General features: G+C 60.3%; 49 protein-coding genes (1 of these 49 running past the window's edge). 28 read left to right on the top strand and 21 right to left on the bottom strand.

Features of this window, described 5'->3' with window-relative positions:
* The 6 genes from ribH to glyA form a co-directional block, all read right to left on the bottom strand.
* Positions 1–140, bottom strand: the 5' end (the start) of a protein-coding gene (ribH, locus tag OKC43_RS15080) for a 6,7-dimethyl-8-ribityllumazine synthase (protein WP_005338866.1). Its footprint begins 331 nt before the window's first position; 140 of the gene's 471 nt are visible here — the first part of the coding sequence; it begins with the start codon at positions 138–140; the stop codon falls past the left edge of the window.
* Between the two features lie 203 nt (positions 141–343).
* Complete coding sequence (gene ribBA / locus OKC43_RS15075) at positions 344–1,453, bottom strand: bifunctional 3,4-dihydroxy-2-butanone-4-phosphate synthase/GTP cyclohydrolase II (protein ID WP_139747934.1); 1,110 nt, start codon at positions 1,451–1,453, stop codon at positions 344–346.
* Positions 1,454–1,602: 149 nt separating this feature from the next.
* Positions 1,603–2,256: a riboflavin synthase gene (locus tag OKC43_RS15070; protein ID WP_206876739.1), complete on the bottom strand. Its 654-nt coding sequence runs from the start codon at positions 2,254–2,256 to the stop codon at positions 1,603–1,605.
* Between the two features lie 55 nt (positions 2,257–2,311).
* The gene (gene ribD / locus OKC43_RS15065) at positions 2,312–3,421 is read right to left on the bottom strand and encodes a bifunctional diaminohydroxyphosphoribosylaminopyrimidine deaminase/5-amino-6-(5-phosphoribosylamino)uracil reductase RibD (protein WP_270659424.1); all 1,110 of its coding nucleotides are present in this window, start codon (positions 3,419–3,421) and stop codon (positions 2,312–2,314) included.
* Between the two features lie 199 nt (positions 3,422–3,620).
* Positions 3,621–4,070 (bottom strand): transcriptional regulator NrdR, encoded by a 450-nt coding sequence (nrdR, locus tag OKC43_RS15060; protein WP_005338880.1) that lies wholly within the window; start codon positions 4,068–4,070, stop codon positions 3,621–3,623.
* Positions 4,071–4,220: 150 nt separating this feature from the next.
* Entirely contained in the window at positions 4,221–5,474 is a 1,254-nt protein-coding gene (gene glyA, locus OKC43_RS15055) for a serine hydroxymethyltransferase (protein WP_040068624.1), read from the bottom strand.
* Positions 5,475–5,798: 324 nt separating this feature from the next.
* Here glyA and OKC43_RS15050 point away from each other — a divergent pair, with 324 nt between their 5' ends.
* Positions 5,799–6,083, top strand: coding sequence for a hypothetical protein (locus OKC43_RS15050; RefSeq protein WP_100646668.1), 285 nt, complete (start codon positions 5,799–5,801; stop codon positions 6,081–6,083).
* 50 nt (positions 6,084–6,133) lie between these two features.
* Here the strand turns inward: OKC43_RS15050 and torS are convergent, their stop codons facing one another.
* A complete protein-coding gene (gene torS / locus OKC43_RS15045; RefSeq protein ID WP_236271687.1) occupies positions 6,134–8,959 on the bottom strand; it encodes a TMAO reductase system sensor histidine kinase/response regulator TorS in 2,826 nt (941 codons plus the stop codon).
* Positions 8,960–9,029: 70 nt separating this feature from the next.
* Here torS and torT point away from each other — a divergent pair, with 70 nt between their 5' ends.
* On the top strand, positions 9,030–10,076 hold the full coding sequence (gene torT / locus OKC43_RS15040) for a TMAO reductase system periplasmic protein TorT (protein WP_236271686.1): 1,047 nt from the start codon (positions 9,030–9,032) through the stop codon (positions 10,074–10,076).
* Positions 10,077–10,113: 37 nt separating this feature from the next.
* Positions 10,114–10,518, top strand: coding sequence for a GFA family protein (locus tag OKC43_RS15035; protein WP_236271685.1), 405 nt, complete (start codon positions 10,114–10,116; stop codon positions 10,516–10,518).
* 36 nt (positions 10,519–10,554) lie between these two features.
* Here the strand turns inward: OKC43_RS15035 and torR are convergent, their stop codons facing one another.
* On the bottom strand, positions 10,555–11,268 hold the full coding sequence (torR, locus tag OKC43_RS15030) for a two-component system response regulator TorR (protein WP_042080622.1): 714 nt from the start codon (positions 11,266–11,268) through the stop codon (positions 10,555–10,557).
* A 145-nt stretch (positions 11,269–11,413) separates the two neighbouring features.
* Between torR and torC the strand changes: the two genes are divergently transcribed.
* The 5 genes from torC to OKC43_RS15005 all read left to right on the top strand — a co-directional run bounded on the left by torC (position 11,414) and on the right by OKC43_RS15005 (position 18,842).
* Positions 11,414–12,580, top strand: coding sequence for a pentaheme c-type cytochrome TorC (torC, locus tag OKC43_RS15025; protein ID WP_236271684.1), 1,167 nt, complete (start codon positions 11,414–11,416; stop codon positions 12,578–12,580).
* A gap of 27 nt (positions 12,581–12,607) precedes the next feature.
* Positions 12,608–15,100, top strand: a complete 2,493-nt coding sequence (gene torA / locus OKC43_RS15020; RefSeq protein WP_236271683.1) for a trimethylamine-N-oxide reductase TorA — start codon at positions 12,608–12,610, stop codon at positions 15,098–15,100.
* 99 nt (positions 15,101–15,199) lie between these two features.
* Entirely contained in the window at positions 15,200–15,868 is a 669-nt protein-coding gene (gene torD / locus OKC43_RS15015) for a molecular chaperone TorD (RefSeq protein WP_236271682.1), read from the top strand.
* 7 nt (positions 15,869–15,875) lie between these two features.
* Positions 15,876–16,244, top strand: coding sequence for a hypothetical protein (locus OKC43_RS15010; RefSeq protein ID WP_042080620.1), 369 nt, complete (start codon positions 15,876–15,878; stop codon positions 16,242–16,244).
* Positions 16,245–16,397: 153 nt separating this feature from the next.
* Positions 16,398–18,842: a sensor domain-containing protein gene (locus OKC43_RS15005; protein ID WP_409010827.1), complete on the top strand. Its 2,445-nt coding sequence runs from the start codon at positions 16,398–16,400 to the stop codon at positions 18,840–18,842.
* Positions 18,843–18,899: 57 nt separating this feature from the next.
* On the opposite strand, the gene OKC43_RS15000 is transcribed toward OKC43_RS15005, so the two are convergent.
* A complete protein-coding gene (locus OKC43_RS15000; RefSeq protein ID WP_225315392.1) occupies positions 18,900–19,181 on the bottom strand; it encodes a hypothetical protein in 282 nt (93 codons plus the stop codon).
* 167 nt (positions 19,182–19,348) lie between these two features.
* On the opposite strand from OKC43_RS15000, the gene acs reads away from it, so the two are divergent.
* From acs to OKC43_RS14965, 7 genes are all read left to right on the top strand, one after another.
* Positions 19,349–21,295, top strand: coding sequence for an acetate--CoA ligase (gene acs, locus OKC43_RS14995; RefSeq protein WP_123173670.1), 1,947 nt, complete (start codon positions 19,349–19,351; stop codon positions 21,293–21,295).
* 288 nt (positions 21,296–21,583) lie between these two features.
* Positions 21,584–22,033, top strand: coding sequence for a type II 3-dehydroquinate dehydratase (gene aroQ / locus OKC43_RS14990; protein ID WP_005338907.1), 450 nt, complete (start codon positions 21,584–21,586; stop codon positions 22,031–22,033).
* Positions 22,034–22,069: 36 nt separating this feature from the next.
* The gene (gene accB, locus OKC43_RS14985) at positions 22,070–22,528 is read left to right on the top strand and encodes an acetyl-CoA carboxylase biotin carboxyl carrier protein (protein ID WP_005338908.1); all 459 of its coding nucleotides are present in this window, start codon (positions 22,070–22,072) and stop codon (positions 22,526–22,528) included.
* A gap of 15 nt (positions 22,529–22,543) precedes the next feature.
* Positions 22,544–23,884, top strand: a complete 1,341-nt coding sequence (accC, locus tag OKC43_RS14980) for an acetyl-CoA carboxylase biotin carboxylase subunit (protein ID WP_005338910.1) — start codon at positions 22,544–22,546, stop codon at positions 23,882–23,884.
* A 207-nt stretch (positions 23,885–24,091) separates the two neighbouring features.
* Entirely contained in the window at positions 24,092–24,355 is a 264-nt protein-coding gene (locus OKC43_RS14975; RefSeq protein ID WP_005338912.1) for a YhdT family protein, read from the top strand.
* Complete coding sequence (gene panF, locus OKC43_RS14970; RefSeq protein WP_236271681.1) at positions 24,345–25,802, top strand: sodium/pantothenate symporter; 1,458 nt, start codon at positions 24,345–24,347, stop codon at positions 25,800–25,802. The genes OKC43_RS14975 and panF overlap by 11 nt, the downstream gene beginning before the upstream one ends.
* An 89-nt stretch (positions 25,803–25,891) precedes the next feature.
* On the top strand, positions 25,892–27,319 hold the full coding sequence (locus OKC43_RS14965) for a PTS transporter subunit EIIC (protein ID WP_120414876.1): 1,428 nt from the start codon (positions 25,892–25,894) through the stop codon (positions 27,317–27,319).
* Position 27,320: 1 nt separating this feature from the next.
* Here OKC43_RS14965 and OKC43_RS14960 read toward each other — a convergent pair whose 3' ends face one another.
* Positions 27,321–28,193 (bottom strand): LysR family transcriptional regulator, encoded by an 873-nt coding sequence (locus tag OKC43_RS14960; protein ID WP_005338917.1) that lies wholly within the window; start codon positions 28,191–28,193, stop codon positions 27,321–27,323.
* Between the two features lie 100 nt (positions 28,194–28,293).
* Here OKC43_RS14960 and OKC43_RS14955 point away from each other — a divergent pair, with 100 nt between their 5' ends.
* The 3 genes from OKC43_RS14955 to OKC43_RS14945 all read left to right on the top strand — a co-directional run bounded on the left by OKC43_RS14955 (position 28,294) and on the right by OKC43_RS14945 (position 31,444).
* Positions 28,294–29,310: a zinc-binding alcohol dehydrogenase family protein gene (locus tag OKC43_RS14955; protein WP_236271680.1), complete on the top strand. Its 1,017-nt coding sequence runs from the start codon at positions 28,294–28,296 to the stop codon at positions 29,308–29,310.
* A gap of 536 nt (positions 29,311–29,846) precedes the next feature.
* Positions 29,847–30,725 (top strand): 50S ribosomal protein L11 methyltransferase, encoded by an 879-nt coding sequence (gene prmA, locus OKC43_RS14950; protein ID WP_236271679.1) that lies wholly within the window; start codon positions 29,847–29,849, stop codon positions 30,723–30,725.
* Between the two features lie 164 nt (positions 30,726–30,889).
* On the top strand, positions 30,890–31,444 hold the full coding sequence (locus tag OKC43_RS14945; RefSeq protein WP_236271678.1) for a sugar O-acetyltransferase: 555 nt from the start codon (positions 30,890–30,892) through the stop codon (positions 31,442–31,444).
* Between the two features lie 380 nt (positions 31,445–31,824).
* Here OKC43_RS14945 and OKC43_RS14940 read toward each other — a convergent pair whose 3' ends face one another.
* Positions 31,825–32,373, bottom strand: a complete 549-nt coding sequence (locus OKC43_RS14940; RefSeq protein WP_179902439.1) for an NAD(P)H nitroreductase — start codon at positions 32,371–32,373, stop codon at positions 31,825–31,827.
* 114 nt (positions 32,374–32,487) lie between these two features.
* On the bottom strand, positions 32,488–34,527 hold the full coding sequence (locus OKC43_RS14935) for an NADPH-dependent 2,4-dienoyl-CoA reductase (RefSeq protein WP_236271677.1): 2,040 nt from the start codon (positions 34,525–34,527) through the stop codon (positions 32,488–32,490).
* 208 nt (positions 34,528–34,735) lie between these two features.
* Between OKC43_RS14935 and sppA the strand changes: the two genes are divergently transcribed.
* Positions 34,736–36,580 (top strand): signal peptide peptidase SppA, encoded by a 1,845-nt coding sequence (sppA, locus tag OKC43_RS14930; protein WP_236271676.1) that lies wholly within the window; start codon positions 34,736–34,738, stop codon positions 36,578–36,580.
* Between the two features lie 91 nt (positions 36,581–36,671).
* Here sppA and OKC43_RS14925 read toward each other — a convergent pair whose 3' ends face one another.
* From OKC43_RS14925 to OKC43_RS14890, 8 genes are all read right to left on the bottom strand, one after another.
* Positions 36,672–37,592, bottom strand: coding sequence for a L,D-transpeptidase family protein (locus OKC43_RS14925; protein WP_005338927.1), 921 nt, complete (start codon positions 37,590–37,592; stop codon positions 36,672–36,674).
* A 512-nt stretch (positions 37,593–38,104) separates the two neighbouring features.
* Positions 38,105–39,346, bottom strand: coding sequence for a tetratricopeptide repeat protein (locus OKC43_RS14920; protein WP_236271675.1), 1,242 nt, complete (start codon positions 39,344–39,346; stop codon positions 38,105–38,107).
* Positions 39,347–39,357: 11 nt separating this feature from the next.
* On the bottom strand, positions 39,358–39,993 hold the full coding sequence (locus OKC43_RS14915; protein WP_005343441.1) for an energy transducer TonB: 636 nt from the start codon (positions 39,991–39,993) through the stop codon (positions 39,358–39,360).
* A gap of 16 nt (positions 39,994–40,009) precedes the next feature.
* Positions 40,010–40,417, bottom strand: coding sequence for an ExbD/TolR family protein (locus tag OKC43_RS14910; protein ID WP_005338933.1), 408 nt, complete (start codon positions 40,415–40,417; stop codon positions 40,010–40,012).
* 67 nt (positions 40,418–40,484) lie between these two features.
* A complete protein-coding gene (locus OKC43_RS14905; RefSeq protein WP_005338936.1) occupies positions 40,485–41,012 on the bottom strand; it encodes a MotA/TolQ/ExbB proton channel family protein in 528 nt (175 codons plus the stop codon).
* Between the two features lie 10 nt (positions 41,013–41,022).
* Complete coding sequence (locus tag OKC43_RS14900; protein WP_005338937.1) at positions 41,023–42,396, bottom strand: MotA/TolQ/ExbB proton channel family protein; 1,374 nt, start codon at positions 42,394–42,396, stop codon at positions 41,023–41,025.
* Positions 42,393–43,157 (bottom strand): DUF3450 domain-containing protein, encoded by a 765-nt coding sequence (locus tag OKC43_RS14895; RefSeq protein WP_069526538.1) that lies wholly within the window; start codon positions 43,155–43,157, stop codon positions 42,393–42,395. Before OKC43_RS14895 ends, OKC43_RS14900 begins: the two co-directional genes overlap by 4 nt.
* A gap of 108 nt (positions 43,158–43,265) precedes the next feature.
* The gene (locus OKC43_RS14890; protein WP_042060020.1) at positions 43,266–45,821 is read right to left on the bottom strand and encodes a TonB-dependent receptor; all 2,556 of its coding nucleotides are present in this window, start codon (positions 45,819–45,821) and stop codon (positions 43,266–43,268) included.
* Between the two features lie 739 nt (positions 45,822–46,560).
* On the opposite strand from OKC43_RS14890, the gene OKC43_RS14885 reads away from it, so the two are divergent.
* The 5 genes from OKC43_RS14885 (at position 46,561) to OKC43_RS14865 (ending at position 52,845) form a co-directional block, all read left to right on the top strand.
* Positions 46,561–47,586: an ABC transporter permease subunit gene (locus OKC43_RS14885; RefSeq protein ID WP_031227629.1), complete on the top strand. Its 1,026-nt coding sequence runs from the start codon at positions 46,561–46,563 to the stop codon at positions 47,584–47,586.
* 2 nt (positions 47,587–47,588) lie between these two features.
* Positions 47,589–48,632, top strand: coding sequence for an ABC transporter permease (locus OKC43_RS14880; protein WP_013724081.1), 1,044 nt, complete (start codon positions 47,589–47,591; stop codon positions 48,630–48,632).
* 149 nt (positions 48,633–48,781) lie between these two features.
* On the top strand, positions 48,782–50,599 hold the full coding sequence (locus OKC43_RS14875) for an extracellular solute-binding protein (RefSeq protein WP_236271674.1): 1,818 nt from the start codon (positions 48,782–48,784) through the stop codon (positions 50,597–50,599).
* 31 nt (positions 50,600–50,630) lie between these two features.
* Complete coding sequence (locus tag OKC43_RS14870) at positions 50,631–51,689, top strand: ABC transporter ATP-binding protein (RefSeq protein WP_064341064.1); 1,059 nt, start codon at positions 50,631–50,633, stop codon at positions 51,687–51,689.
* 124 nt (positions 51,690–51,813) lie between these two features.
* Positions 51,814–52,845: an ABC transporter ATP-binding protein gene (locus OKC43_RS14865; protein ID WP_042080595.1), complete on the top strand. Its 1,032-nt coding sequence runs from the start codon at positions 51,814–51,816 to the stop codon at positions 52,843–52,845.
* 101 nt (positions 52,846–52,946) lie between these two features.
* Here the strand turns inward: OKC43_RS14865 and OKC43_RS14860 are convergent, their stop codons facing one another.
* A complete protein-coding gene (locus OKC43_RS14860; protein WP_005349421.1) occupies positions 52,947–53,558 on the bottom strand; it encodes a YitT family protein in 612 nt (203 codons plus the stop codon).
* A gap of 243 nt (positions 53,559–53,801) precedes the next feature.
* Here OKC43_RS14860 and OKC43_RS14855 point away from each other — a divergent pair, with 243 nt between their 5' ends.
* From OKC43_RS14855 to OKC43_RS14840, 4 genes are all read left to right on the top strand, one after another.
* Positions 53,802–55,181: a UDP-glucose dehydrogenase family protein gene (locus OKC43_RS14855; RefSeq protein WP_236271673.1), complete on the top strand. Its 1,380-nt coding sequence runs from the start codon at positions 53,802–53,804 to the stop codon at positions 55,179–55,181.
* Positions 55,178–56,203 carry an NAD-dependent epimerase gene (locus OKC43_RS14850; protein ID WP_270659411.1) on the top strand — a complete coding sequence of 342 codons (1,026 nt, stop codon included), beginning with the start codon at positions 55,178–55,180 and terminating at the stop codon, positions 56,201–56,203. Before OKC43_RS14855 ends, OKC43_RS14850 begins: the two co-directional genes overlap by 4 nt.
* A 97-nt stretch (positions 56,204–56,300) precedes the next feature.
* A complete protein-coding gene (locus tag OKC43_RS14845) occupies positions 56,301–56,906 on the top strand; it encodes a DUF2076 domain-containing protein (RefSeq protein ID WP_236271671.1) in 606 nt (201 codons plus the stop codon).
* Positions 56,907–57,110: 204 nt separating this feature from the next.
* Entirely contained in the window at positions 57,111–57,299 is a 189-nt protein-coding gene (locus OKC43_RS14840; RefSeq protein WP_236271670.1) for a hypothetical protein, read from the top strand.
* Positions 57,300–57,671 lie beyond the last annotated feature (372 nt).

The raw sequence follows: 57,671 nt of genomic DNA, 5'->3' as shown, positions 1-57,671 counted from the left end.
CTGTCCTGCACTTGACCTTGACGCTTCAGTACGTCCACCGCACCGTTCACCAGACTGTCGTTGATGAAGCTGTTGAAACGGGCAACAACAATAGCAACGCGCGCCTCAGGAGCGGCGATATTTCCTTCGATAACCTTCATTGGAAATCCTGTATCTGTGCAATCAAAAGGGCCGGAGTCAAAAGTGCGCACATTCTAGCACAACAGACCCACGACAAAAACCATGGCCGCAATAGACGGCCATGATCGCGATTTAACCAGTCCGGCGCACTTGCTCGCCGGTAAATTCCACGACTTCCTGACCGAAACCGCCCGGAAGGGGATGGTACTTCTCTGGTAGTACGTTACTCGCCGATGTACTCAACCACTTCCAGACCGAAACCACCGAGGGCATGGTACTTCTTCGGCGAGCTCAGCAGGCGCATCTTGCTTACACCAAGGGCCTTGAGGATCTGGGAACCCACACCAACCCGGCGCGAGGTGCCCTGCCACTTGGCTCCTTCCGGTGCCAGTCCCTTGTCGGCGGCTTCAAAACCCTTGACCCGGGCCAGCAGCTCGGCGCCGTGGGATTCAGCCCCCAAAATCACCAACACCCCGCCTTCGTCAGCGATGCGGGCCATGGATTTGGGCAGCGGCCAGCTGCGGGCGGCGTGGCGGTCGGTCAGCAGCAGATCGCTCAGCACATCGTGCAGATGGACGCGCACCAGGGTCGGCTGGTCGGCCTGCACCTCACCCTTTTTCAGGGCGAAGTGAACCTGATTGTCGATGGTGTCGCGGAAGGTGATGAGGTCGAACTCGCCAAACTCGGTGGGCAGCTTGCACTCGGCCACCTTCTCGACCGTGGTCTCGTGCTGGTTGCGGTACTCGATCAGGTCGGCGATGGTGCCAAGCTTGATGCCATGCTCCTCGGCGAAGATCTCCAAGTCAGGACGGCGCGCCATGGTGCCATCTTCGTTGAGGATCTCGACGATGACGGCGGCCGCCTCGAAACCGGCCAGACGGGCCAGATCGCAGCCCGCTTCGGTGTGACCGGCACGGGTCAGCACGCCGCCATCCTGCGCCATCAGCGGGAAGATGTGGCCCGGCTGCACCAGATCGGCCGCCTTAGCATTGGGCGCAACAGCGGCCTGCACGGTCACCGCACGATCGGCGGCGGAGATACCTGTGGTCACCCCTTCTGCCGCCTCGATGGAGACGGTAAAGGCGGTGGAGAACTGGGCATTGTTGCGATCCACCATCAGCGGCAGCGCCAATTGCTTGCAGCGATCCCGGGTCAATGTAAGGCAGATGAGGCCACGGCCGTAGCGGGCCATGAAGTTGATATCCTCCGGACGGACGCAGGAGGCGGCCATGATGAGGTCCCCTTCGTTCTCCCTGTCTTCGTCATCCATCAGGATCACCATCTTGCCAGCCTTGATATCGGCAATGATTTCCTGGGTTGTGCTCAGCGCCATGGGCTACTCCATCAGTGTGCTTGGGGGTTGAGCCCGCAGGCTCAACGCAAATGCGAGTGTATGTTGCTCTAGATTGGGGCTAGCGGCTCCATTTCAATCAGAGCGGGATCACAGAAAATCGTTTTGGTGGCCAGATTCAGCGCACACCGTCAGAGAAAACCGGCCTTGGCCAGCGTCTCGATGGTCAGGGTCGAGGCGCTGCTCTCCTGACTTTTTCCCATCATCAGCCGCTCCAGATAGCGGGCGATCTGATCCACCTCGAGGTTGACCTTGTGGCCCGGCTTCCAGCTGGCGATGGTGGTCTCCTGCGCGGTATGGGGCACGATGGTCAAGCGGAAAAGGTCCCCCTGCACCGCGTTGACCGTGAGGCTGATGCCATCCACCGCGATCGACCCCTTCTCGGCGATATAGCGGGAGAGCTCGCCCGGCGCCTTGATCCAGTACTCGATAGCGCGGCCGCTGCTGGAGACGCTTTTCACCTCCCCGACCCCGTCCACATGGCCGGAGACCAGATGGCCGCCGAGGCGGGAGGTGGGCATCAGTGCCTTCTCGAGGTTGACCCGATCGCCCACTCTGGCGGCGGCAAAACCGGTACGGGAGAGGGTTTCCAGCGACACGTCGGCGGTATAACTCTTGTCGCCCAGCGCCACCACGGTGAGGCAGACGCCGTTGGTGGCGATGGAGTCGCCCAGTTTGACGTCGCTAAAATCCAGACCTGGTGCGTGGACGGTGAGGGCCATGTCATCGCCCTGACGGCGCAGTTCGGCCAGGGTTCCCACCGCTTCGATAATTCCGGTAAACATGCAGATCACCTTGCTGATGACGGGGACTGATTATGCCCCCTTGAACATTGATAAATCAGGCTATTTTGGCGGTAATGCGAATATCCGGCCCCACCATTCGCACATCCTTGATGGCGAGCTTGGGTGCCTGGAACAGCCGGGTCAGGCCCGGCAGATGGAACAAACCACGCCCCTCGTCACCCATCAATTTGGGAGCCTGATAGAGCACCAGCTCATCCACCAGCCCCTTATCCAGTAGAGCGCCGCAGAGCCGCGGGCCCGCCTCGACCAGAACCGAGTTGACGTTCTGCTTGGCCAGCAGCATGAAGAGGCTGACCAGATCCAGCTTGCCATCCAGCAGCGGCAGCTCCAGCTGCTGCACCCACTCGGGCCACTCGCCGGACGCCTTGTGACGGGCCAGCAGCACCGGACTCTCGCTCTGGAACAGCGGCAAGTCGGGTGTGAGGCGGTTTTGCGAATCGACGATGACTCGCAGCGGCTGGCGCAGGGTCTCTTTGGGATAACTCGCCTTGGCCGAGGGGGGCAGCTCGTCCCAGCGCACGGTCAGGGAAGCGCCATCGGCCAGCACGGTTTCGGCGCTGGAGAGCACTGCATCGTGACGGGCCCGCAGCCGCTGCACGTCGCGGCGCGCATCCGGGGAGGTGATCCACTGGCTCTCGCCGCTCGCCATGGCGGTGCGGCCATCGAGGCTGGCCCCCAGCTTGACGGTCACTCGCGGGAAGGCGGTACGCATCCGCTTGAAAAAGCCCGGGTTGAGCGCCTCGGCTTCGCTCGCCAGCAGGCCGAAATCGGTCTTGATGCCCGCTTCGGAGAGCATCCGCAGGCCGCGTCCGCCAACCTGGGGATTGGGGTCAACCATGGCCGCCACCACCCGGGCCACCCCGGCGTTGATCAGCGCCTCGGCGCAGGGAGGGGTACGGCCGTGGTGGGAGCAGGGTTCGAGGGTCACATAGGCGGTAGCGCCACGGGCGTTGTCACCGGCGGCGCGCAGGGCGTAAACCTCGGCATGGGGCTCGCCCGCCTTCTGATGCCACCCTTCGCCAACCACCACGCCATCTTTGACCAGCACGGCGCCGACGCAGGGGTTGGGGGCCGTGGTGTAGCAGCCGCGGCGGGCCAGTTCGAGTGCCCGACTCATCCATTGGTAATCATCTTGACTAAACATTCGGGCTCCTTTGACAACACATCTCGACTTTACGCAGTATCGTAGGTTCGATTAGCGCAGCGTAATCGGACGCGGCAACATGGGTGAGCATGGAGGTTTACTTCTCCAGCTTGGCAATCTCTTCGCCGAACTCGCGAATATCTTCGTGTCCTGAGGTAGAGAGGGGCGAAGCGGATATCCACTTGCCCATCCGATACCATCATTTCTCCAATTTGGCGATCTCTTCACCGAACTCGCGAATATCTTCGAAGCTGCGATAGACGGAGGCAAAGCGGATATAGGCCACCTTGTCCAGACTCTTGAGCTCATCCATCACCAGATTGCCTACCAGCTCGGAGGCGACTTCGCGCTCGCCGGTGGCACGCAGGCGGGATTTGATATGGTTGACCGCCTTTTCGATGGCCTCCATGCTCACCGGCCGCTTCTCCAGCGCCCGCAGGATGCCGGCACGCAGCTTGTCTTCGTTGAACGGCTCGCGGGAACCGTTGGACTTGATGACGCGGGGCATCACCAGCTCGGCCATCTCGAAGGTGGTAAAACGCTCGTGACAGAGCAGACACTCACGACGGCGGCGCACCTGATGGCCTTCTGCCACCAAGCGGGAATCGATCACCTTGGTATCAACCGCACTACAGAATGGGCAATGCATCGGACCTCCGGCGTTAATGGAACAGGGACCGGCCCGGCGGGCCAGGATCTAGGTCGGCCAGTGTAGCACGGCCATCCAAAACCGGTAAAAGCCAGAAAAAACAATGCCACCCGCAGGTGGCATTGGTCTCAAACCGGATGGTCTGGCTTATCAGCCATAAACCGGGAAGCGGCGGCAGATATCCAGCACCTTCTCACGCACGGTGGCCAGCACGGCATCGTTGTCGTGGTTGTCCAGTACGTCGCAGATCCAGTGGGTCAGCTCGATGGACTCGGCTTCCTTGAAACCGCGGCGGGTGATGGCCGGGGTACCGATGCGTACACCGGAGGTGACGAACGGGGAGCGCGGGTCGTTGGGCACGGAGTTCTTGTTGACGGTGATGTTGGCTTTGCCCAGCGCAGCGTCAGCATCCTTACCGGTCAGCTCGCGGCCGATCAGGTCAACCAGCATCAGGTGGTTGTCGGTACCGCCGGAGACGATCTTGTAACCGCGCTCGATAAAGGTGGCGGCCATCGCCTTGGCGTTTTTCACGACCTGAGCCTGATAGGTCTTGAACTCCGGCTCCAGCGCCTCTTTGAAGGCAACGGCTTTACCGGCGATGACATGCATCAGCGGACCACCCTGACCACCCGGGAAGACGGCAGAGTTGAGCTTCTTGTAGAGTTCCTCGTCGTCAGCGGCGGAGAGAATAAGACCACCGCGCGGACCGGCCAGGGTCTTGTGGGTGGTGGAAGTGACCACGTGCGCGTGGGGAACCGGGTTCGGGTAGACGCCAGCGGCGATGAGGCCAGCCACGTGAGCCATGTCGACGAACAGGTAGGCACCGACCTTGTCGGCGATTTCGCGCATGCGGGCCCAGTCAACGATACCGGAGTAGGCGGAGAAGCCACCGATCATCATCTTCGGCTTGTGCTCGACAGCCTGGCGCTCCATGTCGTCGTAGTCGATTTTGCCGGACTCGTCGATACCGTAGGGGATGATGTTGTAGAGCTTGCCGGAGAAGTTGACCGGAGAGCCGTGAGTCAGGTGACCGCCGTGGGCCAGGTTCATGCCCAGTACGGTGTCGCCCGGCTGCAGCAGAGCCATATAAACGGCGCTGTTGGCCTGGGAGCCGGAGTGCGGCTGCACGTTGGCGTAAGTGGCACCGAACAGCTCTTTGGCGCGCTCGATAGCCAGGGTTTCGACCACATCCACATACTCGCAACCACCGTAGTAACGCTTGGAGGGGTAACCTTCAGCGTACTTGTTGGTCAGCTGGGAGCCCTGGGCTTCCATGACACGGGGGCTGGTGTAGTTCTCAGACGCAATCAGCTCGATATGCTCTTCCTGACGACGGGTTTCGTCTGTGATGGCCTGCCACAATTGCGGATCATAATTGGCGATGGTCATGTCACGTTTCAACATCCGTTTCTCTCCTGAAAATCGTTTGCGCGTTAGGTGAAGTGGGCGCGGGCATTGTAACGTGAGCTGGATCAAAGAGACAGTCCAACCACCTAAAAAAACGTTGAATTTATGTTGTAAAAAGCAAGATTCCCTCCCCGTTCAATACCCTGGCCGCTCCGCCAAACGATACATTTTTCATCCCGCGGCGGGCGGGCAAAACCCGAAGGGGATCACAACGCCCTCTTTATCCATCCTGTAACATATTCATTCGAAACAAATTTAATGATGATGGAGCTGATTGCAGCCATGCATCCGAGGGGCTGCACCTAACCGGAGGAGTTCAAGATGGACCATCTGCTGACATTCGTGATCCTGGCTGTCTTTTTTCTGTTCTACTGGGTCTACTACACCAGCCAACGCAAACATCTCCCCACCACCTCGTGGGAGCAGCTCCCAACCAAAGCCGAATATCTGGCGGCCCACCCTGAATCAGTCGATGGCGACATCATCTTCTGTTATCACTGCGGCCACCACGAGTTGCTGGAGGTGGGCATGGTGCACCTGACCGATTTTCGCCGGGAATGGGTCTGTGCCAAGTGCAAGCAGGTGCTGTTTCGCGAGATCGAATAACGGCGCAGGAACTGGCCCCCTACCTAAACGTTGTGCATCGCCAGCAGGGATCAGAACGGCGCATCCCTGTTGGCCGCCAGCCACTGCTGCAACCCGCTCACCGCCGCGTCAAATTGCGCCCCGATTGCCGCAGGCTCCCCGCCTCCCGCCTCAAGAGCCGCACAGTGGCTGGCCAATTCGGTCAACCCCAGCGCCAGCGCACTCCCCTTTAGCTTGTGCGCCAGCTGACGTTGCTCACTCCCCTCACCCTGAGCCAACTTATCTACCAACACCCGCCCTTGCGACTCAAACAGCGCGACCAGCTGGCGGATCCGCGCCATGCCGAGCAGGGGCAGATCGGCATCCAGCACCGGATTGGCCCACTCTGGCTGGTTAGTTGGGGGCACAACTACTGATAACTGCACCCGCGGCTCGATAGAGGCGCCCTCCTGCCGAAATAGTTGATCGATGGCGTTCGCCAGCACCGCCAGCCGCACCGGCTTGCCGACAAAATCGACAAACCCGGCGGCAAGGCAGTGGCGGATATCCTCCGGATACATCTGGGCCGAGATGGCGATGGCGGGCAGCGGCCGTTCATGCATCTCCTCACTGATGGCGGCCAGATCCTCGCGCAGGGTCATGCCGTCCATATCGGGCAGATTGATATCAAGCAGCGCCAGCTCGAAGGGGCGCTCGGTCACCAGCGCCAGCGCGCTGCGACCATCCTCTGCCAGGGTGACGCGATGGCCGAGGCGGGTCAGCATGCCGTGCGCCACCAACCGGTTGATCTCGTTATCCTCCACCAGCAGGATGTCACGGGACTGGCCAAGGTGCAGCGGTTGCGCCTCGGCAGGCAGCTGGGCACTCGAGCGTTGCAAGGGCAGACTAAAGCTGAATTCACACCCCTTGCCCGGTTCGCTGACAAGGTTCAGCTCGCCCCCCATGGCAGTCACCAGCTTGCGGCTGATCGCCAGTCCCAGCCCGGTGCCGCCCTGATGGCCTATATCACGCTTGCGCTGGCGAAACGCCTCGAACACCGCCTCCTGCTCATCGGCCGGAATGCCGGGGCCGGTATCGCGCACCACAAACCGGATGCAGGGCTCGGCGCAAGGGCCGTGACAGACAAGGGGCGCCACCGTCAGGGTAATCTGGCCACGGGCGGTAAACTTGACTGCATTGCCGAGCAAGTTGCCGAGCACCTGGCGCAGCTTGCCCAGATCCCCCTCGACCACAGGCGCCAGCTCGGGCGCATATTCCAGCGCCAGAGTGACCCCCTTGGCCGCTGCCTTTGGCCGAAACAGCGCGCTGAGCTCATCCACCAGCTGGAACAGGGGGAAGGGCTCGCGGCGCGCCTCCACATGGCCCGCCTCGATCTTGGAGTAGTCGAGAATGTCGTTGAGGATCTCCAGCAGGGATTCGCCACTGTGCTCGATGGCGGCCAGATAGCGCAGCTGGGTGTCGCTGAGGTGGGTATCCTCCAGCAGCGTCAGGCCCCCGAGAATGCCGTTCATGGGGGTGCGGATCTCGTGGCTCATGGTGGCGAGAAACACCGACTTGGCCCGGTTGGCCTGTTCTGCCTCGGCGCGGGCCTGCCGCTGCTTCTCCACCTCCTGATTGAGCCGCTCGTTGGCGTGGCTGAGCTGGCCGGTGCGCTCCTCGACCCGTGACTCCAGCTCGCGCTGATAGCGGCCCAGCTCAACCGCATTGTCACGAAACACCTGCAGGGCCCGCCCCAGCTCCGCCAGCTCATCGCGCCCGGTACTGGCAAGCGGCTCAAGGGGGGCCAGATCCCCGCGCGCCAACCGGCTCATCCCCGCCACCGCCCGTTGCAGCGGCCAGACGATCCGGCCATAGACCATGCGCCACATCAACAGCATCAGCAGTACCAGCGTGAGCAGGCCAATGCCCATCAACGCCTGCTCCAGCAGCCTGAGACGCTGGCTTAGCGCCTGCTGGCTCTGCCCCAGCGAATCGCGGGCACGGCTGACCAGCTCTCCGACCTGCTGGTTGAGACTGCTCATCAGAGCTTCATTGGCATTGGCCAGCACCCGCAGCGCCTCCCCCTTGCCGAGCCAGTCACTGCGCAGTTGCACCAGCTTGTCGCTTTGCGCCAGCACGGTCAGCGCCTGCTCCACCGCCTGCCGGCGGGCAGGATCGGTCACTGCCCCGGCCCGCAGTTGCAAAATAGCCAGCTCCCGCTGCCCCTCTTGCAATAGCGTTTGCAACTGTTCCTGCCGTTCGCTGCGCCACATCTCCTCGATGCGCTGCTGCTGCATCAGGGTGCGATGGCGCAGCTCGGTCATCTGCTCCAGCCAGTCGAGATCCTGCTCCAGCAGGCGGTCCAGCGTCCGGGTCGCCTGCGCACCTTGCTGTTGGTAGAGGGAACCCAACCCCGCCACCATCACGGTTTCGGCGTTCTCCATCTGGCTGCGCGCCAGCTCGGCGATCTGTCCGGCCGCCGCCACCAGACGGGCCCGCTGCGCCTCGCCCTGCGCCATCAGGGTCAGTCGCTCTCCCACCAGCCAGCCCTGCTGGCCCAGATTGCCGATGATGCTCTGACTAAGCTGATCGAGGCTTGTTGAACCCTGCCCACGACCAAGTTGCGCCAGCACCTGTTGTAGCTGTTGCCCCTGCAGAGTGAGCAAGCGCCCCTGATGCTCCCGCTCCTGCTCGCTGGTTGCGGTGGCCAGCAGCCGCGACGCGCTCTGGATCTCGCCGCTGAGGCGAGAGAGCGTGCGGGCCAGCTCCTGATCGGCCAACGTCTGCTGCACCCCTTGCTCCAGCTGGCGCAGATGGCTAAGCCCCACCCAGCCCAGCAGGGAGGCACTCAGGGTCAACAACGCCATCAGGGAGAAGGCCAGCAGCAACTTGCCACCCAAGCCGGAAAAGATTCTCACGGGAAGTCCCTTGGTTGTGGTCGGCTTTGACCGGATAATATGGCCCAACACTTTAACAAAACCCCTGGCCATGCGAAGCGTCTATCTCTCCCCGTTGTTGCTGATCTGGTTGCTAATGCTTCCCCGCGCCGCCCTCGCCTTTGCAGTCGATATCTGGCCCGGCGGCGAATTCAGCGGCCAGCCGGTGCGCCAGCAGTGGCAGGAACCCGCCGCCGCAACCAAACCGCTGACCATCTGTGCCCTCTACCCCCATCTGCGCGACGCCTACTGGCTTTCGGTCAATCAGGGCATGGTGGACGAAGCGAAGCGGCTGGGAGTCAAGTTGCAGATCCACGAAGCAGGGGGTTACGGTGCCCTCGCCGAGCAGCGCCAACAGTTGCAGCGCTGCGTGCAGGAAGGGAGCGACGCCATCTTGCTCGGCGCGGTGAGCTATCAGGGCTTGCGCGAGGCCATCAAGGTCACGCCGCTGCCGCTCTTTGGGCTGGTCAACGATCTGCCCAGCGGCCTAGTGCAAGCGAAGGTGGGAGTCTCCTGGTACCAGATGGGCTGGCAGATTGGCCACTGGCTGGCGCAGCGTCACCCCGCCGGCAGCAAGCCGGTCTCGGTCGCCCTCTTCCCCGGCCCGCAGGCGAGTGGCGGCAACAACTTCGTAGAGCCGGGCTTTGCCGATGCCATCAAGGGGAGCGCCATCAAGCTGGTCAGCACCGAGCGCGGCGACAACAGCCGGGAAATCCAGCGCACGCTGGTGCAGCAGACCCTGGCCCGCTATCCCGACCTCGACTATCTAGTAGGAGGCGCCATCGCCGCCGAAGTGGCGGTCAACGAACTGTCACAGCGCCATCTCGACAGGCCCCAGGTGCTGAGCACCTACTTCAGCCACGGGATACAGCGGGGACTGCGCCGAGGCAAGATCCTGGCCGCCAACAGCGATCAGATGCGGCTGCAGGGGCGCCTTGCGGTCGCTCAGGCGGTCTGCCTGCTGCAACACCCTGATGCCAATGCCGAGCAGTGCCCGCGGGTGATGGGGCCACCCATTCTGACTCTGTCTGCGCCACTGGCCGACCCCGCAGATTCCCTCTCGGATGGCGCTTTTCGTCCCGTCTATCGGGTCGAATAGCCGTTCCAAATCCGATTAGCCCACTCAAGGAGAAGAGATGAAAGAGTTACATGCCAGCTGCCTGTGCGGCGCCGTCGCCCTGACCCTGCCGGATCAGTTCGACTATATGGGGAACTGCCACTGCAGCGAATGTCGCAAGTTTTCAGGGGGAGATTACGCCTCGGTTGGCGGACTGGATGGCAGCAAGGTCACCATAGTGAAGGGAGAAGAGGCCATCGGCCGCTACCGGAAATCGGCAGAGACCACCCTGGCCTTCTGTCGCCACTGCGGCTCCAGCCTGTTCAGCCAGAAGAGCAGCAGCGGCAAGATCAACCTGCGCCTCGGGGTACTGGACGATGTGCCGAGCCAGCGACCCACGTTTCACATCTTCGTTGGCTCCAAGGCGCCCTGGCACCAGATTGGCGACGACTGCCCGCAATTTGATACCCGACCGCCGGTCTGATACCCGGTCAAACAGGTCAAGGCCACCGTAACGAGGTCAGGAGGCTATCTCACCGGCAAACAGATAGCCTTCACCATGGACGGTGACAAACAGCTGGGGATCCCGCGGATCCGCTTCCATCTTGCCGCGCAGCCGCCGGATCAACACGTCTATGGTGCGATCGCTCGGGCCATCGCCGCGATGGCTGATGAGGGTCAGGATCCGCTCCCGACTGAGCACCCGCCCGGCATGGGCGACAAAGGCCACCAGCACTTCATATTCGGCCTTGGTCAGCCGCACCGGCACTCCGTCCTTGCTGAGCTGGCGACGGGGAATGTCAAAACGCCAGGGGCCGAAGCGCACCGCATCATCAGCCACCGCAGGCTCGCTCGGCGCGGCGGCCGCCAGCGAGATCCGCCACAGCAGATTCTTGACCCGCACCAGCAACTCCCGCAGCTCGAACGGCTTGGTGACATAGTCGTCGGCCCCCATCTCGAGGCCAACTATCCGGTCTACCGCATCACTGCGGCCGGTGACCAGAATGATCCCCACCGTGCTGCGCGCCCGCAGTTCACGGGTCAGCAGCAGACCATCTTCCCCCGGCAGGTTGATATCCAGCATCACCAGATCGACCGTCTGCTCCGCCAGCACGGCGCGCATCTCCTGGCCATTTTCGACCGCCGTCACCCGATAGCCCTCCCGCTCGAAATAGCCGGTCAGCTTCTCGCGGGTAACCGCATCATCTTCAACAACCAGAATGTGGTAGCTCATGGGCAGGGTTCACGATGGTCGACAAGGGAGGATTATTCTATTCACATTTTGTCATAAATACCCCTATTTCATTAATTTGTGGCGGCAGCCCTGTTCACAACGCCTCCCTATCATGGCTCCCATCAAAAAAGTGATGTGAGAGAGCATGATGAAAAAACTGTGGCACTTCCTGCGCACCCCCAGCCGTCGCTGGTCGGTACTGGCGCTGCTTCTGGTGGGCGTCGGCGTCACCCTCGCGGGCACCGTCGGCCTGCACTATGGCTTTGAGAAAACCAGCAGCCTCGAATTCTGTATCTCCTGCCACTCCATGAAAGACACCGTCTATCCGGAGTACAAGGAGTCCATCCACTTCAAGAATGCCTCAGGGGTACAGGCGGTCTGTACCGACTGTCACCAGCCGAAGGACTTTGTCGGCAAGGTGGCCCGCAAGATGGAGGCGGCCAACGACCTCTATCAGGAGTACATAGGCCACAGCATCGACACCCAGGAGAAGTTCGAGGACCGGCGCCTGCATCTGGCCGAGAAGGTGTGGGCGCGGATGAGCAGCCAGAACTCCAAGACCTGCAAGTCCTGCCACAGCTACGACAACATGGATCACGCCAAGCAGTCCCCGGCGGCAGCGCTGGCGATGAAAGATGCGGCGGCGAAGAACATGAACTGCATCGAGTGCCACAAGGGCATCGCCCACGAACTGCCCAACATGGCGGGGGGCTTCCGGGCCACTTACGCCACTCTGGTCAACGACGCGCAAGAGGCGCCAGCCACCGAGACCCTCTACAACCTGGGTGAAAAAGATCTCTATGCCAGCGAACAGAGCACCGACCCGGTCGGCAAACTGCTGCCCGCCTCCCGTATCGACGTGGTGGACCGCAGCGGCGATCGCCTCAAGGTGACCATCGAAGGGTGGCGCGAGAGCGATGGCAAGGGCCGGGTGCTGAGTGAATACATGGGCAAGCGGGTCTTCGTCGCCACCATCCGTGATGAACTGAAAGCGAGCGAGAAAGTGCTCAAGCAGGAGACCGACAGCGCCACCCATATCAAGTGGGAGCAGGTTCAGGTGCAGGCCTGGGTCGATGGCAAGGGCTTTGAGTCCTCGCTCAAGCCGATCTGGGATTACGCCGGCGAGATGTACAAATCCACCTGCAACTCCTGCCACGGCGCGCCGGATCCCGCTCACTTCACTGCCAACGGCTGGATCTCGGGGCTCAAGGCAATGTCTGCCTACTATCGCCTGAGCAAGGAAGAGGAGCGCACCCTGCTCAAATACCTGCAAAACCATGCCGCCGATACCGGTGGTCAGGACAGCCACTAAGTCCGGATTCGAAAGAGGAATAACAAGATGATCAATATTTCCCGTCGTGGTTTTCTGGGTGGCTTGCTGGCTGGCGGTGCCTCCGCCCTGATCGGCCCCTCCCTGCTCGGTCGTATCGTGATGGCCGCCGAGTCTGGCGACAAGCTGGTGCAATCTGGCTCCCACTGGGGCGCCTTCCGCGCCCGGGTGGTCGATGGCCGCTGGGTCGATACCCTGCCGTTCGAGCATGACAAGCACCCCACCGACATGCTCAAGGCCTTGAGTGAAGTGGTCTACAACCCCTCCCGCATCCGCTACCCCATGGTACGGCTGGACTGGCTGCGCAAGGGCCACCAGTCCGACACCAGCGAACGCGGCCAGAACCGCTTTGTGCGGGTCACCTGGTCACAGGCGCTGGACTTCTTCTATCACGAGCTGGAGCGGGTGCAGAAGACCTATGGCCCGAGCGCCCTCTATGCAGGTCACTCTGGCTGGCAGTCGGTGGGCAAGCTGCATTCCGCTGGCGCCATGCTGGGGCGCGCCATGAACCTGCACGGCACCTATCTGGCCAAGGCCGGTGACTACTCCACCGGTGCCGCCCAGGTGATCCTGCCCCACGTGGCGGGCGCCATGGAGGTGTATGAGCAGCAAACCTCCTGGCCGCTGGTGCTGGAGCACAGCAAAACCATCGTTATCTGGGGCTCCGATCCCATCAAGAATCTGCAGGTGGGCTGGCTGGTGCCGGATCACAGCGTCTACGACTACTGGGCACAGCTGAAAGAGAAGGTGGCCAAGGGCGAGATCCGGGTGATCAGCGTCGATCCGGTCAAATCCAAGACCCAGAAGTACCTCAATTGCGATCAGGTGACCCTGAATCCGCAGACCGACGTGCCGCTGATGCTGGGCATCGCCCATACCCTCTACAGCGAGAAGCGCCACGACGAGGCGTTCCTGAAGAACTACACCACCGGTTTTGACAAGTTCCTGCCCTACCTGCTGGGCACCAGTGATGGTCAGGTGAAGGACGCCGAGTGGGCCGCCGCCATCTGTGGCGTACCAGCCGAGACCATCCGCGAGCTGGCCCGCGCCATGAGCAGTGGACGCACCCAGCTTATCGGCGGCTGGTGTGTGCAGCGCATGCACCACGGCGAGCAGTACGCCTGGATGCTGGTGGTACTGGCCTCGATGATTGGCCAGATCGGCCTGCCGGGGGGCGGTTACGGCTTTGGCTGGCACTACAACGGGGCGGGCACCATCACCTCCAGCGGCCCCATCATGTCCGGTTTCAGCTCGGTCATTCCCGGGGTCAAGCCGCTCCATGACGGCGACTGGAAGGGCTACTCCAAATACATTCCGGTGGCCCGCTTCGTCGACTGCATCCTCAATCCGGGCAAGCAGATCGCCTTCAACGGCCAGACCATCACCTACCCCCACATGAAGATGGCGGTGTTCTGCGGCAACAACCCGTTCCACCACCAGCAGGATCGCAACAAGATGGTCGCGGCCTGGCGCAAGCTGGAAACCGTGGTCAGCATCGATCACCAGTGGACCGCCAGCTGCCGCTTCGCCGATATCGTGCTGCCCGCCACCACCACCTATGAGCGGGATGACATCGAGCAGTGGGGTTCTCACTCCAATGCGGGCATTCTGGCCATGTACAAGGTGGTGGAGCCGCTGTTCGAGGCGCGGGATGACTACGACATCTTCGCCGATCTCTGCCGTCGATTCGGTCGCGAGGCCGAGTTCACCGGCGGCAAGAGCAAGCTGGAGTGGATCCAGAGCATCTATGACGACGCCCGCCTGCAGGGTCGCGGCATCGGCATTCGACTGCCCCGTTTCAGCCAGTTCTGGCACGGCGAGGGCTTCGTCACCTTCCCGGCGGGCCAGCCCTGGGTGCGCCACGAGTCGTTCCGTCAGGAGCCGGATCTGGAACCCCTCGGTACCCCGTCCGGCCTTATCGAGATCTACTCCAAGACCATCGCCGACTACGGCTATGGGGATTGCCCGGGCCATCCGGTCTGGATCGAGCCCTACGAGCGCTCCCACGGCGGGCCGGGCAGCAAACAGTACCCGCTGCACCTGCAATCCTGCCACCCGGACAAGCGGCTGCACAGCCAGCTCTGCTCCTCCGACAACTACCGCACCACCTACACGGTGCAGGGGCGCGAACCTGTCTACATGAATCCGCAGGATGCCAAATCCCGCGGCCTCAAGGACGGCGATCTGGTGCGGGTGTTCAACGGCCGCGGTCAGGTATTGGCTGGTCTGGTGGTGAGCGATGACTACGCCCCCGGGGTGGTGCGCATTCAGGAAGGGGCCTGGTATGGCCCGCAAGAGGGCGGCAAGGTAGGGACTCTCTGTACCTACGGCGATCCCAACGTGCTGACCGCCGACATCGGCTCCTCCAGCCTGGCGCAGGCCACAACGGCCCATACCGCGCTGGTGGAGATCGAGAAGTTCCGAGGACAGGCACCTGCTGTCACCGCCTTCGGCGCGCCGGAATCGGCCAAGGGCATCGACCCCATGTTCCCGGCACTCTGACCCCGGGGGGACGAAAGCGACCCCTTGAGTTTCCTTTATTTTTAAAGTCGTTAGAATCGGGAGCCATCAAGGCTCCCGATTGCCATCCACGGAGGAAAAATGCAGGAATTTATGGCTACCAGCGAACGCCGGGCCGAACTCTACTGGTGGTTCTCCACCCTGTTCGCCGCCGAACTCAGTGATGAGCAGATCGCCGAATATGACACTTATGATGTGCGAAGCTTCCTGAAAAGCCTCTCCACCCTGGATCCGATGCGTGAAGCCGTGGCCGAACTCAACGATGCCATCGCCCGCCTGCTGGTGCGCACGGATCGCCAGCTGGAACTCGCCGCCGACTTCGCCGGCCTGTTTCTGGTGGATCCCAAACAGGGCGCCCTGCCCTACGAATCGCTCTATCGTGGCGATGCAAAGCTACTGATGCAGGCCCCGATGGCAGAGATGCAGGCCCGCCTCGATCGCCTCGGCATCAATGTCAGCGATAAATACAAAGAGCCTGCCGACCATCTGGCAATCGAGCTGGATCTGATGGGCAATCTCATCATCCGCGCGGCGGAAGCCAAGAGCGCGGCCGAGCGGGAACGCTGGCTCGACGAGCAGGAAGCGCTGCTGCACGGCCATCTGCTGGGCTGGTTTGACAAGTTCGAAAGCGCCTGTCGCGCCGCCGACCGGTTTGGCTTCTACGGCGCCAGTGCCCGTCTGCTGGGGGTCTTCCTCAAGATGGATGCCAACTACCTCTCTCTGGTCAAACCGGCACCGTCTGCCGACTGAGGCCGCGATGAAGACAGCCCTGCTTCTGATTGCATGCTGGCTGCTGGCCCTGATCCCGCTGGATCAGGGCATTACTCCCCTGATTGCGCTGCTGTTCAACCCGGATCGCGAGCTCTACGGCACCGCCCAGCTCACCGGATTTGCTGGCATCCTGCTCACCCTCTACCTTGCCAATCTCGGCGTCGAGGTGGTGTTGCGCCGCCGCTTCCAGATTGCCGGCATGCTGGCGCTGCTGGCCGCCTGGATCGACTTCATCAACAGCAGTGGCAGCGAGTCGCACTTCCTGCTGCTCTATCTGCTTGCCCTCCCGTTCCACCTGCTCGGCTGGCTGGTATTTGTGCGCGGTATTCAGGCGTTTGGTCGCCAGAAGGGATAACCACTCGCCCCCTTTTTCCATCCTTTTTATCAGGTTTTTCTGCCTATTCTTGCCGTCAAAACAACCAGATAACTCCGCTTGACTCCCGGCCAAACAGTTCGTGCCATACTGACAACTGATGCAAGTGATAAAACAATCAATGCCGAGGTCATCATGGATGGGAAGCTTTTCAACGCCGACACCGAGGCAATGTTGACCCAGCTGTCAGATCACACCGTCCTGGAACAGCTGATGGATAATGCCCCTCTGGGCATCGGCGTCTTTGACTGCGAATTTCGCTACCGTAAAGTCAATCAGGTGCTGGCCGACATCAATGGCAAAAGCATCGAGGAGCATCAGGGCAAGCACCTCAGAGAGGTGGTTCCCAAGCTGGCCCCGACCCTGGAGCCCATGTTTCAGCAGATCATGCGAAGCGGCATGCCCTACGTGGATATCGCCATCACGGGCCAAACCGCGGCGTACGACAGCAGCTCACGCCGCTTTCAGGCCACCTACAGCCCGATGCGTGATGAGAAGGGAGAGCTGAACGGCATCCTCGCCATCGTACGGGACATCACCGAGCAGTACGAAACCGAACAACGGCTGCAACTGGCAATGCGAGCGGCCCAAATCGGGGTGTGGGAGTGGCACGTGGCGGAGGACAGATTACTGTTCGACGGCCAGATTGAGCCGCTGCTGGGCATCGAAGCCAACCAGTTCCACGGCGGGCTGCAAGCGTTCGTCGACTGTTTTGAACCGGAATCCGGCAGCCAGCTCAAGGCTGCCCTGCAAAGTCATGACCCCATCCATCTCACCCTGAGCTACCTTACCGCACTCAACGAGCGCCACTGGGTCGATATTCATGCCGACCATGTCCCCGCCACCGAGTCGGTCGGCCACCGGGTCATGGGGGTCATTCACAATGCCACCGCCCGCCGCCGTCAGGAGGAGCGACTCCATCAGGCCAACGTGGTATTCGATACCACGGCCGAGGGGATCATCATCCTCGACAGCGAGCACCATATTCTGTCGGTCAACCCGGCCTTCACCATGCTGACCCAATACAATGCCGAGGAGGTAATAGGCCGCACCCCGGATATCATCATGCATCCCAGGCGCTACACCGACCTCGACTATCCCTGGTATCACCTGCGCCCCGGCAACAACGCCTGGCATGGCGAGATGGTTTGTCTACGCAAGGATGGCAGCTACTTCTCCTCCTGGCAGCAGATCAGCGCTGTCTATGACAACTTCAACAACACCACTCACTATGTGATCGCCCTCTCCGACATCAGCGCCATTCGCAAGGTGGAGGCCGAGCTGAACCACCTTGCCTATCATGATCCCCTGACCGAGCTGGGCAATCGCCATCTGTTGCAGGAGCGGCTAGCCCTTGAGCTGAAAACCGCGCAGCTCAATCGCAAACGGTTGGGGCTGCTCTTTATCGATCTGGATGGCTTCAAACTGATCAACGACAGCCTGGGCCACGGAGTTGGCGATGAGCTGCTCAAGCGGCTGGCAGAGCGGATCCGCGGCTGCCTGCAACACAACGATCTGGCGACCCGCCTCGGGGGAGACGAGTTTCTGGTGCTGATCCCCTATCTGGAGGAGCCTAACGAGCTGGCAACCCTGGCCAATACCCTGCTGACCGTGTTGCGTGAACCGGTTGAGCTGGCCCATGAGCTGGTGGCAATCTCGGCAAGTATCGGTATCGCCATCTATCCGGATCATGCAGACAGCCCGGAAACCCTGGTCAGCGCCGCCGACAGCGCCATGTACGAGGCGAAAAGTCAGGGGCGCAACGGCTTCCAGTTCTATACCCCCTGCATGGCGGCTCGAGCCCGCGAGCGGATGCAGATTGAGCAGGGCCTGCTCAAGGCCCTGGAGCTCGAACAGCTCTGCATCTTCTATCAACCCATGACCAATCTGGCCAACGGCCACCTGAGTGGACTGGAAGCCCTGCTGCGCTGGCAGCATCCGAATGAGGGAATGATAGCGCCGACCCGCTTTATTCCGGTGGCGGAAGAGTGCGGCCTGATCGAGAAAATTGGCGAGTGGGTGATGCGCAATGCCTGCGAGCAGGGGCAAAACTGGCTGGCCGCCGGACTGCCGGTACCCCGCTTGTCGGTCAATGTGTCGGTGCGGGAGATGCGCTCCCCGGGCTACGTTGAACGGGTCGCCGCCATTCTGGCCGAGACCGGATTTCCGCCAGAACGGCTGGAGATTGAAGTGACGGAGAGCATCATCCAGCGGGTCGAACAGAGTCTGGATCTCTTTACCCGCCTGAAAAATCTCGGCGTGCAGATTGCCATCGATGACTTTGGTACCGGCTTCTCGTCACTGAGTCTGCTCAAGACACTGCCGATCGATCGCATCAAGATCGACCGGGCGTTTGTGCAGGCATTACCGGAAGACAAGAACAGTCGGGAGCTCTGCCGCACCATCATCAATCTGGCCGACAGCCTGGATATGGAGGTCACCGCCGAAGGGATTGAAACCAAGGCACAACACGCCTTCTTGCAATCACTCAACTGCGGCGAAGGACAGGGCTATCTGTTCAGCAAACCACTGCATGTAGAACATATGGGAGATCGCCTGCATCAACGCTACGTCTCATAGCGGCAGGCAATCATCATCACCAGCCGGGAGGCATCCGCCTCCTGGCTGCCGACCGGATTACCACTCAATCTGCAAGCGGGATTCCCAACCATCATCACGATCATTGAGCATACGCGTCAACGGTGATTCGCCAGCATAACGGGGGGCTGGCTCGCTGAAAGTAAGTCTGGTGCCAGGCTCTTTGGCCTGCCATGCATGACCAAGCTGATCGGCCACCCGATCCCGCAGCGCAGGTGAAGCCTCCTGATGGGTGATCGCAAACTCTTTCGGAGGTTCGCCAGCGGGCACTGGCGCATCAAACTGCCAAAGGGATGCACAGAGCAACAGAGAAAACATCATGACCTCCAATTAATCGACAGGGCCCCCTTTTACTCAACCACCGATTAATTGTCACTCTTTGTCCTGTAACCAACTGTTGCCGCCTATCCAAAAGTCTAATTGCCCCCCGCCACCAAAGGTATAAGTTGTTAAGAAACCATTAAAAGATCTATTCAAAGGAGTGAGTGATGAGCGAGAGCAAGGTCTACCCGGTCAAACCCCACATCAGCAGCAATGCACTGCTCGACAAGGGCGACTACGCCGCCATGTATCAAGCCTCCGTCGAGGATCCCGATACCTTCTGGGGAGAGCAGGGAAAAATTCTCGACTGGATGAAACCCTATACCAAGGTCAAGAACACCTCCTACGATCCAGGCCATGTCTCCATCAAATGGTTTGAAGATGGCCAGCTCAACGTCTCGGCCAACTGTCTCGATCGCCATCTCGCCGAACGGGGTGACAAGGTCGCCATCATCTGGGAAGGGGACAACCCTGCCGAAGATCGCAAACTCACCTACCGCGAATTGCACAGCGAAGTGTGCAAGTTTGCCAACGTCTTGAAAGCCCAAGGGGTGCACCGCGGCGACGTGGTCTGCCTCTATATGCCCATGGTGCCGGAAGCCGCCATCGCCATGCTGGCCTGTACCCGCATCGGCGCGGTACACAGCATTGTCTTCGGCGGCTTCTCGCCGGAAGCACTGGCCGGCCGCATCATCGACTCGGGCTCGCGCATCGTAATCACCGCCGACGAAGGGCTGCGTGGTGGCCGTCCGGTGCCGCTCAAGAAGAATGTGGATGAAGCGCTCACCAACCCGGAAACCCAGGTCAACAAGGTGATCGTGCTCAAGCGCACCGGCGGTAATGTCGCCTGGCACAACCACCGCGACATCTGGTGGCATGAAGCGACCGCCGCCGTCAGCAGCGACTGCCCGCCCGAGGCGATGAACGCCGAAGATCCGCTTTTTATCCTCTATACCTCCGGCTCCACCGGCAAACCCAAAGGGGTGCTGCACACCACCGGCGGCTATCTGGTCTATGCCACCCTCACCTTCAAATATGTGTTCGACTACCACGAAGAGGATATCTACTGGTGTACCGCCGATGTGGGCTGGGTCACTGGTCACTCCTATCTGGTATACGGGCCGCTCGCCAATGGTGCCACCACCATCATGTTCGAAGGGGTGCCCAACTACCCGGCCACCAACCGCATGAGTCAGGTGGTGGACAAGCACCAGGTCACCATCCTCTATACCGCCCCCACCGCCATCCGCGCCCTGATGGCCAAGGGCAACGAAGCGGTCACCGGCACCTCGCGCCAAAGCCTGCGCATCATGGGTTCGGTGGGTGAACCCATCAACCCGGAAGCCTGGGAGTGGTACTACCGCACCATTGGCGATGAGCGCTGCCCCATTGTCGATACCTGGTGGCAGACCGAGACCGGCGGCATCCTGATTACGCCGCTGCCCGGCGTCACCGACCTGAAACCGGGCTCGGCGACTCGTCCCTTCTTCGGGGTGCAACCGGCGCTGGTGGACAACATGGGCGAGCCGCTGGAGGGCGCCACCGAGGGCAATCTGGTGATCACCGACTCCTGGCCGGGCCAGATGCGCACCGTATTCGGCGATCATGAGCGCTTTGAGCAGACCTACTTCTCCACCTTCCCGGGCCGCTACTTCACCGGCGACGGTGCCCGTCGCGACGAGGACGGCTACTACTGGATCACCGGTCGGGTGGATGATGTACTCAACGTCTCTGGCCACCGCATGGGTACCGCCGAAATTGAATCGGCGCTGGTGGCCCATCCCAAGATCGCTGAAGCCGCGGTGGTGGGGGTTCCTCACGAGATCAAGGGTCAGGGTATCTATGCCTATGTCACCCTGATCGCCGGGGAAGAGCCGAGCCGCGAGCTGCACAAAGAGGTGAAGGAGTGGGTGCGCAAGGAGATTGGTGCCATCGCCACGCCGGACGTGATCCACTGGGCAGAGGGGCTGCCGAAGACCCGTTCCGGCAAGATCATGCGGCGAATTCTGCGCAAGATCGCCACCGGCGAGACCGACAGCCTGGGGGATATCTCCACCCTGGCGGATCCGGGGGTAGTAGACAAACTCATTCGCGAGAAGTCGGAAGCAGCCTGATCCCGCTTCGTTTGTTGCTCAACAAAGCCGGCCCTGTGCCGGCTTTGTCGTTTCTTATCTGCCAGCAAACAGCAAGGCGGTAGACACGAAGCCTTGCCGACAAAAGCGTGCAATAAATAGCCAGATGTAGAGATTAGACCAGTAAAATGCTGCTAATTTTCACGAAATCAATATAATTGCGAAATCTGTGTGCCAGGGCACACCGATTTGCGCAGAAAATGGCTAGATTTCTGGTAGTCCACAAGATAGCTGATAGATAGCAGCATTATCATCGAGGATGTACTCAATATGTCGCAAAATCACCGAATTCTCCTGCTCAACGGACCAAACCTGAATCTGCTGGGCAAACGGGAACCGGGTATCTACGGCAGCAAGACGCTTGATGAGATCGTCGCCGATCTGAAGCTTAACGCCAGCGAACTCGGTGTCACTCTGGAACATCTGCAATCAAACGCCGAACATGAGTTGGTCGGCCGCATCCATCAGGCCATGGGCCAGGTGGATTTTATCATCATCAATCCAGCCGCCTTCACCCACACCAGCGTCGCCATTCGCGATGCGCTGCTGGGTGTCGCCATCCCTTTTATCGAGGTTCACCTGTCAAACGTCCATGCCAGGGAGCCGTTCCGTCATCACTCCTATCTGTCTGATGTCGCAAAAGGGGTCATTTGTGGTCTGGGGGCCGATGGCTACCAATTCGCTTTAACCGCGGCCGTGCACCATCTGCGCGCGGCTTGATAATCACTGATCAGATAAAGAAGAAAGAGAATGCTAATGGATATCCGCAAAATCAAGAAGCTGATTGAACTGGTTGAAGAGTCCGGCATCGCCGAACTGGAGATCTCCGAAGGTGAAGAGTCCGTTCGCATCAGCCGCAACTTCTCCGGTCAGGTGACCACCGCCATGCCGCAGATGATGATGCAGCAAGCTGCTCCGGTTGCCGCACCTGCCGCTGCAGCCCCGGTTGCCGCCGCACCGGCCGCAGATGCCGCCCCGAGCGGTCACCTGATGCGCTCCCCGATGGTTGGCTCCTTCTACCGCTCCTCCAGCCCGGATGCCAAGCCGTTCGCGGAAGTGGGTCAGCAAGTCAATGTCGGCGACACCCTGTGCATCGTCGAAGCCATGAAAATGATGAACCAAATCGAGTCTGACAAGGCCGGTGTGATCAAAGCGATCCTGGTTGAAAATGGTCAGGCCGTCGAATTTGACGAGCCGCTGTTCATCATCGAATAAGGGAAATCGCCACCCATGTTGGACAAAGTAGTCATCGCCAACCGCGGTGAAATTGCCCTGCGGATCCTGCGCGCCTGTAAAGAGCTCGGGATCAAGACAGTGGCCGTTCACTCCACCGCCGACCGGGAGCTCAAACATGTGCTGCTGGCCGACGAATCCATATGTATCGGCAGACCGGCCAGTACTGAATCCTACCTCAACGTCCCGGCCATCATCGCCGCCGCTGAGGTAACCGGTGCTGTGGCCATCCACCCGGGTTACGGCTTCCTCTCCGAGAATGCCGATTTCGCCGAAGTGGTCGAAAAATCCGGCTTCATCTTCATCGGCCCGCGCGCCGAGACCATTCGCCTGATGGGTGACAAGGTCTCCGCCATCGAAGCGATGAAGAAAGCGGGCGTACCGTGTGTACCGGGCTCTGACGGCCCCGTCGACAACGACGCCAAGCACAACGCCGCCATTGCCAAGCGCATCGGCTATCCGGTGATCATCAAGGCCGCCGGTGGCGGTGGTGGTCGCGGTATGCGCGTGGTGCGCAATGAAGCGGAACTGGCGGGCGCCATCGCGCTGACCAAATCCGAAGCAGGTCAGTTCTTCAAGAACGACATGGTCTACATGGAGAAGTACCTGGAAAACCCGCGCCACATCGAAATTCAGGTGTTGGCAGACGGCCAGGGCAACGCCCTCTATCTGGGCGAGCGTGACTGCTCCATGCAGCGTCGCCACCAGAAAGTGGTGGAAGAGGCGCCGGCGCCCGGCATCACCGCCGAAATGCGCAAGTTCATCGGCGAGCGCTGTGTGCGCGCCTGTATCGAGATCGGCTACCGCGGCGCGGGTACTTTCGAGTTCCTGTACGAGAACGGCGAGTTCTATTTCATCGAGATGAACACCCGTATTCAGGTTGAGCATCCGGTCACCGAGATGGTCACCGGTATCGATCTGATCAAGGAGCAGCTGCGCATCGCCGCCGGTCAACCCCTGTCGATCACCCAGCAGGATATCCGCATCCGTGGCCATGCCATCGAGTGCCGGATCAACGCCGAAGATCCGGCCACCTTCATGCCCTCTCCGGGTCTGGTGCAGCGCTTCCACGCGCCGGGTGGTCTGGGCGTGCGTTGGGACTCCCACATTTATGCCGGTTACAAGGTACCGCCCCACTACGATTCGATGATCGGCAAGCTGATCTGCTACGGCGAGAATCGTGACATTGCCATCGCCCGCATGCGTCATGCGCTGGACGAGCTGGTGGTGGAAGGGATCAAGACCAACGTACCGCTGCAAAAAGAGATCATGAAAGACGAAAACTTCCAGCACGGTGGCACCAATATCCACTACCTGCACAAGAAGTTAGGTCTGTAAGGAGCGCTGATAGAGACCCGATGACATTGCACGGTGGCAGTACCAACGCCCACTACCTGCACAAGAAGTTGGGTCTGTAAGGATCGCTGATAGAGACCGGACTTCCGGTGGAAGTCTGCTCCGCAAGGAGCCTCTGCTGAAAAAGGGCCATGGCGACATGGCCCTTTTTTGTTATCCTTGCGCCCCTCAAATTTGTCGGAGGCCAAGGTGAACCGTTTTGCTCTCGCCCGCCGGGAAGCAGCTTTCTGCCTGCTGCTGACCCTGCTCTACTTCTTTGCCTGGTATGGCACCGCCTATTTTATCCCGCTCCAGCTGGAGTTGTGGGGGCTGCCGTTGTGGTTCCTGCTCAGCTGCATGGTGATGCCGCTGCTGTTCATTCTGCTCTGCGCCCTGATGGTGAACCGGCTGTTTGTGGAGATCCCCCTCGATACCCACTCCCCTTCCGGCAAGGAGTCATCCCATGAATCTTGAGCTGATGCTGCCGCTCGTCATCTATCTGGTGCTGGTGCTGGGGGTGGGTTTTTGGGCCAGCCGCCATCGCGCCGAAGGCAACTTCGTGCAGGAGTACTTCATCGGCAACCGCAGCATGGGCGGGCTGGTGCTGGCGATGACGCTAGTGGCTACCTACACCTCGGCCTCCTCCTTTATCGGCGGGCCGGGCGCGGCCTACAAGATCGGTCTGGGCTGGGTGTTGCTGGCGATGATCCAGCTGCCCACCGTCTGGCTGACCCTGGGGGTACTGGGCAAGAAGTTCGCCATCATCGCCCGCCGAGTCAATGCGGTGACCATCAACGATATGCTGTGGGCCCGCTACCAGAGCAAGGCGGTGGTGATCCTCGGCTCCATTACTATCATCCTCGCCTTTATCGCGACCATGGTGGTGCAATTCATCGGCGGCGCCCGCCTGCTGGAGACCGCCACCGGGCTCTCCTACCAGCAGGGCTTGATGCTGTTTGCCAGCTGTGTGCTGCTCTACACCATCATCGGCGGCTTCCGCGCCGTGGTGATGACCGATGCCCTGCAGGGGATCATCATGCTGATCGGCACCGGCGCCTTGCTGGCGGGGATTTTGATTGCCGGTGACGGCCTGCCGAACCTCATCCACCAGCTCAGGGAGATCGACCCCAAGCTTGTGAGCCCGCAGGGGGCCGGCGACATGTTGACCCAGCCCTTTATGCTGAGCTTCTGGATCCTGGTCTGTGTCGGGGTGGTGGGGCTGCCCCACTCGGCATTGCGCTGTTTTGGCTATCGCGACAGCAAGGCGCTCCATCGCGGCATTCTGATCGGCACAGTGGTCAGCGCCCTGCTGATGTTTGGCATGCATCTGGCGGGTGCCCTTGGCCGCGCCATCCTGCCGGGCATGGACAGCCCGGACAAGATCATGCCCTCCCTGATGATGGAAGTGCTGCCCCCCTGGCTGGCCGGGGTCTTTCTGGCGGCGCCGATGGCAGCCATCATGTCCACCATCGACTCCCAGCTGATCCAGGCTTCCGCCACTCTGGTGAAGGATCTCTACCTCAACTATCTCAATCCAAAGCAGGAGAAGCTGGAAGTGCGCATTCCCCGCCTCTCCCTGCTCTGCACCCTGATCTTGGGCACCCTGGTACTGCTGGCGGCGCTGCAACCGCCGGAGATGATCATCTGGCTCAACCTGCTCGCCTTTGGCGGTCTGCAGGCGGTGTTCCTCTGGCCGCTGGTGCTCGGCCTCTACTGGTCACGGGCCAACGGCCCGGGCGCACTGGCCAGCATGGTCAGCGGCATCGTCAGCTATGGGGTACTCAGTCAGTGGGGGATCAAGCTGGCTGGCCTGCACGCCATCGTGCCAAGCCTCACGCTGGCGCTGGTGGTCTTTATCACGATCAGCCTGCTGACGGCACCGCCCTCGCGGGAAGTGCGCGAGCTTTTCGGGCAGAAATAATAAAAATATAAATTAGGGGTTCCAAAACTATCCCCAAATAGGTGTTTTCCGGTTAAACTGTGCGCCAAGTCACAGAACGTAGCCGCTGTATGCCCGTTAAAGCCACTCGACAAGTCGTTACTCAAGCCCTGCAGCGGCTCGGTTATGCCCTGCTGCTGCCCGTCTCCATCCTGCCGATGGCGGCGTTGATCTACCGGCTTGGGCAACCCGACGTGCTCGATTTGGCGGTGCTCTCCCTCACCGGTCAGGCGATCTTCAGCCAGATGCCGCTCATCTATGCGGTGGCGATCGCCTTTGGTCTGAGTCGACAGGAGCTGGGCGGACAGACGCTGGCGGGGGCGGTCAACTTCCTGCTGCTCAGCACAGCTTTCAATACGCTAGCCCCCAACCTGCACGCCGACATGATCTGCGGTCTGCTGGCGGGGCTCACCACCGCCATCATCTATCCCTGGGTTCACCAGCAAACGCTGCCCCGCTGGCTGCAGGTCGCCAGGGGGGAGTTTCCCAGCCTGCTGGTGTCGGCCCTGGCCTGCCTGCTGATCGCCATCCCCCTCTCGCTGCTGTGGCCGCCACTGGAGCGCGGGCTGACCCTGCTCACCTCCGAGCTGCTCACCACGCCGTTTGGCGCCTTCTGCTACGGCACACTCAACCGACTGCTGATCCCACTCGGGCTCCATCAGGTATTGGGCAGCGTCATCGGCCTTGGCGAGAGCAACCTGCAGGCGCTGGCCACCGCCCAGCCCCTTCATGAAGGGTATGTGGCCGGTCTCTACCCCATCATCATGTTCGGCCTGCCGGGCGCCTGTTTTGCCATCTGGCTGCACCGCCAACGGATGCAGCGGCTGCCACAGGGCGGGCTGCTGCTCACCCTGGCGCTCACCTCGGCACTGGTGGGTATCACAGAGCCCATCGAGTTTCTGTTCGCCTTTACCGCCCCCTGGCTGTTTCTCGCCCACGCCCTGCTGACCGGGCTATCGCTCGCTGTCTGTAGCGGGCTGGGGATCAAGGTGGGCAGTTACTTCTCCGCCGGTCTGCTGGATCTGGTGCTGAGCTATCAGGCAGGGGAGCACAGCTTCTGGCTCATCCCGGTCGGTATACTGTTTTTCGTCGCCTACACCCTGCTCTTTTACCAACTGCTGGAGCGTGCCCCCCTCAGCATGCCGAGCAAGCCCATCGCGGTGGAGCATCCGCGCCTTGCCAGCGTTGCCCCCTCAGACCCGCAGATGCTGGCGATCCAGTACCTCAAGGTGCTGGGCGGGATGGACAATCTGGTGGCGATGAGTGTCTGCATCACCCGCCTCAGCCTGCGGGTGCGCGATATTTCACTGGTGGATGAATCTCGCCTGCTGGGCCTGGGCTGCCTCTCCTGGATCCAGCTCAACGACCACCAGCTGGTGCTGGTGCTGGGCCCCAGCGCCAGCCTGATTGAAGGGCAGATCCGCATGCTGGCGGAGCGCCAGTCGGTCCCCCTCGGCCTCAAACCCAATCAGGAGTCGGCCAGCCAGAGCAGCTGGTAACTCAGGCAAACGGCAACCGCTCGGCCACGAAATCCATCAGGGTGCGCAGAGCGGGGGCCAGATGCTCCCGACTCGGATAGATCAGGTAAAACGGGTTGGCCGGAATGGGCTGATCTGGCAACACCTTCTGCAACCGCCCCGCCGCCAAATCCCCCTCACAGACATGGTGGGGCAACAGGGCAATCCCCCCGTCATGGAGCGCCATCTCCCGCAGCGCCAGCAAGCTGTTGCTGACACAGGCCCCCTGCGGCCGCCAGCCACCCTCCTGCAATGGCCACACCGGCATGGCCGAGTGCACCAGACAGGCATAACGGCCCAGCTCGCTCAGCTGTTGCGGCATGCCGTGGGCAGCCAGATAGGCGGGCGCCGCCACCAGATGGCGCGCCACCTCACCGATACGCCGACAGATGAGGCTGGAGTCTTTCAGCGGCGCCGCCCGCAGCGCCAAATCATAACCTTCCCCCACCAGATCGAGTTGTTCGTCACTCAGGGTCAACTCCAGCACCACTTCGGGATAGAGAGCGCGAAACTCGGCGAGGATCCGGCCAAGCAGCAGGGTGCCGGTCGCCTCGGGGGCAGTGATCCGCACACGCCCCGCCGGGGCCGAGCGCAGCCGTGCCATCGCCAGATTGGCACTGCGGGCCAGTGCCAGCAGCCCCTGACAGTGCTCCACATAGAGTTCACCCTGTGGCGTCAGGCTCAACCTGCGGGTGGTGCGCTGCAACAGCCGCACCCCGAGCTGGGATTCGAGCCGCGAGATCTTCTGGCTCACCGACGACTTGGGCATACCGAGCAGCTCGGCGGCTCGGGTAAAGCTCCCCTGCTCCACCACGGTGGCAAACAGTCCCATCAACTCCAGATCGACATTGTTCATATATTCAAACAGTCTTTACCGATTACCCATCTTAATCTTGATAATCAACCAGACTAGAGTGAGTGGCAATCCCGAACACAGCGATTTGAAAGGAAAAACCATGAAAGCCATTGCCCTGACTCACTATCTGCCAAGCAACCACCCCGACTGCTTCATCGCCGCCAACCTGCCCGATCCGGTTCCGGGCCCGCGGGATCTGCTGGTGCGGGTCACTGCCACCTCCGTCAATCCGGTAGATACCAAGGTGCGCTCCCCCAAGGCAAAAATTGAAAGCTCACCCCGGGTACTGGGTTGGGATGCGGTGGGGGAAGTGATCGCCATCGGCAGCGAAGTCACCCTGTTCAAGGCGGGCGACCGGGTCTGGTATGCCGGCGATATCAGCCGTCCGGGCAGCAACAGCGCCCTGCAACTGGTGGATGAACGCATCGCCGCCATCGCCCCCACCAGCTTGAGCGATGTGGAGGCCGCCGCCCTGCCGCTCACCGCCATCACAGCCTGGGAGACCCTGTTCGAGCGCTTCGCTCTTACCCGCGAAAGCCGTGGCAAACTGCTGATCATCGGCGGCGCCGGTGGCGTGGGCTCCATCGCCATCCAGCTCGCTCGCCAGCTCACCGGCATGGAGGTGATTGCGACCGCCTCCCGCCCCGAGAGCCACGAGTGGTGCTTCGAGATGGGCGCCCATCAGGTCGTGAACCACCACAAGTTGCAGGAGGAGCTGACCGCCCTTGGCATCACCCAGGTCGATGCCATCTTCTGCACCAACGCCACCGCCGAGCACTGGGCCACCATGGCCGGGCTGATCCGCCCGTTTGGCCATATCTGTACCATCGCCGAATCGAGCGAGCCGTGGGATCTCTCCCTGCTCAAGAGCAAGAGCGTCACCTTCAGCCAGGAGTTCATGTTCACCCGCTCCCTGTTCCAGACCCCGGACATGATCGAGCAGCACCGCCTGCTCGGCCGGGTGGCGGCACTGGTCGATGAAGGGGTATTGCAGACCACCCTGACCAGAACCATCCCGTCACTGACCCCGGTCACGCTGGCTCAGGCCCATGCCGAGGTCGAGGCGGGCCGCATGGTTGGCAAGCTGGTGATCGACGTGAGCGGCTTTGCCAACTAAGCCCTCAAACGCACCATGATGGGATAAGTTCACCAAGGAGATGCCCCAAACGGGCACAACCAGCGGCACTCATGACAGCCTGTGGCAGGCCAACGTCCGACAATCAGCCAAAAAAGAGGCCATTTCGCGAGAAATGGCCTGAATACCTGAACATTGGGGTAACAATCACACACATATCCTTATGCAGGACATATTAGTCTTTGCATCTGGCGTGCCAACAACAGCATGAATGCGCCAAAACGGCGTCAGCCCGTCCTTGAGCAAGGAGCCGACCTTGCTCTTTTTTTTGTCTGGCAGACTGTTTACCAGGCAAACAAGCGCAGAAAAAAATGCCACCCGAGGGTGGCAGTGAAAGATGACGGAACTTGAGCAAAGCGTTCAGCGAAAACCGGTCGTCTTCGCCTGCATAGTGCAATACAGGAACCGTGCCAATCCGGCAAAAGCCCCCGAATCCCTCCACGTCATGGGCAAACCACGACAGCACTGCCCCATGATGGTAGAATCTCGCGGTTTCACATTTATGAAGAGTCGACGCCATGCCCTGGATACAAATTCGAATCAACGCCACTGCCAAGACCGCAGACAAGGTGAGCAACATGCTACTGGGGCGTGGAGCCCAGGCGGTGACCTTTATGGATGCCAAGGATGTGCCCGTCTATGAACCCATGCCCGGTGAAACCCCGCTCTGGGGCGAGACCGAAGTGATGGGTCTGTTTGATGCCGAAACCGATCCGGCCCCCACCATCGCCTTCTTCCGGCAGATCTTCGGCGAAAACGTCGGCTACAAGGTCGAGCAGCTGGAAGACAAGGACTGGGTGCGCGAGTGGATGGATCACTTCCACCCTATGCAGTTTGGCGAGCGCCTCTGGATCTGCCCGAGCTGGCGCGATGTGCCGAACCCCGATGCGGTCAACGTGATGCTGGATCCGGGTCTGGCCTTCGGTACCGGTACCCACCCCACCACGGCTCTTTGCCTGCAGTGGCTGGACGGGCTGGATCTGACCGGTAAAACCGTGGTCGATTTTGGCTGTGGCTCCGGCATTCTCGGCATCGCCGCCCTGAAACTGGGTGCTGCCCGCGTTATCGGTATCGACATCGACCCGCAGGCCATTCAGGCCAGCCGCGACAACGCCGCGCGCAACGGCGTCGCCGACCAGATTGAGCTCTACCTGCCGGCCGACCAGCCGCAAGATGTCGAAGCGGACGTGGTGGTCGCCAACATCCTGGCCGGCCCGCTGCGCGAACTGGCTCCACTTATCGCCGGCCACGGCAAGCCTGGCAGCCTGATGGCCCTCTCCGGCGTGCTGGAGAGCCAGGCGCCAGAGCTGGAAACCATCTACGGCCAGTGGTTCGAAATGGACCCGACCGCCGTCAAGGAAGAGTGGTGCCGCCTCTCCGGCCGCAAGCACGGCTAAACATAGCTCCCGCTCTCAAGGCGGCAAGTCAGCATCTTTATTAAACAAGAGCACCCGCGGGTGCTCTTGTTGTTTCTCCCCCCTTTCCTACTCTGGGGGACGGTTCACGCTTCTCTGGCCAATGAGGGATTAACATCGTTCTTCCACATTATTGAGGCCCTGCCATGAGCGAATACCAGAAGATGATTTGCAGCCAACCGTACAACTGCATGGCACCCGAGCTGGCCCAGTTGCGCCGGGAGGCGGCCCAGCGCTATCGCCGTTTCAATCAGGCGGAAGAGGAAGCAGAGCAGCGGGCACTACTGGCGGAGCTGATTGGCGAACTGGCAGAAAACGCCTTTATCTGCCCGCCCCTCTACTGTACCTATGGCCGCCACATCCACCTGGGCAAGGACTCCTACATCAATATGGGGGCCACCCTGCTGGACAATGCCCCCATCCGCATCGGAGCCAACGTGATGATTGGGCCAAACGTGCAGATCTATACCGCAGCCCATTCACTGGAGGTCGACGAACGGATTCAGGGCACAGAGACGGCGCTGCCGGTCACCATTGAAGACAAGGTCTGGATTGGGGGCGGCGCCATCTTGCTGCCCGGCGTCACCATAGGGCGGGAGGCGATCGTCGGCGCGGGCGCCGTAGTCACCAAAGATGTACCGGCCGGTGCTCGGGTAGTCGGCAACCCGGCCCGGATCCTGCCAACCAAAAACAGGGCATAAGGCTGCCAACCGGGCTGCATGACGATGCTGCCATCAGCTCACAGCAACCCCGACACCCCATAAAAATAAAGCCCAATGTCACGAAGACGTTGGGCTGTTAAAAGGTGCTACGGAATTGCGACTCTCATCGCAGAAAAATTAGAAGGAGTGCCCTTCTAAACTGGCAGGGAGATATTAGCGAACGCGCAAACGTTTTACATAGTGAAATACAACAGGATTGCGAGGTACATCGCACTATTTAAATAATTACCTGCTATGGCGCGCGAAGCCTCTTTGACCCATTTATTTTCCCCAATTTCTCTGGTTACTATTCACGGTTAAACAGAAAAGCCCCGATTTCTCGAGGCTTTGCTTCTCTCAACCGCAACGTGGCCGAAAAGTCAGAAACGGCGGACAAACTCATCGATGGGCAGCTCGCGCAGTTTACGCGCTTCCAGCATGGGGGTACCGAGATAGAGGAAACCCACCAGCTGATCCTCTGCCGCCAGTCCCAATCCTTTGTTGATCTGCTCATCGAAGATAAACCAGCCGGAGCGCCAGATACCGTTGAAGCCCTGCGCCTGCGCCGCCATCTGCATCGCCATCAGGGCACAACCGGCAGAGAGCTCCTGCTCCAGTTTCGGCACCTTGGGATGATCCTGATAACGGGTTGCCACGGCGACGACCAAGGGCGCCCGCAGCGGCGCTTCGCTGCACTTCTTGATGCTCTCTTCATCTTCGCCACGAGCACGGGCCGCCTCGGCCAGCAGCTTGCCCAGCCGCTCGCGCCCCTCCCCTTCAAACAGAATGAACTGCCAGGGAGTCAGGGTGCCGTGATCCGGCGCGCGCAGACCCGCCTTGAGGATATTGTCGAGCACCTCACCGCTCGGGGCGGGATCGGCGAGACGGCCACAGGAGTGGCGATTGAGCAACAGGGTGAGGGCATCCATGGGCAATTCCTTCTCTGGGGCAATGATGGCGCTACCTTAGCACAGCATCGAATGAAGAAAACCCCTGAGGCTCAGGGGTTTATCGCACTATAAAGGACAAGAGGGCACAGTTGGCTAGATGACCGCAGCCAGTTCGGCCCCTTGCCGGATGGCGCGTTTGGCATCCAGCTCGGCAGCCACGTCGGCTCCGCCGATGATATGCACCGGCTTGCCTGCCGCCTGCAACCCGGCCTGCAGCTCCTTGAGGGGCTCCTGCCCGGCGCAGACGATCACCTGATCCACCGGCAGACACTGCTTGCTCTCGCCCACCTGAATGTGCAAGCCCTCGTCATCGATCCCCAGATATTGCACCCCGGAGAGCATCTGCACCTTGCGGTTCTTGAGCACGGTACGGTGGATCCAGCCGGTGGTCTTGCCAAGTCCGTCGCCCACCTTGCTCTCCTTGCGCTGGAGCAGCCAGATCTGGCGCTCGGGGGCGTCGATTTCAGGAACCGTGAGGCCACCGCGCTCGCCAAGCTGTTTGTCGATGCCCCACTCCTTGAGCCAGTGATCACGGTGCCCATCGGCATCCGTCTCCACCTTCTTCTCGACCCTTTTCTCCACAAGGAATTCGGCCACATCGAAGCCGATGCCGCCGGCACCGATCACCGCCACCTTCTGGCCGACCGGTTTGTGATCCCGCAATACATCGAGATAACTCATCACCTTGGGATGTTCGATGCCCGGAATATTGGGGGTGCGCGGACGAATACCGGTAGCGAGGATCACCTCGTCAAAACCGCCGCCGAGCAGGCTCTCGGCACTCTGGCGCTGGCCGAGATAGAGCTCGACGCCGCACTTCTCCAACCGCTTGGCAAAATAGCGCAGAGTCTCGTGAAACTCCTCCTTGCCGGGGATCTGCTTGGCGAAGTTGAACTGGCCGCCGATTTCGCTGGCCTGATCGAACAGGCTCACCTGATGACCGCGCTCGGCAGCGTAGCAGGCAAACGCCAGCCCGGCCGGGCCCGCCCCCACCACCGCCAGCTTTTTGGGCTGGGGCACACGGCCAAAGGTCAGCTCGGTCTCGAAACAGGCGCGAGGATTGACCAGACAGGAGGCACGCTTCTGCTTGAACACATGGTCGAGGCAAGCCTGGTTGCAGGCGATGCAGGTGTTGATCTCGTCCGCCCGGTTCTCGGCCGCCTTGATGACAAATTCGGGATCAGCCAGGAAGGGGCGCGCCATGGAGACCATATCCGCCTCGCCACCCACCAGAATCCGCTCTGCCACCTCCGGGGTGTTAATCCGGTTGGTAGTGATAAGCGGCACCTTGAGATGCTTTTTCAGCTCGGCGGTCACCCAGCTGAAGGCGCCGCGCGGCACGCTGGTGGCAATGGTGGGAATACGCGCTTCGTGCCAACCGATGCCGGTGTTGATCAGGGTCACCCCCACCGCTTCCAGCGCTTTGCCAAGGGCAATCACCTCTTCCAGGGTCGAACCCTGCTCCACCAGATCCAGCATGGAGAGGCGGAAGATAATGATGAAGTCGGAGCCGACCCGCTCACGGATGGCGCGGACAATCTCCACCGGAAAGCGCATCCGGTTTTCGCTGCTGCCGCCCCAGCCGTCGGTGCGTTTGTTGGTACGCTCGCAGATGAACTGGTTGATGAGATAGCCTTCCGAGCCCATCACCTCGACACCGTCATAACCGGCCGCCTTGGCCAACGCAGCGGTGGCAGCAAAGTCGCGAATGGTGCCGCGGATCTGCCGCTCGCTCATGGCGCGCGGCTTGAACGGGGAGATGGGGGCCTTGAGGGCGCTCGGCGCCAGACTGAACGGATGATAGGCGTAACGACCGGCATGGAGGATCTGCAGCGCTATCTTGCCCCCCTCCTGATGCACGGCGCTGGTCACCTTCTTGTGCTTGCTTAACTGCCAGGGGAAGCTCAGCTGGGAGCCGTGAGGTACCAGCCGACCGCGCAGATTGGGGGCGATGCCGCCGGTGACGATAAGGCCAACGCCACCACGGGCGCGCTCGGCATAAAAGGCGGCCAGCTTGTCAAAACCGCCCTTCTCCTCTTCGAGGCCGGTATGCATGGAGCCCATCAAGACGCGGTTGCGCAGCTGGGTAAAACCAAGGTCGAGCGGGGTCAGCAGGGTCGGATAGCGGCTCACGATGCCTCCAGTTAATTTTTTGTTATCAAACTGAGGCTAGAGTAAAGAATCGAAAATTCTTTTTCAAACAAATGTTTGGACAATTTTTCAGCGAACAGCCGTGCCCTGAACGAAGATAGACGGGATCCGCCAGTCGGAAATGGCAATTTCGCCCGCAACTGGTTAATAATGGCTCTTCTCTACCCATTAACAGGGCGATAACGCGACTATGTCTATTTTCAAAGGTCTGGGTTGGTTGTTCCGCAGCCTGTGGCGCCTGCTCAATTTCACCCGGCTGATGCTGGTCAATCTGCTGTTTCTCATCGTAGTGCTGGTCATCGTCTTCAGCGTCAGCCAGAAAGAGGCCCCCAAGGCGCCCATCGAAGGGGCGCTGACCCTCAATCTCAACGGCGTGCTGGTGGAGCAACGCACCCAGACAGATCCCACAGTCCAGTTGCTGCGCCAGATGGACAGCAGCGATGAGCAGCCGAGCGAGATCGTTCTCTCCGACCTGCTGTGGGCCATCAAGAGTGCCAAGGATGACGAGCGCATCAAGGCGCTGGTCATCAAGCCGCAAGGACTGCAGGGTGCCAACTTCACCAAACTGCAGGAGGTGGCGAGCGCCATCGACTCCTTCCGGGAGAGCGGCAAACCGGTGATCGCCATGGCTGACTTCTACACTCAGGGGCAATACCTGCTGGCGGCCCACGCCGATCACGTGCTGCTCAACCAGAGTGGCGCCGTGGTAATAGAGGGGCTTGGGGTCTACCAGACCTACTTCAAGTCGGCGCTGGAGAAGCTCAACATCACCCCGCATGTATTCAAGGTCGGCACCTACAAATCCTTCGTCGAACCCTATACCCGCGACGAGATGTCCCCCGAGAGCAAGGAGGCGAACCAGCGCTGGCTGGATCAGCTGTGGCAATCCTATGTGGCTGACGTAGCCGAGCAGCGGGAGATCGAACCCGAGGCGGTCGCGCCAGGCAAGGATCGCTTCCTCGAGCTGCTGCGCAAAGCCGGTGGCAATGCCGCCAACTACGCCCTCGACAACGGTCTGGTGGATCAGCTGGCCACCCGCGACGAGATGACCCAGGCGGTCATTAAAGAGGTGGGTGAAGCGGACGACCACGGCTGGAAAGGGGTCGGCCTGAAAGAGTATCTGGCTGCCATTCCGGAACAATATCCCCAGAGCGGCAAGGATGAGGTGGGTCTGGTGGTCGCCAGCGGCGCCATCATGGATGGCGTCCAGCCTGCCGGTACCATAGGCGGTGATAGCCTCTCCGACCTGCTGGCCGATGCCCGTCGCGATGACAAGGTTAAAGCCGTGGTCCTGCGGGTCGACAGCCCCGGCGGCAGCGCCTTCGCCGCCGAGCAGATCCGCGCCGAGCTGCTGGCCCTGAAACAGGCTGGCAAGCCGGTAGTGGTCTCCATGGGCAGCTATGCCGCCTCCGGTGGCTACTGGATCTCCGCCGATGCGGACAAGATCTTCGCCTCCCCGACTACTCTCACCGGTTCCATCGGGGTGTTCGGCATGTTCGCCACCATCGACAAGGCGTTGGCCCAGTTTGGTGTGCATACCGACGGGGTTGGCACCACAGATTACGTCGGCGTCGGCCCGACCCGCGCCCTGCCGGATCACGTCGGTCAGGCAATCCAGCTGAGCGTGGAAGATACCTACCAGCGCTTCATCGGTCTGGTCAGCAAGGGCCGCGGCCTGAGCCCGGAAGAGGCCGAGAAGGCGGCCGAAGGTCGGGTCTGGACTGGTGAGGATGCCAAGGCCCTGGGCCTGGTGGACGAGTTCGGCAATCTGGATGACGCCATCAAGGCCGCCGCCGACCTCGCCAACCTCAAGGAGTGGCAGGTGACCCCCATCGAGCAGGAGGAGTCCACCAAGGACAAGTTCCTGCGCCAGCTGTTTGACAGCAGTGCCCAAGTACTGGCCCCCCAGTTGCAAAGCTGGCTGCCGGCTGGATTTGGCAAGGCATTGGTGGAAGTGAACCGCAGTCTCGACCCGCTCACCCGCTTCAACGATCCGCAAGGCACCTACGCCTTCTGCCCCGTCTGCGTGCAGTAAGCAAGCGGTGACTCCCCCATAAAAAACGGCGACCAGATGGTCGCCGTTTTCTTTATTCAGCCAGTGCGCGCGGCACCGCCAACTTGCTCAATCAGGGATTAAGGCGAGTCGGCATACCGGTACGCTGTTCCAGCACCTGCTTGACCACGTTGGAGTCAGACTCGGCGTGGGCGATGAAGCGGGTGATGGCCGGTGTCATCGGGAGCGGCACGGAGGCGGTGGAGTTGAACTCCTCCTCGGTGCGCGACAGCGGCTCATGTACTTCCATGTAGCGACCGCCATCCGGCTCGACCGTGGTCTTGACCGGCTGGTTGACGAACTGGACGCGGGTGCCGACCGGCACGTTGTCGAACAGATACTTGATGTCGTCAGCGCGCAGACGCACGCAACCGCTGCTCACCCGCAGACCGATACCGAAGGTGGCGTTGGTGCCGTGGATGGCATAGAGGTTGCCAATGTAGAGGGCGTGCAGACCCATGGGGTTATCCGGACCAGCTGGCCATACTGCCGGCAGAGTCTTGCCCTGGGCGGCATAGCGGCGACGGATGTTCTCGGTCGGAGTCCAGGTCGGGTTGGCGCGTTTGCGCTCTACCTTGGTGATCCAGTTCTCCGGGGTGTTTACCCCCAGCTGACCGATGCCGATGGGCAGTACTTCCACCACGTTCTTCCCTTTCGGGTAGTAGTAGAGACGCATCTCGGCAACGTTGATGACGATCCCTTCGCGGGGCGCGTTGGGCAGGATCAGCTGGTGGGGGATGATCAGGGTGCTACCCGCTTTCGGCAGATAGGGATCAACGCCCGGGTTGGCTTCCATGATGTTAGTCAGACCCAGCTGGAAGTCAGCAGCGATCTGCTCCAGCGGACGGTTGTCCGCAGGCACCACATATTCCTGATTTTCACCGATCAGGCGGCTGTTGGCCGCAGGCAGACGGTACTCGACGGCGGCAGCCTGCTGGCTGACCAGCGCAAATGTGCATAAAAGGGCCGAAGCGGCAGTGCGAAGGGGATTCATAAAATTCCTGTGTGGTTTCCTATACCAAATGGGCCGGGGGCCGTCTCATCCTCGGTCTGCCGGTGGCGGGTTAACCTGCCCCACGACGCCAATAACCGAGCGCGCATTCTTTCCTGAGTCGGCCAAAATTTCAACTTCCATATGTTGCTTTTCTTGTTTAAAAGTAGCCGTTTTCGATGTGACGCTTATCAACAGGGCAAAAGCCACACTGGCAAGTCGCAGCTGAGTGAAAGATGAATGGCACGGCCCGCCTGTCAGCAAGCCACACGAGCCCCCGTCAACCACAGCGCTGCACCACCTTGCTTCAGGGTTGCAGCAGTGGTTAAAACGTTTGTCGCATCTGGGGAGATAGACCAATGTCGACGGAGGCTCTGTATTGGCATGAAGAGGGATAAAACCGTGTGTCGGCCACCCGCCGGTGCCGGTTTCAGCTATAAAAAAACCGCTCCGAAGAGCGGTTAATGGAGCCACCAGGCAACCATAAAAGGGACTACAGGTAGTTGTCATTGGAATTACTGGACGGCTGCCTCCCCGGTGCCACTCTGCTCCTTGAGGAAGCTGATCCACGGAGATGCCCGACCGCTGACGTTGCCATTCTGAGCCGCCTGGGTGAAGGCGTTGAGGGCCTCCTTCGGCTTTTGTTGCTCAAAATAGGCGACCCCAGTCAGGAACTTGAGATCCGCACGTTGTTCACCATTGGCATTGGCTGCCGGTTTGGCGGCCAGCGCCACCAGATCCTGATAGCGTTTGCTCTGGATCATCATACGCGCCATTTTCAGCTGCAATTCGGCGCTCGGGGCCAGCTGGTAGGATTTGGCCAAGGTATCGATGGCCGGATCCAGCTCCTTGGCCTGATGCCAGTAGTTGGCCAGGGTCTTGTAGTTGCCGGCGCTCTGCTCAATCACCCCGTCCTTCATCCCCTTCTCCATCACCCGAGCGGCGCGATGGGGAATACCGGTGAAGGCGAGGTAGTTGGCGAGGCGCTGCAGCTCGGCGGCCTCGGTCAACATGCCGAGGTTGTAGGCCGACTCCAGCGCCGCCAGCGCCTTGGCATCGTTGCCTGCCTGCATATGCATGGCCGACAGCTGGGTCCAGTACTTCTTCTTCTCCGGGAACATGTTGACCAGAGAGGTCAGCACCTCGGTCGCCGGTTTGTACTGTTTCAGCTCGTAGTGAGCCCCCATCTTCAGCAGATACCAGGACTCCGGCGCTTTACCTGCCGAGAGCTTGATCGCCTGATCCACCGCCGGGATCGCGTCACGGTACTGCTTGAGCTGCACGTGAGCGTTGGCCAGCGTGATATAGGCATGGGAGTTGGGCTTGTCATCCTTGCCCTGGTTGGCAAACCACTCCTTCATGGTCTTGATCGACCCCTGATAATTGCCCTCCGCCATATAGAGCTGGGCCAGGTTGTAGCGCACCTGCTGGGCCACTGGTGGCGGCAGGCCGCCTGTCGCGATGGCATCGGCAAAGTACTTGGTCGCCTGACCGTATTTCTCCTGTTGGGCAGCTACGAAACCGAGAGTCTGCAATATGACCCCCTTGTCGTAGACCCGCTCGCCCGCGCCGGAGAGGGCATCTTGCAGCTTGGCATTGGCCTCGCCGTATTTCTTCTCGGTGATCAGCTCCTGCGCCTTGTTGACCGCCCGATAGGCCCGATCCGACAGGGCCGGCTGCTCGGCGGCCCAACTGGCGGTGCTGAGCAGCACCGCCATGGCGACCGGGGCGAGGATCATCTTGTGTAACTTGTTCATCGCCACCTTCCTTAGTTGACCGCAAACTCGATCTCTTGCTGCATACGGCTCGCCTGCGGCTTGCCATCCACCATGGCCGGTTTGAACGTCCACTTGGCGATGGTTTTGCGCGCCTCTTTACCGAGGTCATAGCTGCGCGGCTCTTCCTTGACGATCCGCACGTTGCTGACGGTGCCGCGCTCGGTGACGGTGAACTCCACCAGCACCTTGCCGGAAGCCAGCCCCGCCAGTGCGGCCTTGCGGGGCATCATGGGCTCGAAGGTTGCCAGCGGAATAGCGCCGTTGTTGCCACCGACTCCGCCACCACCGCCGCCGGTGCTGTAAGCACCCAGCGCGTTGCCACCACCGATGTTGACCGGGATGTCGAGCTTGGGCATGTCCATCGGAGCGCTCTCCATCTTCGGCCGATCCGTGCTGGCCACTTCCATCTCGGGAGGCGGCGGCGGACGCTTGGGCGGCGGTGGTTTGGGCAGCTCCCGCTGTTTCTCTTGCAGGGTCTCCTGGGGCTTGAGGCGGATGAAATCGGTCATGGTGACGTCATCCTTCTCCACCAGCTCCCGGTGATCCGGTGTGATCAGCTTGTTCATTCCCAGAAACAGAAAGAACACCACCACACAGGAGACCGCCAACGATATCAGGTATCTCATAGGTCTCTCTCCGGCATCAGCTGCTCTTGTCTGCCGCGATGGAGATGTTCTGGACACCGGCCATGCGGATCTGATCCATGACCTGCACCACCAGACCGGAACGGGATTCGTTATCGGCCTGGATCACCACGGCGCTCTCCGGGTTTTCGGCCCGCAGCCGCTCGATGTTGGCGCGCACCGCACCCACCTCGACCACCCGCTTGTCGACCCAGACCTGACCGTTTTCGCGCACCGCGACCATGATATTGCCCTTCTTCACCGTCTCGGCCGTGCTGGCACTGGGACGGTTGATCTCGACACCGGACTCCTTGACGAAGGAGGTGGTGACGATGAAGAAGATCAGCATGATGAACACTATGTCCAGCATGGGGGTCAAATCGATAGCCGCCTCGTCAGCACCGCTGTCGCTGTAACGTTTTCTCATAGCAGAAACTCCTTGCTTGTTCTGTGCCCCCGGCAGGCCATGCCTCGCCGGGGGTATGCATCCTGCATCAACCGTGTTTCAGGTTGTCTTCCAGCTTTTGCACCGCCAGTTTGGCTTTGTGATCGAGCTGGTTGACAAAAAACAGGCCGGAAAGGGCGGCGATCATGCCCGCCATGGTCGGTACCGTTGCCTTGGAGATCCCCGATGCCATCGCCCGCGGCGAACCGGTGCCGGTGATGGCCAAAGTGTCAAACACCTGCACCATCCCCACCACGGTCCCGAGCAGCCCCATCAACGGGCAGAGGGCGATCAGCACCTTGATGACAGGCATCCCCTTGTCCACCGCCATGGCAACCCGTGAGACCAGCTCGCGCCGGATCTGCTTGGCAGACCAGGAGAGGTGATCGGTGCGGGCCAGCCAGGTCGCCTTGGTCTGCTTCACCTGCTTGGGGTAGACCGCCATGAAGTAGAACCAGCGCTCCAGCAACAGGGCCCACATCATCAGGGTCAGGAAGAACAGGGCGACCAGTACATCGCCCCCCAATCCCAAAAACCGGCGGACCGACTCGACTTCTTCAATCAACCAGAACCACATGGGTGACTCCTTACGCTGCGGCTTTGGAGGCGTGCAGACGTTCCTGATAACGGGCGACGAAACCGGCGCTCTGCTCTTCCAGCACTTGGATCAGACGACGGCTCTGGGTTTGCACAATGGTGTAGAGGAACAGCATGGGCACCGCGACGACCAGACCCTGCATGGTGGTCACCAGCGCCTCGGAGATACCGCCCGCCATCAGCTTGGGATCGCCGGTACCGAACAGGGTGATGGCCTGGAAGGTGGCAATCATCCCCACTACGGTACCGAGCAGGCCCAGCAGCGGCGCGACGGAGGCGATCAGCTTGATGAGGCTGATGCCCTTCTCGAACTTGGGCACGTTGCGCAGGATAATCTCGTCGAGCTTGGACTCCAGATCCTCGATGTTGTCACCGCGATGGTTCTGGTAGGCCCCCAGCATGTCACCAATGGGGTTGCCCTTGATGATCTGATCGGATTTCAGCTGCTTGCGCATGGACGAGCCGATCAGCGACAGGCGGATACCGCAGAAGATGGCCAGCAGGGTACCGATGACCCCCAATGCCAGGATCACATAACCCACGGAACCACCCTGATCGATACGCTCCTTGAGGGTCGGTGACTGCACCAACAGGGAGAGGATCACGCCGCGAGACGGGTCGATAAAGATGGGCTTGACCCCGTCACCGCCCTGTTCAAACTCGGCGATGGGAGCCAGCACGCTCTTCTCCGGTTGACGGGAGAGTTGCTCGAACTTGCCGGTCTCCGGCACGAAGGTGAGGTACTTGCCTTCGGAGACAGTGTTGAACTCGCCGATCTGGGTGACGGTCTTCTCGGCCTGGTTGCCCTCGCCGTAAACCACGGTCGCCGGGATCTGGCTCACCTTGCCACCGTCCACCATGCGACTGAGGGTAGTGGTCCAGAACGCTTCCAGATCGTCGCTGGAGGGGAGCTCTTTACTCTCGGCCAGACGGGTCAACAGGGCGGATTGCTCCGGATGTTCGACCCGACGGGCGGAGGCGTTGAAGATCCCCTTGAACTCACCAGCGAACTGACGCAGTACGCCGAACATCTCGCCCATGTTGCCGGAACGCTGGCGCAGGGTTTCGGTCAGTTCGGTCAGCTGCTTGTCGTTGGCATCAAAGGTCGCCTTGAGCTGCTCGCCCTTGGCGGTTTCGGCAGCCAGCTCGGCCTTGGCCTTGGCCAGCAGCGCCCCCTGCTCGTTCTTGTCAGCCAGGAAGCGGGCTTCCCGCTCCTTGTTGAGTTGGGATTCGCTCAGGCTGGAGGCCTTGACCTGATTCAGCAGCGCATTGAGATCCACCGGTTTTTCGGCGGCGGTCACCGGCAGGGTGACCAGGGTTGCTCCCGCAATCAGGGAGGCAATCGCAAGTTTGATTCCTTTCATGATGCTTTCTCCGCAGTTTGAACCGGCAGCTTGATCAGCGCGGGAGGCGCCTGTTTCTTGGCGATGCGAAGGCCCTGTTCAACCGCACTGCGATACTCCTGGGGCAACTCTTCCCACTGGCGAGTCTTCTTGTTCCACATCCCGGTCTCATTGCCATCCGGGGATTGATAGAGCAGCGCGATGCGACCAACGCGCAGGAACTCGTAGGTCTTCTCGCTGCCATCCTTGTCCAGGCTCGCCTTGTAGGCCTCGATGGTGCGACTGAAGCCCTCCTCGATCTGGTAAGCCTCCAGGATCTTGCGGTACTTCTCGGAGATGGTGACATCGGCCCGGTTCATCAGGTCGGTCAGGGCCGCCACGCGGTCCTCGCGCTCGACCTTCTGGAACGGCAGATCCAGCGCCACAAACTGCTCGAGGGAGTCGATCATCTTGAGCATCAGGGGCACCACTTCGGTGCTGGTCTGGTCGATCTGGGCGATCTGCTTTTGCATCGACGCCAGCTCGGCACTCTGAGACTCGACCATCTTGCTCACCTGCTCGTTGTAGGTGCGCAGACTGTCGACCTGACGCAGGGCGGCCTTGTACTGGGCCAATGCGGATTCGGCAGATTCGGCATAGCTGTCGATCTTCTGCTGGGAAACTTTGGATGCGTTGTCGGTGGCGGCTTGAGCGTCCACGGCCTGACCGGCAGTGGCGGCACTCAGATTGAAGCTGGTCAACAAGGCGGCCGAAACCAGGCTGCCAAGGAGCGCTTTCTTCATTGTAATGGTCCTTGTCTTCATAGGATTACCCTATCTCCGTAACTTCCTTGGACGTTGGGCACAGCCGGCCCGACCGGGCCGGCTGAGGTTGTATATCAACAGGGTTGATTAGAACTTCTGGGTGTAGTCGATGTAGTAGACGCGACCGTCGATGCCGTAGAGGTATTCATCGTAAGTGAAACCATCGTTGGACAGGGAAGGCCCGCGGTTGAACATGTTCTTCACACCGGTCTGGATCTTGGCATTCCAGCTGGTATCAACCGCCACGTTCAGGTTCCAGATGGTGTTGGAAGCGATATGGCCCTCTTCCTTGTCATCCACATAGTCCTGACTCTGGGAGTCGATATAGTTGGTGCTCAGGTAGGTATCCAGATTCCACAGCTGCGGGAAGTTGGCACCGATCCCGGAGTTGAAGCGGAAGTCGGGTTTGCCATTCCAGCCCTTCTTGTCGACCATTGGGCCACCAGCAAACAGACCTTCCTCATATTTCAGGATGTAGCTGCTGCCAAAGTCGTAACGCAGGGTGAAAGAGTTGAAGTCGTACTTGTAGTCCGCCTTGAAGTCGATACCACTGGTCTTGAGCTGCCCCAGGTTGACCATGCCGGCATAGACCTTCTCGACATCGCCGTTGGCATCACGGATGACGTTCGGGTTGCTGCCGGTATTGAGCTCCTGATAGAACTGGGTCTGGGTGGTAGCCAGCTGGATCACGTCATCAATCTTGATGTAGTAGTAATCGAGCGACAGGTTCAGGTTGTCCAGCGGGTTGTAAGCAGCACCGATGGTAAAGGTGTCAGCCGTCTCTTCCTTCAGGTTCTTGTTGGATTGACGTGTTGTCTCGTACTGCGCTTCGGAACAGTTGGCAATGCCATTGGCCTGGCAGTAGACATAGTCCTTGGCAAAGTCCGCTGACTGGGCATCCGCCGCATAGAGATCGTTCAGACCCGGCGCGCGGAAAGACTGGGACCAGGAGGTACGGAACATCAGCTGGTCGAGCGGTTGATAACGCAAACTCGCTTTGGGCGAGAAGGCGCTGCCAAAGTCGCTGTACTTGTCGTAACGACCCGCCAGGTTCAGCTCGATCTGCTCGGTGATGGGGATCAGACTCTCGATATAGGTGGCAAACACATCGCGCACACCACCACCGGAGTTACCGGATGAACCCAGTACGTTACCCGCTTCGGACTGGCTGTCATAGGTATCGGAGTAAACCCAATCGTTATACTCGGCCCCAAGATACCAGCTGACCGGGCCAGCGGGCAGTTCGCCCATATCCCAACCTACACCGCCGTACCACTGGAAGAAGTCCATCTTGGAATTGCGGCTGGTGGTATAGGAGAGATCCTTGGTCGCCGCATCAGAGAAGCTGCCATTAACAAACTTGCCGGTATTGACCTGCGTTTCCACAGCGGGTGCCAAGACATAACCATTGCCGGTGCTCTGGTTATCTGTTTTGGAATACATGTAACCAGCATTCCATTCCAGATCGCCTACTGCTTCGGTCGGCACCACCCCTTCAAAACCCAGGTTCAGGGTACCGGTCAAGTCAGTCACATCGTTGTCACGGGGACCAACGTTGTTAAAGCGGTAGTAAACGGTCGCAGCCTTGGCGGTGCTGAAGTTGTTGGCAGACAGAACTGCTGCGCTTTCAGGGGTGGAACCATCCACGGTGAAGGCACCGGCAGCTGGCGCGAAGCGGCCAAAACTGGTGACGCGAGAACCAATCATCTGTGGCACGAAATCCACATTGTCGTTGATATGGTAGCGACCGTTGAGGTAGACGGTGTCGCGGGTACGAGAGGCAGTCTTGGCAGCGACTTGAGCAAAGTCGAAGCGGCAAGCCGTGCCCTTGGTGACGAAACCGGTGCCGGTACCTTCACAGTCAACCCCATTCAGGGTACGGGTAACCGTCTTGCCGGTAGTGGCATCCACTCCCTTGATATTGCGGCCATAGAGACTCGGAGCAGTAGCCCCCTCTTTCGCCAGATAGTCGCGATCCTTGTAATAGATCTCGTCTTTCACATCGTGCTCGTAGACCATCATCAGGGAGCCTTTCTCACCCGAGATGCCGCTAACGATGGAACCACTCTGCTCGTCACCACCCTCTTCGGTCGGTGAACCAATACGTCCCTGGAAAGTCAGCCCTTCGAAACCCTCTTTGAGGATCACGTTGATAACGCCGCCGATGGCATCAGAGCCATACAGGGCGGAGCCACCATCCAGGTTCACTTCCACCCGCTCAACCGCCGCCATGGGGATGGTGTTGAGGTTGATGGCAGTGCCGCCCATGGAGGGAGAACCGGCGATACGCTTGCCATTAAGCAGCACCAGCGTGCGATCTTCACCAAGACCACGCAGCCCTACTGTGGCTTGTGATTGGGCGGAACTACCGGAGGATGGGGAGAAACCACCAAAGGAGTTGTAGGAGGCCTGTTTCAGATAATCGGCCACAGTCTGCTGACCAGACTGTTCAATTTGGGCTTTGCTGACAGAGACAACCGGAGTCGCCCCCTCAACATCAACACGGGAGATACGGGAGCCAGTGACTTTGATTTTCTGCAGTTTTTCGACGTTCTGCCCTTCTTCGGCAGATACGGATGGGGCCGCCGCAAGGCTCGCCAAGGCGAACGCAATCGCAGCAGAGATTCTGCTCTTCCTAAGCATCGCTTATATCCTTCCTGGTTGTTTATTGTTTGCTTCCTGATACCGCCCTCTTTGGAGCGATGTGTAAGGCTTATCAATCTTTGACTAGCGACGTCAATGGAGCAGGGGTATGGCGAGGTCAGGCGTAGAATAAGCGGAGTGTATTAATTTTGACCGGCATAATTAGTGAATAATTCTGCCAAAAACAACTCGCGCAATGTAAAGGTATTGTTAAATGGCGTAAATGGCGCTGAATTAAAATTTGATGAACTTATTAGTTAACGTGCTGTCCTTTTATATCTTATTTTGATTTATCGGCATTAATAAGAATAAAACACTAACTTCATGAGGGTTACACCTGACCGTCCTCATGGGGATAACAGATAAAGTTGTCGAGATGACATCGTTTTCCTTCAATTTCACAACTCAAACAAAAACATTACCAATCAACAACTTAAAAACATTAAAAACTCAAACAAACAGCTGTTTATATTTTTTAAAATAATGTTGAGTAGTAGCGTTTTGTTTTGATTTTCACTTTTCAGATAAAAAACGTCATTTTTCGATGCTTTTGGTCTCAGCGGGTCATTTGTGCCAGTTTTCCATTTCCTTGTACTTGATTTTTGTTGCAGAGCTTTTACAGTGGCCAAGCGGATTGTCTGCTGTTTGGCAACCAATCCAGCGCGTAATGCCAGGAAGGACAGGCCCGTCACCGGATTTGACTGGCCGCAAAAAAGAACAACAAGGACGAGGTTCCACCATGCTGTCGTATTTCCTACGCCGGATGCTTTTGATCATCCCGACGTTTCTCGGTATCACCCTGCTCGTCTTCACCATCACCCGTTTCGTGCCGGGCGGTCCGGTCGAACGCATGCTGCTGCAAGCCCAGGTTTCCCAGAATGAATCTGGCCGCTCCAGTGGCAGCAAGGGGGCGCAGGCCCTCTCCGATGAACAGATCGAGGAGCTCAAGGCCTTCTATGGCCTCGACAAGCCCATGCTGGTCGCCTACTGGGAGTGGCTGCAGAAGCTGGCGGTGCTGGACCTGGGCGAATCGACCCGCTACTACGAGCCGGTGTGGGATCTCATCAAGGAGCGGCTCCCCGTTACCGCCTTCTTCGGACTGGCGACCTTTCTGCTGAGCTATGCGGTCTCCATTCCGCTGGGGGTGGCGAAGGCGCTCAGGCACAACAGCCGCTTCGATTCGTTGAGCTCCATGCTCATCTACATGGCCTATGCCCTGCCCGCCTACGTGGTGGGGATCTTCCTCATCACCGTCTTCGCCTTCCATCTGGAGTGGCTGCCGATGGGCGGTTTTCCGGGGGATGACTTTGAATACATGGAGAGCAGCTGGGATCAGATCCGCACTGTCTTTGCCCACGCCCTGCTGCCGCTTATCGCCTACGCCATCGGTGATTTCGCCATCCTCACCATGACTATGAAAAACAGCCTGATGGAGAACCTGTCGGCCGATTATGTGCGTACTGCGGTGGCCAAGGGGTTACCGTTTCGCAAGGCGGTCACCGACCATGCCATGCGCAACAGCCTGATCCCCATCGCCAGTCACCTGGGGTCTGTGCTCACCGTTTTCTTTGGCGGCTCCTTCCTCATCGAGACCATCTTCAACATCGACGGCATCGGCCTGCTCGGTTACGAGGCTATCGTCGAGCGGGACTACCCCACCGTCATGGGCATTCTGGCCATCACCTCCATGCTGATGCTGATAGGTAATATCGTCTCCGATATCTGCGTTGCCCTTGTTGATCCCCGCGTGCGGTTTGGAGACTGACCATGAAGCTCAATCCGGTTACCTTGAAAAAACTCAAGCGCTTCAAGTCGATCAAGCGCGGTTACTACTCCTTCATCATCTTCACCACCCTGGTGCTGCTCTCCCTGCTGGCGGAGCTGCTGGTCAACAGCCGGGCACTGATGGTGAGCTATCAGGGCCAGCTGCATTTCCCCACCTATGGCGATGTGATCCCCGGTCAGCAGTTCGGGCTCGATTACGAGTACGAAACCAACTACCGCCAGCTCAAAGCCAAGTTTGCCGCAGAGGGCCAGGGCGACTGGGTGCTGCTGCCGCCGGTACCCTGGAACCCCTACGAGCAGGACTTCAAGGAGGATGCCTACCCGCCCTACGCCCCCAGCGCGGCTGAGCGCCACTTCCTCGGCACCGACACCAGCGGCCGCGACGTGCTGGCACGGCTGGTTTACGGCTTTCGCATCGCCATCGGCTTTGCCTTTATCGCGCTGGCGGCCAGTTACGCCATCGGGGTCACAATCGGCTGTCTGATGGGCTTTCTCGGCGGCCGCTTTGACCTCATTCTGCAACGCTTTATCGAGATCTGGTCCCAAGTGCCCTTTCTCTACGTCATCATGATCCTGGTGTCGCTTGCCAAGCCCAACTTCGGCCTGTTTGTCGCCATCAACGTGCTGTTCGGCTGGATGGGGATCACTTGGTATATGCGTACCCTAACCTACAAGGAGCGGGCGCGGGACTATGTGATGGCGGCGCGGGCGCAAGGGGCGACCACCGGGCGGATCATCTTCAACCACATCCTGCCCAACACCCTGATGATGATCGTCACCCTGGCGCCGTTCGCCGTGGTGGGCAATATCTCCACCCTGACGGCACTCGACTATCTGGGCTTCGGGCTGGCACCGCCGACCCCAAGCTGGGGGGAACTGCTCTCCCAGGGCATCAACAATCTGGATGCCATCTGGATCGTCAGCTCGGTGGTGGCGGCGGTGAGTCTGGTGCTAATCATGGTCTCCTTTATTGGTGAGGCGATCCGCGAGGCGTTCGATCCGCGCAAATTTACCCGTTACCAATAAGCCAGCCGATGCCAGCGCATCGGCAGGCGCCGGGTAACGAACAGTGATTAATAAAGGACGGGCCGCCGCCATCGGCGGTCCCGGGAGCAAGGGATAATCCCGTTATCAATCAAGACCCCCAGTGCAGGGGCCAGACCTGGAAGTCAAACATGAAAAATAAAATCAAATGGATAGGTGCTCTCTTTGTGCTGGTAAACGGATCCTGGGTCTGGGCGGCCAGCCTGCCCGCGGATCTCAAATGGGAGACCAACGACACGGATCCTGTGTTCGCCTCCCCCAAGGCCCTGTCGGGCGGCAGCCTCAATATGTTTGTGGAGAGCTTTCCGCTGACGTTTCGCACCGTGGGGCCTGACTCCAACGGATCGTTCCGCTCCTTTATTCTCGATAACCAGTTGCGACTCATCAGCTTCCACCCCAATACCGGCAACCCCATCCCCTCGCTCGCGACCCACTGGGCCATAGCGCCAGACAGCCAGACCGTCTACTTCAAGCTGGATCCCCGCGCCAAATGGTCGGATGGCAAGCCGGTCAATGCTGACGACTACACCTTCGGCTACGAGATGATGCGCTCCAAACACATCAAGGGGCCCTGGTTCAACAACTACTACACCACTGAAGTGGTAGCGGTAGAGAAGATCGATGATCACACCATTATGGTCAAAGCGGGCAACCGCAAGGCCAAGATGGACCTGCTCAACACCACCGAGCTGTGGCCCCAGCCCAAGCACTACTACAAGCTGACCCCCAACTGGGTGAAGCAGTACAACTGGGCCGTGGTGCCCACCACAGGTCCCTACGTGATCAGCGACGTCAAGAAGGGCAAGTCGGTCACCTTCAGCAAGCAGAAGGATTGGTGGGCAAAAGACGATCGCTACAACCAGCACAGATTCAACATCGACACCATCAAGGTTCAGGTGATCCGCGACCACAACATCGCCTTCCGCCACTTCCTGAAAGGGGAGATCGATACCTTCGAGATGATCCTGCCCAACTGGTGGCATGAAAAAGCGGTCACCCCGGAGTACAAAAAAGGCTACGTGCAGAAAGTAATGGCCATGACCGATACCAAACAGGGCGGTCAGGGGGTTCACCTCAATGTGGCCAACCCCAAGCTGGCGGACGTAAACGTGCGCCTCGGCATCCAGCACGCCTTCAACATCGACAAGATGATCGAGACCGTGCTGCGCGGCGACTATGACAGAGCCACCACCTTCGACTCGGGCTTTGGCGAGTTCACTGACATCACGCTGCCGGAGCGGGCTTATGACATTGGCAAGGCGCGGGAGTACTTTGCCAAGGGCGGCTACAACAAGCCGGGGCCTGACGGCATCCTGCAAAATGAGAAGGGTGAGCGGCTGACGCTGGCGCTCACCTACACCAGTCAGGAGCACTCCAAGCGACTGACCGTGCTGAAAGAAGAGGCCAAGAAAGCGGGTCTGGATCTGGAGCTCAATCTGGTGGATGGCGCCACCGGCTTCAAGGTGATGCTGGAGAAGAAACACGAAGCGGCTTGGCTCGGTTGGGGCGGCGGCGGTCTCTATCCGCAATATTGGGAGTTTTTCCACTCCGCCAACGCCAACAAACCGCAGACCAACAACCTGTTCAACGTAGCGGACAAGGAGCTCGACGCGCTGATCGACGCCTACAACGTCGAATTCGACATGGCCAAGCGGGCCAAGCTCTCCCAGCAGATCCAGCAGCGCATCTATGATCTCGCCATCTTCGTGCCCGGGGTGCAGCTCAACTATGTACGGGCCAGCAGCTGGCGTTATGTGATGCTGCCGGAGGTGCCTGCCACCAAGAACACACCGGATCTGCTCTACTGGCCGATGGATGGTTATCCTCACAGTAGTGGCGGTCTGATCTGGCTCGATCCCAAGGTGAAGGAAGAGACCCGCAACGCCAAGGAGGCAGGGGAGGCGCTGGCGCCCATCAACCTGCTCGACAAGACCTATGCACGTCATTGATATTCAGGCCATTGCGAAGGGAGCAGCCGTTATGCCCAACACCCAGGCCCCCATTCTTGACGTACCGGATAACGGGGTGGAGTTCGCCGCTGATAACGGCCAGCACCAGGCCCCAATCCTCGAAGTACGCGATCTCGAGGTGGAGTTCGCCGTCGATGACGGCAAGATCAAGGTGCTCGACGGGGTTAGCTTCAAGGTGGCCCCGGGTCAGACGCTGGGGATCGTTGGCGAGTCCGGCTGTGGCAAGAGTGTCACTTCACTCGCCATCATGGGGCTCTTGCCCAAGCCCCACGGTCAGGTGGTGGCCGGTTCCATCCGCTTTCAGGGGGAGGAGCTGCTGTCGCTTGCGCCGGATCAGATGTACAAGGTGCGCGGCAACCGCATCTCGATGATCTTTCAGGAGCCGATGACAGCCCTCAACCCGGTGCAGACGGTGGGGGAGCAGCTGATGGAGGTGTTTCGCCTCCATCGCCCCGAGTATGACAAGGCCCAGCGCAAAGCCGCGGCCATCGCCATGCTGCAGAAGGTGGGGATCCCGGAACCGGCCCAGCGCTTTGCCGTTTACCCTCACAACCTCTCCGGCGGTATGCGCCAGCGGGTGATGATCGCCATGGCGCTCTCCTGCGAGCCAGACCTGCTTATCTGCGACGAACCGACCACGGCGCTGGATGTCACCATTCAGGCCCAGATCCTCGAACTGATGAAAGAGCTGCAGGCCCAGACCGGGATGGCCATCATCTTTATCACCCACGATCTGGGGGTGGTTGCAGAGCTGTGTGACGAAGTGGTGGTGATGTATGCCGGGCGGGCGGTAGAGCAGGCCGATGTGTTCGAACTGTTTGACCATCCCCGTCACCCCTATACCCACGGCTTGATGAGCTCGATCCCGCGGCTCGAGGATGAGCCCAAGAGCCTGCTCAAGACCATCAAGGGACAGGTGCCAGCCCTGCACGAGATGCCCGCTGGCTGCCGCTTCTCCAACCGCTGCCCCCATGCGACCGATCTCTGCATCAGCGCCATTCCGGCGGTGGAGCAACTCAATCCGCGCCACCATGTCGCCTGTCACTACTGGAAGGAGTTGACCGTATGAACGCGCTTCCATGGGTCATAAATGTGCGACCGCTATTCCGGGGTAAGCAGGCTACTGTGCCCATGGCGCGGCTCAATCCCCCTCATTCACATGTCGCCTGTCACTACTGGAAGGAGTTGACCGTATGAGCACTCTGTTATCGGTCAGGGATCTGAAACAGCACTTCCGGCTGGGAGGCGGGTTCCTGCGCAAGCAATATACGGTTCACGCGGTGGATGGCATCAGCTTCGACCTGAAACAGGGGGAGACGCTGGGGCTGGTGGGTGAGTCGGGCTGCGGCAAGTCCACCCTCGGGCGCAGCCTGCTCAAGCTGTTCGAGCCGACCGCAGGCACCATCACCTTCGAGGGGCGCGACATCACCGCCCTCAGCCCGAAGGAGATGCGCTCCCTGCGTCAGGAGATGCAGATGGTGTTTCAGGACCCTGCAGAATCCCTCAACAGCCGCCACACCGTGGGCCAGATCCTGGAGGAGCCCTTTATCATCCACGGTAAAGGCAACACTGAGCAGCGGCGCGGCTGGGTACAGGAGCTGCTGGCAAAAGTGGGCCTGCCGGGCAGTGCGGTGGATCGCTACCCCCACGAGTTTTCCGGCGGTCAGCGCCAGCGGATCGGCATCGCCCGCGCCATCGCCCTCAAGCCCAAGCTGCTGGTGTGCGACGAGGCAGTCTCGGCCCTCGATGTCTCGGTGCAGTCGCAGATCGTCAACCTGCTGCTCAGCCTGCAACGGGAGATGAACCTCTCCATCATCTTCATCGCCCACGATCTGTCGGTGGTCAAACACATCTCGGATCGGATTGCGGTGATGTATCTGGGACGGATCGTCGAGCTGGCGGATGCCCAGTCGCTCTATCTGGCGCCGCGCCACCCATATACCCAGGCGCTGATCTCTGCCATTCCGGTACCAGACCCGCGCAGGCGCAGCCAGCGCATTCTGCTGACCGGCGATGTGCCCTCCCCCATCTCGCCGCCAAGCGGCTGCCACTTCCACCAGCGCTGCCCCCATGCGACCGAGCTGTGCAAAAGCAAGGCGCCAAGGCTTGAGGCGTGTGATGAGTCCCATCATCAGGTGGCCTGTCACACCCCGCTCGCCGTCGGTAGTCACGCCATCAGCGGCAACGCTATAAGCGGCGACAGCAGGCTGGAGCAGGCGAGCTAGGTGCAGCGAACAAACACCAGGGTAGAAACAGACGAGGCGGCCATCAGGCCGCCTCGTGCTATCGGGTCACTCTTGCATTATCGCGTCACGGCCGCTGCTCGTCAGGCAATCTGGTAGCGGCCCGGCTTGTGGTTGAGTGTCAACACCAGATTACAGATAACCGCCGCCACGATGGAGAGCGCCAGGATCCAGGGCTGCACCACGAAAAACGAGGCAACAACAATGGCGCAATCGAGCCCCATCTGCAGCTTGCCCGCCCGGATACCAAAGCGATCCTGAATAAAGAGCGCCAGAATGTTGAAGCCCCCCAGACTCGACTTGTGGCGAAACATGATGAGCAGCCCCATGCCGATCAGGGTACCGCCGATCAGCGCCGCATAGAGGGGCTCTATCTTGCCGATCTGCAACACCCCGTTGAGGTGATCGGTCATGTAGGAGACCGCCGCCACCGAGACGAAGGTGTTGAAGGTAAAACGTGGCCCCATCCGCAGCCATGCCAGCGCATAAAAGGGCAGATTGATGCCGAAAAACAGCAGGCCGAAGCTGATGCCGGTCACCTTTTGCAGCAGCAGTGCCAGCCCGGCGGTGCCGCCGGTGAGCAGACCAACCTGATGAAACAGAAAGATGCCGAGGGAAACAAAGCCGGCCGCAGTCAGCAGGGCCAGCACATCCTCATAAATAGGATGAGCAGTGCGAATCGAGGTGTTGTCCATAACCTGTATCCAAGCGAAGTAAAGAGAGAGTGTCTGTCGCCTGCCGTTGCGGGCGGGCTGCGAGCCCTGTCCACAGGGCTTCGTTATGGGGTCCAGTCTATTTTTTGTGAAAAGGATCACAACAGGCAGGCTGAACGCCCCATTCTGGTGCCTGTCATCTGGCATTGACACCCGCTGCACCAAGATGCAGCATGCCGCGGTTTAAGCGCGCCATCACTCCATTCACAGCACGAGGCACTTTTCATGAAGGTCACCATTTTTGGCACAGGCTATGTCGGGCTGGTGCAGGCAGCCGTTCTGGCCGAGGTGGGCCATCAGGTCTGCTGCGTGGATGTGGATGATGAACGGATCGCCGCCCTCAGGCTTGGGCAGATCCCCTTCTACGAGCCAGGGCTGGCCCCGTTGGTCGAGAGCCATCTGGCCAGCGGCCGCCTGAGCTTCACGGTCGATCCCACCATTGCCGTGGCACACGCCGACCTGCTGCTGATCGCCGTGGGTACCCCGGCTGACGAGGATGGCTCGGCCGATCTGCAACATGTGCTGGCGGTGGCCGACACCATAGGCCGATTGATGAGCCGCCCCAAGCTGGTGGTGACCAAGAGCACAGTACCGGTCGGCACGGCGCAGCAAGTAAGAGAACACATTGAACTACAGCTGGCCGAACGTGGGCTGACCCTCACCTGCGAGGTGGCGGCCAACCCCGAGTTTCTCAAGGAGGGAGCGGCGGTCAACGACTGCATGCGGCCGGACCGCATCATCATCGGCTGTGACAGCGAGCGGGCGCTTGAACAGTTGCGTGCCCTCTACGCCCCCTTCAACCGCAATCACGACCGGATCGTGGTGATGGATCTGCGTAGCGCCGAGCTCACCAAGTACGCCGCCAACGCCATGCTGGCCACCAAGATCTCCTTTATGAACGAGATGGCAGCCCTCGCCGAGCAGCTGGGGGCCGATATCGAGGCGGTGCGCCAGGGGATGGGGGCAGATCCCCGCATCGGTTACCACTTTATCTACCCGGGCTGCGGCTACGGCGGCTCCTGCTTCCCCAAAGATATCAAGTCGTTGCGTCATACTGCGGCGAGTGTCGGCTGCGATGCCCCGCTGCTGGCGGCGGTAGAGCAGGTCAACCAGCGCCAGCAACAGAAGATGGCGCAAACCCTGCTGACCCGCTTCGGGCCGGATCTGCGCGGTCACACCTTCGCCCTGTGGGGGCTGGCGTTCAAACCCGGCACCGACGACATGCGCGATGCGCCGAGCCGCCCGCTGCTGGCCGCCATCTGGGCTGCCGGTGGCCGGGTGCAGGCCTTTGATCCCAAGGCGATGGAGCGCGCCCATGAGCTTTACGGCGAGCGGCCGGATCTGCAGCTCAGCCCCACTAAGGAGGCCGCACTGGAAGGGGCCGATGCCCTGCTGATCTGTACCGAGTGGCAGGCGTTTCGCGCCCCCGATTTCCAGCAGCTGAAAGCGCTGCTCAACCAGCCCGTCATCATCGATGGCCGCAACCTCTATGATCCGCGCCAGCTCAGCGAGATCGGGTTTGACTATCACGCCATCGGGCGGCCACATCTTCCCGCCAAAAAGCCGCCTGCCAACACCAGTTGCAACCCGGAGACTCAACCATGATCTATCTGGTCACCGGCGTCGCCGGTTTTATCGGCTTTCACGTGGCCAGCCAGCTGTGCGCCGCAGGCCATCAGGTGGTGGGGATCGACAACCTCAGCGACTACTACGAGGTGAGTCTGAAAGAGGCGCGGCTGGCTCAGCTGGCCAGTTTCCCCCATTTTCACTTCGAGCGGCTGGATCTGGCGGATCGCGAGGCGATGGCGGCTCTCTTTGCCCGTCACGGTTTCGAGCGGGTGATCCATCTGGGGGCACAGGCGGGAGTGCGTTACTCCATCGACAATCCGTTCGCCTATGCCGACAGTAACCTCACCGGCATGCTGACGGTGCTGGAGGGGTGTCGTCACCACGGGATTCAGCATCTGCTCTACGCCTCCTCCAGCTCGGTCTATGGCATGGGGGATCAGATGCCCTACTCCACCGCGCAGCAGGTGGATCACCCAGTCTCCCTCTACGCCGCCACCAAGAAGAGCGGCGAGCTGATGGCCCACGCCTACTCGGCGCTCTATGACCTGCCCACCACAGGGCTGCGCTTCTTTACCGTCTACGGCCCCTGGGGGCGGCCCGACATGGCCATCATCAAGTTCACCCGCGCCATCCTCGCGGGAGAGCCTATCGACGTCTATAACAACGGCGATCTCAGCCGCGACTTCACCTACATAGACGATATCGTCGCGGGGATCCTCGCCGTGGCCGACCAGCCGCCCCGCCCCAATTCCGATTGGCACGCCAGCGAGCAGAGCGCGGCCGAGAGCGCCGCTCCCTACCGCATCCTCAATATCGGCAACGGCCAGCCGGTGCGGCTGCTCGATTTTATCGAGGCGCTGGAGGATTCCATCGGCAAGCCCGCCATCAAGCGGATGCAGCCGATGCAGGCAGGCGACATGCACGCCACCTGGGCCGACAGCGAGCCGCTGCACACCCTCACCGGCCTGCGCCCCGCTACGCCCCTCAAGCAGGGGGTTGCCGAGTTTGTCCGCTGGTATCTCGACTACTATCGGCCTGCCGCTGACAAGCGCGGGTAGCCCCTCGGTCATTGATGAGTTAATCAGATACCACTGATGCCCCGCGGGTTTTAGGATGGCTAAACGCACTGTCTGCGCACCATAGCGAGGATTTGAGATGCAATCACAGGAACAGGGTCTGATCGATGGACTGTTCGACCGCCTCAAGCAAGCGCAAGCCAGGGATAGCAAGCGAGACCAACAAGCGGATCAGCTGATCCGCCAGCATCTGGCCCAGCAGCCCGATGCCCCCTACTACATGACCCAGGCGCTGCTGCTTCAGCAGGCTGCCCTTACTCGCCTCAACGAGCGGGTCAAGGAGCTGGAAGCCAGCCAGAGCGCCCCAAGTGGTGGCAGTTTTCTCTCCGGCCTGTTTGGTAGCGAAAGCAGCCCGCCTCCGCGCTTTACGCCGCCACCGGCATCCGCGCCTGCCCAGCCAGCATTCCGTACCAGCTCCTTTTTGGGCGGCGCCCTGCAAACCGCCGCCGGTGTGGCCGGTGGCGTGATGCTGGCCGATATGATCGGCGGACTGTTTCACAACAACCGGCCTGAGGAGATCATCGACATCACAGAGCCAGCGCCCATCGCCAATCCGGTCGATGCGGAACCGGTGCGCTGGGACGGCTGGGATTCACCTCCCGATGCTGGCAGCAATTTTCTCGATGACGATAACCTGAGTGGCGGCTGGGCCGACAGTGACGATAACAACGGCGGTTTCTTCTGACCGTCAAACCATTACTGGCCCCGCACCTAGCGGGGCTCAACTCGATACGAAACCCATGACTATGGAAAGTGTGATGACACCACGGATCGGCAGCGGCATGACGCAATATACTCAGCGCGCTTCGTGCCACCCGGGAACAACTCCCGACCCCAGGCGCTCTGTCCGTGGCCACGCAACACCCCCATGACGACAAGGAGCCACCTCATGATCCGAACCCTGCTTTTGACCGGTGCCGCCATTGCGGTCTATGCCCTGACCCAGAGCCACTCTCTGCTTCCCCTGCTCAGCCTGCTGGCCCTGCTTTCGCTCTGGGTTGTCAGCGAAATTGGACTGATATATCGCCAGTTACCAGCCGCCCAACCAGACGAATCTACCTACCACTTGGATGTCTGAGTTTGTTAAGAAATCCTTATGCCAACGCTTCTTCATCTAACAAGGTCGATATCATGAACTCAACTTCCCCACTTTATTCGAGCCTGATACTACTTGCTTGCCTGCAAAGTGCTTCGCTGTGGGCGCAATCCCCATGCCCAACAGGGGATGACTGCTCAACACTTAGTAACAACCAACCAGTCTCCGTACTGGGAAGCAACGGTGGTAACGGTGGTAACGGCGGTAACGGCGGTAACGGCGGTAACGGCGGTAACGGCGGCAACGGCGGCAACGGCGGCAACGGCGGTGATGGAGCTGATGGAGCTGATGGAGCTGATGGAGCTGATGGAGCTGATGGAGCTGATGGAGCTGATGGAGCTGATGGAGCTGATG

Source organism: Aeromonas sp. Y289-2, from assembly GCF_027705925.1.
GTDB classification, from domain to species: Bacteria; Pseudomonadota; Gammaproteobacteria; order Enterobacterales; family Aeromonadaceae; genus Aeromonas; species Aeromonas veronii.
The sequence above is the reverse complement of the archived record's forward strand: the minus strand, read 5'-3'. Positions and strand labels throughout refer to the sequence as shown.

Coding starts and splice junctions, on each gene's coding strand:
- OKC43_RS14965 (WP_120414876.1), top strand. CDS start 25,892: ATGCCCGTTAAAGCCACTCGACAAGTCGTTACTCAAGCCCTGCAGCGG.
- accB (WP_005338908.1), top strand. CDS start 22,070: ATGGATATCCGCAAAATCAAGAAGCTGATTGAACTGGTTGAAGAGTCC.
- OKC43_RS14840 (WP_236271670.1), top strand. CDS start 57,111: ATGATCCGAACCCTGCTTTTGACCGGTGCCGCCATTGCGGTCTATGCC.
- OKC43_RS14875 (WP_236271674.1), top strand. CDS start 48,782: ATGAAAAATAAAATCAAATGGATAGGTGCTCTCTTTGTGCTGGTAAAC.
- OKC43_RS14870 (WP_064341064.1), top strand. CDS start 50,631: ATGCCCAACACCCAGGCCCCCATTCTTGACGTACCGGATAACGGGGTG.
- OKC43_RS14905 (WP_005338936.1), bottom strand. CDS start 41,012: ATGTGGTTCTGGTTGATTGAAGAAGTCGAGTCGGTCCGCCGGTTTTTG.
- OKC43_RS14885 (WP_031227629.1), top strand. CDS start 46,561: ATGCTGTCGTATTTCCTACGCCGGATGCTTTTGATCATCCCGACGTTT.
- OKC43_RS15070 (WP_206876739.1), bottom strand. CDS start 2,256: ATGTTTACCGGAATTATCGAAGCGGTGGGAACCCTGGCCGAACTGCGC.
- torR (WP_042080622.1), bottom strand. CDS start 11,268: ATGAGCTACCACATTCTGGTTGTTGAAGATGATGCGGTTACCCGCGAG.
- OKC43_RS15010 (WP_042080620.1), top strand. CDS start 15,876: ATGAAGACAGCCCTGCTTCTGATTGCATGCTGGCTGCTGGCCCTGATC.
- OKC43_RS14855 (WP_236271673.1), top strand. CDS start 53,802: ATGAAGGTCACCATTTTTGGCACAGGCTATGTCGGGCTGGTGCAGGCA.
- OKC43_RS15050 (WP_100646668.1), top strand. CDS start 5,799: ATGGACCATCTGCTGACATTCGTGATCCTGGCTGTCTTTTTTCTGTTC.
- OKC43_RS14900 (WP_005338937.1), bottom strand. CDS start 42,396: ATGAAAGGAATCAAACTTGCGATTGCCTCCCTGATTGCGGGAGCAACC.
- OKC43_RS14850 (WP_270659411.1), top strand. CDS start 55,178: ATGATCTATCTGGTCACCGGCGTCGCCGGTTTTATCGGCTTTCACGTG.
- OKC43_RS14845 (WP_236271671.1), top strand. CDS start 56,301: ATGCAATCACAGGAACAGGGTCTGATCGATGGACTGTTCGACCGCCTC.
- OKC43_RS15035 (WP_236271685.1), top strand. CDS start 10,114: ATGAAAGAGTTACATGCCAGCTGCCTGTGCGGCGCCGTCGCCCTGACC.
- panF (WP_236271681.1), top strand. CDS start 24,345: ATGAATCTTGAGCTGATGCTGCCGCTCGTCATCTATCTGGTGCTGGTG.
- acs (WP_123173670.1), top strand. CDS start 19,349: ATGAGCGAGAGCAAGGTCTACCCGGTCAAACCCCACATCAGCAGCAAT.
- torD (WP_236271682.1), top strand. CDS start 15,200: ATGCAGGAATTTATGGCTACCAGCGAACGCCGGGCCGAACTCTACTGG.
- OKC43_RS14880 (WP_013724081.1), top strand. CDS start 47,589: ATGAAGCTCAATCCGGTTACCTTGAAAAAACTCAAGCGCTTCAAGTCG.
- accC (WP_005338910.1), top strand. CDS start 22,544: ATGTTGGACAAAGTAGTCATCGCCAACCGCGGTGAAATTGCCCTGCGG.
- nrdR (WP_005338880.1), bottom strand. CDS start 4,070: ATGCATTGCCCATTCTGTAGTGCGGTTGATACCAAGGTGATCGATTCC.
- torC (WP_236271684.1), top strand. CDS start 11,414: ATGATGAAAAAACTGTGGCACTTCCTGCGCACCCCCAGCCGTCGCTGG.
- OKC43_RS15005 (WP_409010827.1), top strand. CDS start 16,398: ATGGATGGGAAGCTTTTCAACGCCGACACCGAGGCAATGTTGACCCAG.
- OKC43_RS14895 (WP_069526538.1), bottom strand. CDS start 43,157: ATGAAGAAAGCGCTCCTTGGCAGCCTGGTTTCGGCCGCCTTGTTGACC.
- OKC43_RS14960 (WP_005338917.1), bottom strand. CDS start 28,193: ATGAACAATGTCGATCTGGAGTTGATGGGACTGTTTGCCACCGTGGTG.
- OKC43_RS14910 (WP_005338933.1), bottom strand. CDS start 40,417: ATGAGAAAACGTTACAGCGACAGCGGTGCTGACGAGGCGGCTATCGAT.
- sppA (WP_236271676.1), top strand. CDS start 34,736: ATGTCTATTTTCAAAGGTCTGGGTTGGTTGTTCCGCAGCCTGTGGCGC.
- ribD (WP_270659424.1), bottom strand. CDS start 3,421: ATGTTTAGTCAAGATGATTACCAATGGATGAGTCGGGCACTCGAACTG.
- torT (WP_236271686.1), top strand. CDS start 9,030: ATGCGAAGCGTCTATCTCTCCCCGTTGTTGCTGATCTGGTTGCTAATG.
- OKC43_RS15000 (WP_225315392.1), bottom strand. CDS start 19,181: ATGATGTTTTCTCTGTTGCTCTGTGCATCCCTTTGGCAGTTTGATGCG.
- OKC43_RS14955 (WP_236271680.1), top strand. CDS start 28,294: ATGAAAGCCATTGCCCTGACTCACTATCTGCCAAGCAACCACCCCGAC.
- OKC43_RS14865 (WP_042080595.1), top strand. CDS start 51,814: ATGAGCACTCTGTTATCGGTCAGGGATCTGAAACAGCACTTCCGGCTG.
- OKC43_RS14860 (WP_005349421.1), bottom strand. CDS start 53,558: ATGGACAACACCTCGATTCGCACTGCTCATCCTATTTATGAGGATGTG.
- OKC43_RS14940 (WP_179902439.1), bottom strand. CDS start 32,373: ATGGATGCCCTCACCCTGTTGCTCAATCGCCACTCCTGTGGCCGTCTC.
- torA (WP_236271683.1), top strand. CDS start 12,608: ATGATCAATATTTCCCGTCGTGGTTTTCTGGGTGGCTTGCTGGCTGGC.
- aroQ (WP_005338907.1), top strand. CDS start 21,584: ATGTCGCAAAATCACCGAATTCTCCTGCTCAACGGACCAAACCTGAAT.
- OKC43_RS14925 (WP_005338927.1), bottom strand. CDS start 37,592: ATGAATCCCCTTCGCACTGCCGCTTCGGCCCTTTTATGCACATTTGCG.
- glyA (WP_040068624.1), bottom strand. CDS start 5,474: ATGTTGAAACGTGACATGACCATCGCCAATTATGATCCGCAATTGTGG.
- prmA (WP_236271679.1), top strand. CDS start 29,847: ATGCCCTGGATACAAATTCGAATCAACGCCACTGCCAAGACCGCAGAC.
- OKC43_RS14890 (WP_042060020.1), bottom strand. CDS start 45,821: ATGCTTAGGAAGAGCAGAATCTCTGCTGCGATTGCGTTCGCCTTGGCG.
- OKC43_RS14915 (WP_005343441.1), bottom strand. CDS start 39,993: ATGAGATACCTGATATCGTTGGCGGTCTCCTGTGTGGTGGTGTTCTTT.
- OKC43_RS14945 (WP_236271678.1), top strand. CDS start 30,890: ATGAGCGAATACCAGAAGATGATTTGCAGCCAACCGTACAACTGCATG.
- ribBA (WP_139747934.1), bottom strand. CDS start 1,453: ATGGCGCTGAGCACAACCCAGGAAATCATTGCCGATATCAAGGCTGGC.
- OKC43_RS14920 (WP_236271675.1), bottom strand. CDS start 39,346: ATGAACAAGTTACACAAGATGATCCTCGCCCCGGTCGCCATGGCGGTG.